The organism is Mesorhizobium calcicola, from assembly GCF_042682105.1.
GTDB classification, from domain to species: Bacteria; Pseudomonadota; Alphaproteobacteria; order Rhizobiales; family Rhizobiaceae; genus Mesorhizobium; species Mesorhizobium calcicola.
The window spans coordinates 1-44521 of sequence record NZ_JBHUGY010000059.1 but is presented as its reverse complement, the minus strand read 5'-3'; the positions used below and the strand labels follow the sequence as shown (position 1 = coordinate 44521).

50 protein-coding genes and 1 pseudogene are annotated in these 44521 nt (G+C 62.8%); 30 read left to right on the top strand and 21 right to left on the bottom strand.

Annotation, left to right across the window (positions count from 1 at the left end; translation table 11 throughout):
• Both ACFSQT_RS32220 and ACFSQT_RS32215 read right to left on the bottom strand, forming a co-directional pair.
• The coding region (locus tag ACFSQT_RS32220; RefSeq protein WP_379025696.1) for an acyltransferase family protein at positions 1-930 on the bottom strand (930 nt) is incomplete at its 3' end.
• Positions 931-1082: 152 nt separating this feature from the next.
• Positions 1083-1631, bottom strand: a complete 549-nt coding sequence (locus ACFSQT_RS32215; RefSeq protein ID WP_379025694.1) for an RBBP9/YdeN family alpha/beta hydrolase — start codon at positions 1629-1631, stop codon at positions 1083-1085.
• Between the two features lie 243 nt (positions 1632-1874).
• Between ACFSQT_RS32215 and ACFSQT_RS32210 the strand changes: the two genes are divergently transcribed.
• Positions 1875-2687 (top strand): VOC family protein, encoded by an 813-nt coding sequence (locus ACFSQT_RS32210; protein WP_379025692.1) that lies wholly within the window; start codon positions 1875-1877, stop codon positions 2685-2687.
• Positions 2688-2742: 55 nt separating this feature from the next.
• Here ACFSQT_RS32210 and purB read toward each other — a convergent pair whose 3' ends face one another.
• The 3 genes from purB to ACFSQT_RS32195 are packed head-to-tail and all read right to left on the bottom strand — an operon-like array spanning position 2743 to position 5356.
• Positions 2743-4050 (bottom strand): adenylosuccinate lyase, encoded by a 1308-nt coding sequence (gene purB, locus ACFSQT_RS32205; RefSeq protein WP_379025690.1) that lies wholly within the window; start codon positions 4048-4050, stop codon positions 2743-2745.
• A gap of 59 nt (positions 4051-4109) precedes the next feature.
• On the bottom strand, positions 4110-4574 hold the full coding sequence (locus ACFSQT_RS32200) for a hypothetical protein (protein WP_379025688.1): 465 nt from the start codon (positions 4572-4574) through the stop codon (positions 4110-4112).
• A gap of 56 nt (positions 4575-4630) precedes the next feature.
• Complete coding sequence (locus ACFSQT_RS32195) at positions 4631-5356, bottom strand: DUF2259 domain-containing protein (RefSeq protein ID WP_379025686.1); 726 nt, start codon at positions 5354-5356, stop codon at positions 4631-4633.
• 134 nt (positions 5357-5490) lie between these two features.
• Here ACFSQT_RS32195 and ACFSQT_RS32190 point away from each other — a divergent pair, with 134 nt between their 5' ends.
• Entirely contained in the window at positions 5491-5745 is a 255-nt protein-coding gene (locus ACFSQT_RS32190; protein WP_379025684.1) for a DUF2171 domain-containing protein, read from the top strand.
• Positions 5746-5754: 9 nt separating this feature from the next.
• On the opposite strand, the gene ACFSQT_RS32185 is transcribed toward ACFSQT_RS32190, so the two are convergent.
• Both ACFSQT_RS32185 and ACFSQT_RS32180 read right to left on the bottom strand, forming a co-directional pair.
• A complete protein-coding gene (locus tag ACFSQT_RS32185; protein ID WP_379025682.1) occupies positions 5755-6780 on the bottom strand; it encodes a P1 family peptidase in 1026 nt (341 codons plus the stop codon).
• Complete coding sequence (locus ACFSQT_RS32180) at positions 6780-7853, bottom strand: branched-chain amino acid ABC transporter substrate-binding protein (protein ID WP_379025680.1); 1074 nt, start codon at positions 7851-7853, stop codon at positions 6780-6782. Before ACFSQT_RS32180 ends, ACFSQT_RS32185 begins: the two co-directional genes overlap by 1 nt.
• Positions 7854-8047: 194 nt before the next feature.
• On the opposite strand from ACFSQT_RS32180, the gene ACFSQT_RS32175 reads away from it, so the two are divergent.
• Genes ACFSQT_RS32175 through ACFSQT_RS32145 form a run of 7 tightly spaced genes read left to right on the top strand, consistent with a single transcriptional unit; the run spans position 8048 to position 14401 of the window.
• Positions 8048-8575, top strand: a complete 528-nt coding sequence (locus ACFSQT_RS32175; RefSeq protein WP_379025702.1) for a flavin reductase — start codon at positions 8048-8050, stop codon at positions 8573-8575.
• Entirely contained in the window at positions 8572-9501 is a 930-nt protein-coding gene (locus ACFSQT_RS32170) for an AAA family ATPase (RefSeq protein ID WP_379025678.1), read from the top strand. The genes ACFSQT_RS32175 and ACFSQT_RS32170 overlap by 4 nt, the downstream gene beginning before the upstream one ends.
• Before the next feature lie 4 nt (positions 9502-9505).
• Complete coding sequence (locus tag ACFSQT_RS32165; protein ID WP_379025676.1) at positions 9506-10756, top strand: vWA domain-containing protein; 1251 nt, start codon at positions 9506-9508, stop codon at positions 10754-10756.
• 58 nt (positions 10757-10814) lie between these two features.
• Complete coding sequence (locus ACFSQT_RS32160) at positions 10815-11153, top strand: XdhC family protein (protein ID WP_056594403.1); 339 nt, start codon at positions 10815-10817, stop codon at positions 11151-11153.
• A 6-nt stretch (positions 11154-11159) separates the two neighbouring features.
• A complete protein-coding gene (locus ACFSQT_RS32155; protein WP_379025674.1) occupies positions 11160-11864 on the top strand; it encodes an XdhC family protein in 705 nt (234 codons plus the stop codon).
• Complete coding sequence (locus ACFSQT_RS32150) at positions 11861-13471, top strand: NTP transferase domain-containing protein (RefSeq protein WP_379025672.1); 1611 nt, start codon at positions 11861-11863, stop codon at positions 13469-13471. Before ACFSQT_RS32155 ends, ACFSQT_RS32150 begins: the two co-directional genes overlap by 4 nt.
• Positions 13472-13492: 21 nt before the next feature.
• Positions 13493-14401 carry an alpha/beta hydrolase family protein gene (locus tag ACFSQT_RS32145; protein ID WP_379025670.1) on the top strand — a complete coding sequence of 303 codons (909 nt, stop codon included), beginning with the start codon at positions 13493-13495 and terminating at the stop codon, positions 14399-14401.
• 28 nt (positions 14402-14429) lie between these two features.
• Here the strand turns inward: ACFSQT_RS32145 and ACFSQT_RS32140 are convergent, their stop codons facing one another.
• Complete coding sequence (locus ACFSQT_RS32140; protein ID WP_379025668.1) at positions 14430-15482, bottom strand: DUF1176 domain-containing protein; 1053 nt, start codon at positions 15480-15482, stop codon at positions 14430-14432.
• Between the two features lie 140 nt (positions 15483-15622).
• On the opposite strand from ACFSQT_RS32140, the gene ACFSQT_RS32135 reads away from it, so the two are divergent.
• Positions 15623-16129 (top strand): DUF1993 domain-containing protein, encoded by a 507-nt coding sequence (locus ACFSQT_RS32135; protein WP_379025666.1) that lies wholly within the window; start codon positions 15623-15625, stop codon positions 16127-16129.
• 60 nt (positions 16130-16189) lie between these two features.
• Here ACFSQT_RS32135 and ACFSQT_RS32130 read toward each other — a convergent pair whose 3' ends face one another.
• On the bottom strand, positions 16190-16354 hold the full coding sequence (locus ACFSQT_RS32130; protein WP_023810361.1) for a hypothetical protein: 165 nt from the start codon (positions 16352-16354) through the stop codon (positions 16190-16192).
• A 400-nt stretch (positions 16355-16754) separates the two neighbouring features.
• On the opposite strand from ACFSQT_RS32130, the gene ACFSQT_RS32125 reads away from it, so the two are divergent.
• The 3 genes from ACFSQT_RS32125 to ACFSQT_RS32115 all read left to right on the top strand — a co-directional run bounded on the left by ACFSQT_RS32125 (position 16755) and on the right by ACFSQT_RS32115 (position 19720).
• Complete coding sequence (locus ACFSQT_RS32125) at positions 16755-17216, top strand: hypothetical protein (protein ID WP_379025664.1); 462 nt, start codon at positions 16755-16757, stop codon at positions 17214-17216.
• A 119-nt stretch (positions 17217-17335) separates the two neighbouring features.
• Positions 17336-18403 carry an aldo/keto reductase gene (locus ACFSQT_RS32120; protein ID WP_379025662.1) on the top strand — a complete coding sequence of 356 codons (1068 nt, stop codon included), beginning with the start codon at positions 17336-17338 and terminating at the stop codon, positions 18401-18403.
• Positions 18404-18451: 48 nt separating this feature from the next.
• Entirely contained in the window at positions 18452-19720 is a 1269-nt protein-coding gene (locus tag ACFSQT_RS32115) for a cysteine desulfurase-like protein (RefSeq protein ID WP_379025660.1), read from the top strand.
• 18 nt (positions 19721-19738) lie between these two features.
• On the opposite strand, the pseudogene ACFSQT_RS32110 reads toward ACFSQT_RS32115, so the two are convergent.
• From ACFSQT_RS32110 to ACFSQT_RS32090, 5 genes and pseudogenes are all read right to left on the bottom strand, one after another.
• Positions 19739-20768: pseudogene (locus ACFSQT_RS32110) on the bottom strand (histone deacetylase family protein).
• A complete protein-coding gene (locus tag ACFSQT_RS32105; protein ID WP_379025658.1) occupies positions 20765-21268 on the bottom strand; it encodes a GNAT family N-acetyltransferase in 504 nt (167 codons plus the stop codon). The pseudogene ACFSQT_RS32110 and the gene ACFSQT_RS32105 overlap by 4 nt, the downstream one beginning before the upstream one ends.
• A gap of 289 nt (positions 21269-21557) precedes the next feature.
• Positions 21558-22487 (bottom strand): 3,5-dioxohexanoate:acetyl-CoA acetone transferase, encoded by a 930-nt coding sequence (kce, locus tag ACFSQT_RS32100; RefSeq protein WP_379025656.1) that lies wholly within the window; start codon positions 22485-22487, stop codon positions 21558-21560.
• An 8-nt stretch (positions 22488-22495) separates the two neighbouring features.
• Positions 22496-23875 carry an aminotransferase family protein gene (locus ACFSQT_RS32095; protein WP_379025654.1) on the bottom strand — a complete coding sequence of 460 codons (1380 nt, stop codon included), beginning with the start codon at positions 23873-23875 and terminating at the stop codon, positions 22496-22498.
• 1 nt (position 23876) lies between these two features.
• Entirely contained in the window at positions 23877-25520 is a 1644-nt protein-coding gene (locus ACFSQT_RS32090; RefSeq protein WP_379025700.1) for a N,N-dimethylformamidase beta subunit family domain-containing protein, read from the bottom strand.
• 155 nt (positions 25521-25675) lie between these two features.
• On the opposite strand from ACFSQT_RS32090, the gene ACFSQT_RS32085 reads away from it, so the two are divergent.
• From ACFSQT_RS32085 to ACFSQT_RS32075, 3 genes are all read left to right on the top strand, one after another.
• Positions 25676-25924, top strand: coding sequence for a ParB N-terminal domain-containing protein (locus ACFSQT_RS32085; RefSeq protein WP_008875526.1), 249 nt, complete (start codon positions 25676-25678; stop codon positions 25922-25924).
• Between the two features lie 145 nt (positions 25925-26069).
• Positions 26070-26555 carry an SRPBCC family protein gene (locus tag ACFSQT_RS32080; protein WP_379025652.1) on the top strand — a complete coding sequence of 162 codons (486 nt, stop codon included), beginning with the start codon at positions 26070-26072 and terminating at the stop codon, positions 26553-26555.
• Positions 26556-26581: 26 nt separating this feature from the next.
• Positions 26582-27535, top strand: a complete 954-nt coding sequence (locus tag ACFSQT_RS32075) for an alpha/beta fold hydrolase (RefSeq protein ID WP_379025698.1) — start codon at positions 26582-26584, stop codon at positions 27533-27535.
• A gap of 52 nt (positions 27536-27587) precedes the next feature.
• On the opposite strand, the gene ACFSQT_RS32070 is transcribed toward ACFSQT_RS32075, so the two are convergent.
• Positions 27588-28631: an isopenicillin N synthase family dioxygenase gene (locus ACFSQT_RS32070; RefSeq protein ID WP_379025650.1), complete on the bottom strand. Its 1044-nt coding sequence runs from the start codon at positions 28629-28631 to the stop codon at positions 27588-27590.
• 116 nt (positions 28632-28747) lie between these two features.
• On the opposite strand from ACFSQT_RS32070, the gene ACFSQT_RS32065 reads away from it, so the two are divergent.
• Both ACFSQT_RS32065 and ACFSQT_RS32060 read left to right on the top strand, forming a co-directional pair.
• Positions 28748-29146 carry a GFA family protein gene (locus ACFSQT_RS32065; RefSeq protein WP_379025648.1) on the top strand — a complete coding sequence of 133 codons (399 nt, stop codon included), beginning with the start codon at positions 28748-28750 and terminating at the stop codon, positions 29144-29146.
• A 151-nt stretch (positions 29147-29297) separates the two neighbouring features.
• Positions 29298-29510: a hypothetical protein gene (locus tag ACFSQT_RS32060; RefSeq protein ID WP_379025646.1), complete on the top strand. Its 213-nt coding sequence runs from the start codon at positions 29298-29300 to the stop codon at positions 29508-29510.
• 6 nt (positions 29511-29516) lie between these two features.
• On the opposite strand, the gene ACFSQT_RS32055 is transcribed toward ACFSQT_RS32060, so the two are convergent.
• Positions 29517-30422, bottom strand: a complete 906-nt coding sequence (locus ACFSQT_RS32055; RefSeq protein WP_379025644.1) for a hypothetical protein — start codon at positions 30420-30422, stop codon at positions 29517-29519.
• A gap of 166 nt (positions 30423-30588) precedes the next feature.
• On the opposite strand from ACFSQT_RS32055, the gene ACFSQT_RS32050 reads away from it, so the two are divergent.
• From ACFSQT_RS32050 to ACFSQT_RS32040, 3 genes are all read left to right on the top strand, one after another.
• Positions 30589-31461, top strand: a complete 873-nt coding sequence (locus ACFSQT_RS32050; protein ID WP_379025642.1) for an undecaprenyl-diphosphate phosphatase — start codon at positions 30589-30591, stop codon at positions 31459-31461.
• A 78-nt stretch (positions 31462-31539) separates the two neighbouring features.
• Positions 31540-32328: a phosphodiester glycosidase family protein gene (locus tag ACFSQT_RS32045; RefSeq protein ID WP_379025640.1), complete on the top strand. Its 789-nt coding sequence runs from the start codon at positions 31540-31542 to the stop codon at positions 32326-32328.
• 190 nt (positions 32329-32518) lie between these two features.
• Entirely contained in the window at positions 32519-33601 is a 1083-nt protein-coding gene (locus tag ACFSQT_RS32040) for a glycoside hydrolase family 25 protein (protein WP_379025638.1), read from the top strand.
• A 9-nt stretch (positions 33602-33610) separates the two neighbouring features.
• Here the strand turns inward: ACFSQT_RS32040 and ACFSQT_RS32035 are convergent, their stop codons facing one another.
• The gene (locus ACFSQT_RS32035; protein ID WP_379025636.1) at positions 33611-34522 is read right to left on the bottom strand and encodes a LysR family transcriptional regulator; all 912 of its coding nucleotides are present in this window, start codon (positions 34520-34522) and stop codon (positions 33611-33613) included.
• A 104-nt stretch (positions 34523-34626) separates the two neighbouring features.
• Here ACFSQT_RS32035 and ACFSQT_RS32030 point away from each other — a divergent pair, with 104 nt between their 5' ends.
• The 5 genes from ACFSQT_RS32030 (at position 34627) to ACFSQT_RS32010 (ending at position 37719) form a co-directional block, all read left to right on the top strand.
• The gene (locus ACFSQT_RS32030; protein WP_379025634.1) at positions 34627-34788 is read left to right on the top strand and encodes a hypothetical protein; all 162 of its coding nucleotides are present in this window, start codon (positions 34627-34629) and stop codon (positions 34786-34788) included.
• A gap of 52 nt (positions 34789-34840) precedes the next feature.
• Entirely contained in the window at positions 34841-35449 is a 609-nt protein-coding gene (locus ACFSQT_RS32025) for a class I SAM-dependent methyltransferase (RefSeq protein WP_379025632.1), read from the top strand.
• A 99-nt stretch (positions 35450-35548) separates the two neighbouring features.
• On the top strand, positions 35549-36523 hold the full coding sequence (locus ACFSQT_RS32020) for a DUF3592 domain-containing protein (protein ID WP_379025630.1): 975 nt from the start codon (positions 35549-35551) through the stop codon (positions 36521-36523).
• 61 nt (positions 36524-36584) lie between these two features.
• Positions 36585-37106, top strand: a complete 522-nt coding sequence (locus ACFSQT_RS32015) for a hypothetical protein (protein ID WP_379025628.1) — start codon at positions 36585-36587, stop codon at positions 37104-37106.
• Entirely contained in the window at positions 37099-37719 is a 621-nt protein-coding gene (locus ACFSQT_RS32010) for a hypothetical protein (protein WP_379025626.1), read from the top strand. Before ACFSQT_RS32015 ends, ACFSQT_RS32010 begins: the two co-directional genes overlap by 8 nt.
• Positions 37720-37765: 46 nt before the next feature.
• On the opposite strand, the gene ACFSQT_RS32005 is transcribed toward ACFSQT_RS32010, so the two are convergent.
• The gene (locus ACFSQT_RS32005; RefSeq protein WP_379025624.1) at positions 37766-38734 is read right to left on the bottom strand and encodes an MBL fold metallo-hydrolase; all 969 of its coding nucleotides are present in this window, start codon (positions 38732-38734) and stop codon (positions 37766-37768) included.
• A 119-nt stretch (positions 38735-38853) separates the two neighbouring features.
• Between ACFSQT_RS32005 and ACFSQT_RS32000 the strand changes: the two genes are divergently transcribed.
• The gene (locus ACFSQT_RS32000) at positions 38854-39768 is read left to right on the top strand and encodes a LysR family transcriptional regulator (RefSeq protein ID WP_379025622.1); all 915 of its coding nucleotides are present in this window, start codon (positions 38854-38856) and stop codon (positions 39766-39768) included.
• Between the two features lie 57 nt (positions 39769-39825).
• Here the strand turns inward: ACFSQT_RS32000 and ACFSQT_RS31995 are convergent, their stop codons facing one another.
• On the bottom strand, positions 39826-40032 hold the full coding sequence (locus ACFSQT_RS31995) for a type II toxin-antitoxin system HicB family antitoxin (RefSeq protein ID WP_379018497.1): 207 nt from the start codon (positions 40030-40032) through the stop codon (positions 39826-39828).
• A gap of 1 nt (position 40033) precedes the next feature.
• Positions 40034-40249, bottom strand: coding sequence for a type II toxin-antitoxin system HicA family toxin (locus tag ACFSQT_RS31990; RefSeq protein ID WP_379018499.1), 216 nt, complete (start codon positions 40247-40249; stop codon positions 40034-40036).
• Between the two features lie 396 nt (positions 40250-40645).
• Here ACFSQT_RS31990 and ACFSQT_RS31985 point away from each other — a divergent pair, with 396 nt between their 5' ends.
• Entirely contained in the window at positions 40646-41080 is a 435-nt protein-coding gene (locus tag ACFSQT_RS31985) for a hypothetical protein (RefSeq protein WP_379018501.1), read from the top strand.
• Here ACFSQT_RS31985 and ACFSQT_RS31980 read toward each other — a convergent pair.
• Positions 41038-41253 (bottom strand): hypothetical protein, encoded by a 216-nt coding sequence (locus ACFSQT_RS31980; protein WP_379018503.1) that lies wholly within the window; start codon positions 41251-41253, stop codon positions 41038-41040. The two genes, ACFSQT_RS31985 and ACFSQT_RS31980, sit on opposite strands and share 43 nt — an antisense overlap.
• Before the next feature lie 1128 nt (positions 41254-42381).
• Here ACFSQT_RS31980 and ACFSQT_RS31975 point away from each other — a divergent pair.
• Together ACFSQT_RS31975 and ACFSQT_RS31970 are read left to right on the top strand one after the other, a co-directional pair.
• A complete protein-coding gene (locus ACFSQT_RS31975; protein ID WP_379025620.1) occupies positions 42382-42648 on the top strand; it encodes an oxidoreductase in 267 nt (88 codons plus the stop codon).
• A 190-nt stretch (positions 42649-42838) separates the two neighbouring features.
• Entirely contained in the window at positions 42839-43024 is a 186-nt protein-coding gene (locus ACFSQT_RS31970; protein ID WP_379025618.1) for a hypothetical protein, read from the top strand.
• The last annotated feature ends 1497 nt before the right edge of the window (positions 43025-44521 follow it).

Here is a 44521-nt window from a genome sequence, read left to right as displayed (position 1 = left end):
GAGCGGGAACGACAAATCGCCCAGAATGTGTGCCGCCTTGCCTGACAGCCACGCCGGCGGGTTCTTTATGGTCAACACCGCATAGACAAGCATGACGCTCGCCAGGATAGCGACGCAGGGTTGCCGCATGTTCACTGGAAAGCCGTCGACATCCAGCACGGCCAGCGGCCGGTATACGCCAACGGCATTGCCGCCATAGCCCAAGAGCGCCAGCGAGAGCGCCACGACGAAAGCCCTCGACCACACGTTCAGGCGAAATTTGCCGGCAACAAGAAGATGCAACGAGAGGCCTAGGGGAAAGGCGACAAGAACGAAGTTCACCAGCCATGCCAGGATTATGCTGATCCCAACGACGCACCAAGACAGTACTGCGGAGCGATCGTGCAGGAAGAAAACGAATGATGCGAGGGCGAACGTCATGAGGCTGCCCCAGAATTCGAACCACATAGTCCACAAGCTGCTGTCGTAGTAGCTGTCTCCAAAGATGAATGTCCGCCATGCGCCCTGCATGAAGGCATCGGAAAAGCTTGCGGTCGTCGGCGACAGCACCGGTGTTGCATAGCCGAACGCGGCCAACCAAGGCGACCCTGAAAGAGCGCCTGCCTGTTTGAAGAAATACAGGTCGAGCCTGTAGAGAGCGCAGGAGGCCAGCACGGTCAGAAGTACGGGGCCGGCCAGCCGCGGCAGGCGCTTGGCCGCGCCCAACAGCAGATCCTGCATCTTGCGGGTTCCGGAATAACGCTTCACCAGCACGAACGCGGACATGACGAAAAACAGATACACGGCCGACAGGCCGTTGAAGAGAACGAAGGCAAGGCTCGTCTGAAGTGAGTCGGCCGGGCCATTTGCAAAAATGCCGCTTGCAGAGGGGCGAAAAGCAAGCAGCGTGTGCCAAAGCATCACGACAATTGCCGCGACGCCTCGCAACAACTCCAACCGTCCATCCTTATGCAAGAAATTGCCCTCGCTTCGAAGCCAGAGCCTATTCGACACGCCCACTGCCGTAAAGCCGTGTTGCAAATCAACGTTTTTGGCTGGCCGCGCTGCGGAAAAGTCGCGGCATTCCTGCGCGTTTCGGCCTGCTAAAGATCCGTCAGGAACTTGGCGAAGGTCATCGAGCCTTCGGGCCACGGGCCAAAGCCGGAATCCGCGTTGAGGTGACCGGTCTCGCCGGCGTCGATGAACAGCGAGCCCCAGGCGCCGGCAATGTCCTCGGCGACATCGAATGCGCAGAACGGGTCGTTGCGGCTGGCGATCACGATCGAAGGAAAGGGCAGCGGCGCGCGCGGGTAAGGACCGAAGGTCATCAGGTGCCTGGGCTTGATCTTGGGATTGGCGACATCGGGCGGCGCCACGAAGAAGGCGCCGGCGACCGGCTTCTGGAACTGCGGCATGGCTTGCACCGCCGTGGCGACACCCAGCGAGTGCGCTACGATGACGACCGGCCGCTCGGCCTCGTTGACCGCCTTGGCCACGCTCGCCGTCCAGTCCTCGCGCACCGGTTTGGACCACTCCGCCTGCTCGACGCGGCGCGCCGTCGACAGCTTCGACTGCCAGCGGCTCTGCCAATGGTCGGGGCCGGAATTGGTGTAGCCCGGCACGATGAGGATATCTGCGTCTTTGACCTTCATGGCGCTGAAATAGCGAGCGGCGTCGCTTCGTGCAACGGCGATGAATCGCGCTTTTGATCACAAATAGTGAACACGATGTTCGCTTCTTCAAGCCTTGTGTGAACGATGTCGATGGACGATTTGTCGTCAGGAAAGTCGTGTGCGAGAATCCTGATTTTGGAACTGGCACGACGTAGTATGATTGGCTGCGCGGACTTCCTTGCTTTGGGAGGCTCAACGCAGGCCGGTCGAATGGAGCATGTGATGAGTGAACTGCCCTTTGCCGCCACCACCCCGGTCAGCGTCGCCCGTGTCGGGCTGAAGGCGCGCGATGCCGAAACTCTTGCCGCCTATTATCGCAGCGTCGTCGGGCTGCGGGAATTGAGCCGCGCCGATGGCGCGATCACGCTCGGTGCCGCCAACCGCCCGTTGCTGGTCATCGAGGCGGATGCGGCGGCAAAGCCGGATGATCCGCAAAGTGCCGGCCTGTTCCACACCGCTTTCCTGCTGCCCAGCCGCGCCGATCTCGGCCGCTGGATCAACCACGCCATCGCCGACAAGATCGCCATCGAGGGTGCTTCCGACCATCTGGTCAGCGAAGCGCTCTACCTGACCGATCCCGAAGGCAACGGCATCGAGATCTACGCCGACCGCCGTCCGCAGGACTGGAAGTGGAATGGCGACAAGATCGCCATGGCGACCGAGCGGCTGAACATTCCGTCCGTGGTTGCCGAGGTGCCGGCGGGTGATGCGGGCTGGCAGGGCGCGCCGGAAAACAGCATTGTCGGCCATGTCCATTTGCGCGTCGGCAGGCCGGAAGACGCCGAAGCCTGGTGGAACCAGGAATTCGGCTTCGACACGGTGGCGAAATATGGCGGCCAGGCAGTGTTCCTGTCGTCCGGCGGCTATCACCACCACATCGGCGCCAATGCCTGGCGCAGCCCCGGCGCCGGCCGCCGCGATCCGAGCCGGTCAGGTCTTGCCTGGGTCGAGATGCGTTCCGACAATGTAACCAGCCCGGTGACCCGCGAAGACCCGTGGGGCACGGTGATCAGGACGGTTCCCGGCAAGGCCTGATTGCCTGGAGAGCGTCTTTCTCCCCGTATAGTGACGGGCAGAAAGAAAGCTCGCTTCAAACTTCTCCGAACACCCGCTTGAAGATCGTGTCGACATGCTTGGTGTGATAGCCGAGGTCGAATTTCTCGCGGATCTCGGCTTCCGGGAGGGCAGCGGTCACTTCCTTGTCGGCCAAAAGTTCCTCAAGAAAATCAGCGCCTTGCTCCCACACCTTCATGGCATTGCGCTGCACCAGCCGGTAGGAATCTTCCCGTGACAGGCCGGCCTGCGTCAGCGCCAGCATGACGCGCTGCGAATGCACGAGGCCGCGGAACTTGTTCATGTTCTTCAGCATGTTGTCGGGATAGACGAGCAGCTTGTCGACGACGCTGGTCAGCCGCGACAACGCGAAGTCCAGCGTCACCGTGGCATCCGGGCCGATCATGCGCTCGACCGAGGAGTGCGAGATGTCGCGCTCGTGCCAGAGCGCCACATTCTCCATCGCCGGCAGCGCCATGGACCGCACCATGCGGGCAAGGCCGGTGAGGTTTTCCGTCAGCACCGGGTTGCGCTTGTGCGGCATCGCCGACGAGCCTTTTTGGCCCGGCGAAAAATACTCTTCCGCTTCCAGCACCTCGGTGCGCTGCAGATGGCGGATCTCGATCGCCAGCCGTTCGATCGACGACGCGATGACGCCGAGCGTGGCGAAGAACATGGCGTGGCGGTCGCGCGGGATCACTTGCGTCGACACCGGCTCCGGCTTCAGCCCGAGCTTGGCCGCCACATGTTCCTCGACATAGGGGTCGATGTTGGCGAAGGTGCCGACCGCGCCCGAAATGGCGCAGGTGGCGATGTCTTCCCGCGCGTGCACCAGCCGCTCGCGGCAACGCGAGAACTCGGCATAGGCCTGCGCCAGCTTGATGCCGAAAGTCGTCGGCTCGGCATGGATGCCATGGCTGCGGCCGATGGTGACGGTGTCCTTGTGCTCGAAGGCGCGGCGCTTGAGTGCCGCGAGCAGGCCATCGATATCGGCGAGCAGGATGTCGCTGGCCCGGCTAAGCTGCACGGCAAAGCAGGTGTCGAGCACGTCCGACGAGGTCATGCCCTGGTGGATGAAGCGGGCGTCGGGTCCGACGAATTCGGCAAGATGGGTTAGGAAGGCGATGACGTCATGCTTGGTGACGCGCTCGATCTCGTCGATCGCCTCGACATTGAATTTCGCCGCACCGCCCTTTTCCCAGATGGTTTTTGCCGCTTCCTTGGGGATGACGCCGAGTTCGGCCAGCGCGTCGCACGCATGGGCTTCGATCTCGAACCAGATGCGGAACCGGGTCTCGGGCGACCAGATGGCGACCATTTCCGGCCGGGAATAACGAGGGATCATCGGTCAGTCCTGATTTGTCGAGGAGTTTGCCCGCGTCCTAACAGAGGTGGGCAAAATGCTCAACGCTGCTGCCGTGCAAACCAGACGCTCGCGGCAAACAGAGCGACGAAACCAAGCGGAAAATAGAGCCGGATGCCCAGCACAATGAACTGGTAGAGCGCCACCAGCGTCGTGAAGACGAGCTGAAAGCCCCAGGTGAGGGTGAAGGCCGGGGCATGCCACTCGGCATAGTAGGAGCGGTATTGCAGGGCGAACAGCCCGCTGGTCAGGCCGACCGTCGCGCCGAGCAGGCACACGAACGCCGCCGCGAAGGCAACCTCCCAGCGCCTTCCAAGCGAGACCAGCCGTGCCGCGAACAGGCCAGCCGGAAAGGCGAGCGCTCCGCCGCAGGCATAGAGCAGCGACACGGTGCGGATTTTTTCAGGCGTCTCCCAGTCGTCCAACACCAGGTTGACGAGCGCGCTGGCGCCCATCGTCACGGCCCACAACAAGGCGCCGAAAAGCGCGGTGCGCGGTGTTGGCATCGCATGGCGAAGGCGGTTCAGGGCACGATGGCGCCCAACGGGTTGAGCGAGCGGTATCACAGGCGGCCAGTCACCGCGATCCAGCGAAAGTTCGGCCCCTCGAAGCCGTATTGGCGCACGCTGATCAGCACCGCGTAGCCGCTGAGACTGTCCATCGAAAATGTCTGCACCGCGCCGATCCGGTAGCCGTTCGGACACCCCCGGCTCTTGGGGATCGATTTGTCCTCGTGCAGCAGCTTGGTCGCGCCGCCATCCTGTGCCTCGATGCGCAGCAGCCGAAAGCCATTGATCTCGCCCTGGCTCTGGCAGCCTTCGGTATTGTTCATGCCGATCTCGTCGAGTCGGAATTCAAGCGGCTGGTCGACCGGAGAGAAGATCGGGCGCGGGTTGACCGCCATCCGGTGGGGGTCGGCCGAAAGTTCGGTCACCGGGTTGAAGCCCGCGGTGATGCCTTTGTTCGCGGTCAACTCGGCCTGTTTGACGATTGCCTCGCCCTTCTGCCGGGCTTCGAGGCGAGCCGCTTCGAGCGTGGCATTTTCATCGTCGATCCGCACCCGGATCGGCGTTCCCTTGAGAAAACTGTCGTCGCTCGTGTCGATATAATAGCGGTTGGCGTAGGGGAAGCCCGAACCGTCCTGGACACCACACTCCTCAAAGGCGAAGACGCCGCCATCCCTGGTGAAGCCGAGGATTTCGAGTTCGGCGACATCGCCTGCATGGGCGACCATCGACGTCGCAAGCTGCGCAAGCAGGGAAACGACAAACAGGAAGAGAAGTCGCATCGGTTTTCACTCCGGCAGCCGGGATCGTTTCAATCCCCTACCACGACGCAATCAAAACGTCGTGCAGTCCGAAGGCCGATGCATCCAATCGGGCTGCCATTTGTTATTGTCGGCAGTCCCAATGGAGCACCACCATGACCGACACCAGCAAAATTCGTGAGCATATGGAAGTCGTCGGCGCCGACGGCGTGCATATCGGCACCGTCGACGAGGTCGACGGGCAGCGCATCAAGCTGACCAAGGCCGACAGCGGCCAGGGTTCTCACAGGGGCCATCACCATTACATTGCCCTCAGCCTGGTTGCCGAGGTCGATGTCAACAAGGTGTGGCTGTCGGCGAATTCCGATGTTGCGGTGACCTTCGAGGAAGAAAAATCCGATCCCACCTGATCGGCTGCTTCACCCCGAGCGCGACGACCAGACCGGAAACAGATCGTCATCGGCAGGCGTCGCGGCAAACACGCCGCGGCTGATGGCGCGCGCCATGGTGGCGCCGGCAGCGGCGTAAAGGTCGATCGCCGCGTCGGCCGTAAGCTCGACACCACTCGTACCCGTCGCCAGTGCGAACACCAGATCGCCATCGGCCGGCGTATGCGTCGGCCAGATGGCGCGCACGAACCCGTCATGCGCTGACATCGCCAAGCGCTTTGCGGCAGCCTTGCTGAGGACCGCGTCCGTGGCAATGACCGCGATGGTGGTGTTGCCGCCGGTTTCCATCTGTCCGCCGACACGGCTGTCGCGGTATTTCAACAGGATCCGTTTCGCATCGTCCGGCATCGGCGAGGGATAACCAAGCCCACCGAATTCGTCGCCGATTTCGAAGGGTGCTGCCCAGAAATGGCGGGTTCGGCCGACGGTCACCGAGCCTGTCGGGTTGACGGCGGCCAGCGCGCCGATGGTGATGCCATTGTCCAGCAGCGTCGAGGCCGAGCCGAGGCCGCCCTTCAACCCCGAGGTGAGCGCACCGGTGCCGGCGCCAATCGTTCCGAGCGGGAATTCGGTGCCGGCGGTTTGCGCTGCTTCATAGCCGAGTTCGCGGTAGGGCGGATAACGGCCCCAATCCTTGTCGCCGCCATTGCGCAAGTCGAACAGGATCGCCGCCGGCACGATCGGCACGCGAAAGCCGCCGACCTCGAGCCCGATGCCGCGTTCACGCAGCGCCGCCTGCACGCCGGATGCAGCGTCGAGCCCGAACGCCGAACCGCCTGAAAGCACCACGGCGTGGACCGCCTCGACCGAATTGTGCGGTTCGAGCAGATCGGTCTCGCGGGTGCCCGGCGCACCGCCCAGGATCTGCACGCCGGCCACCGCCGGCCCGTCGCAAAGCACGGTCGTGACGCCGGACTTCAGCCTGGCGTCGGAAGCATTGCCGACGCGCAGGCCGGCGACGTCCGTGATCAGATTGCGCGGTCCGGTGCGAAACATCAGTTGCTTTCCAAAGGCGTAAAACGCGTGCCATCGAAGCGGAAGACACGGTAGGGGCTCTGACTGAGGTCGCCTTTCGCATCGAAGCGGATTGCCCCGATTGCAGTGGTGAAATCATGCCCGGTCAGGGCGTCGACCAGCGGCTTGCCAGAGGTTTCGGACAGGCCTGACGCCGCCTTGGCGATCTCGATTGCCGCATAGGCCGGCAGCGTGTAGCCGTCCGGCACGATTTTCCGTTCGGAGAAGCTTTCCAGCACTTTTGGATCGGCGACATCAGCCCATTCAGGCGGTGCGATCATCAGCGTGCCCGTCGCATAGGGCACGTCGCCGGCCGGTGTGCGTAAATTTTCGCCGCCGGCGAACACGATGCCGGCAGAGAGTTGCACCGCGTCGCGGCCCATGATGGCGATGTCTTCGCCGTCGCCGCCGGCAAAGACATGCGTCGCCCCGGCCTTCTTCAGTCGGCCAATCATTCCGATCTGGTTGTCGAGTTGAGGCCGGAACGTGTCGACGAACACCGGCTTCAGCGCCACCTGCTCGGCCGCCGCGCGAAACGTCTCGGCGATTTCGCGGCCATAGATGGTGCCGTCATCGATGATGGCGAACAATTCGTTCTGCCACAGATGGGGGAGGCTGGAGGCGACGGCATTGCGCTCATCGTCGCCGCGTGGCCCGAGGCGATAGATCGGCCAGCCGGTCTTGGCACGGCGATCGGTCAGGCTTTCGGTTCGCACGCCAACGGTGATGACCGGAATGCTGGCGTCTTTCAGGATCGGCATCGCCGCCTCGATCGCGTCGGTGCAGAGGAAGCCGACCACGACATTGACCTTGGCCGCGGCGAATTCCCTGGCCGCTGCAGCGCCGCCATCGGCGGTGCAGGCGTCGTCCACGGTCTTGAGTTCGATGCCGTTCGCTTCAGCCGCAAGACCGGTGCCGGCCTCGATCTGCTTGGCGAGGATGGCCGATGGTCCGGACAGCGGCGCGGCGACGCCGACCAGCAGCGTCCCGGCATTCGCACTGCCGGCCAGAAACAGCCAGAACAGTGCCGCTATTGTTCTTGTCCCGGGTCGCATTCGAGCGATGGAGTCCCTCCGTGCCGGTCTTATGCTCTTGGCACTATTTGCCGCCAAGACCTAAAGGCTGCCCGGTCTTGGCGCAACACGCGAATTTGGGGACAGGGAAGCCCAGGCTCGGACGTTGCCTCGCTTGTGGCATGTCGTATGTCGCCATATATAGCGGTGGGGTTTCTGACTGTGGAAAATTTCCGGTGCTGACGAAGAATGACATTGGGCCGCAGGCCTATCGCGACGCGATGAGCCATTTTGCCGGCCACGTCCATGTGGTCACCACCGATGGGCCGGCGGGCAAGCGCGGCGCGACCGTGATCGCGGCCTGTTCAGTATCGGACACGCCGCCGACGATTCTGGTCTGCCTTAACCGTGAAAATCCCAAGAATGAGCCGTTCGTGAAAAACGGCAGATTTGCCCTGAACACACTGGCTTCGCATCAGGAGGCGCTGTCGGTCGGCTTTTCCGGCATGACCGGCCTGCCGGTCGAGGAGCGTTTCGCGCTCGGCGAGTGGGACGTGATTTCGACTGGCGCGCCGACGCTGAAGGGCGCGCTCGCCGTGTTCGACTGCGAGCTGATCGACACCAAGGATCTGGCCACGCATCGTGTGCTTTTTGGCAAGGTGACAGGCCTGCGCATAGGCGATAATTTGCGGCCGCTGATCTACCACGCCCGCGGCTACCACGTTCTGGACAGCGGAGCGGCGGCATTCACGGAGAAAGAATGAGCGAGCTGAAACCGCGCGCCGCGCCGCGGACGATCGACGAGACGCTCGATCTCCTGACCGGTGCGGACTATGTGGCGGACCGGTCGCTGGCGACAGTGCTGTTCCTGTCGCTGCGCATGAAGCGGCCGCTTTTCCTGGAAGGTGAAGCCGGCGTCGGCAAGACGGAGATCGCCAAGGTGCTGGCCGAGACGCTTGGCCGCCGGTTGATTCGCCTGCAGTGCTATGAAGGGCTCGATGTCTCGTCCGCCGTCTACGAGTGGAACTACGCCGCGCAGATGATCGAGATCCGCATGGAGGAGGCGGCCGGCAAGGTCGATCGCTCCGCCATGGAGCGCAATGTGTTCTCCGAGAAATACCTGATCCGCCGCCCGGTGCTCGATGCGCTGACCGGCAAGACGGGCGCCGCACCGGTCTTCCTGATCGATGAGCTCGATCGCACCGACGAGGCCTTCGAGGCCTTCCTGCTCGAAATCCTTTCGGACTTCCAGGTGACGGTGCCTGAACTCGGCACCATCAAGGCGGAAGAACCGCCGATCGTCATCATCACCACCAACCGCACCCGCGAGATCCACGACGCGCTGAAACGGCGCTGTCTCTATCACTGGGTCGACTATCCCGACGCCGAGCGTGAGCTGGAGATCGTGCGCCGAAAAGTGCCGCAGGCCAACCAGCGGCTTTCGGCCGAGGTGGTCTCCTTTATCCAGAAGCTGCGCCAGATCGAGCTGTTCAAGGTGCCGGGCGTCGCCGAAACCATCGATTGGGCCGGCGCGCTGACCGAACTCGACAAGGTGGCGCTCGATCCGGAAACCGTATCCGACACGATCGGCGTGCTGTTGAAATACCAGGACGACATCGCCCGCATCGAACAGGGCGAAGGCCGGCGCATCCTCAACGAGGTGAAGGCCGAGCTTTCGGCGGCGCAGTAGGGCGATGGCGGTGTTGCGCCCCGAACCCAGGGAAGCCCGGCCGGATGGGCGTATCGCCGACAACATCGTCTATTTCGCGCGTACTCTGCGCAAAGCCGGCATGCGGGTCGGACCGGCCTCGGTCAAGGACGCGATCGAGGCGGTGCTGGTTGCCGGCATCGGTTCGCGCGACGACTTCTACTGGACGCTGCACGCCGTGCTGGTGTCGCGGCACGAGGATCACGCCATCTTCGACGAAGCCTTCCGGCTGTTCTGGAAGTCGCGTGAGCTGATCGAAAAGATGCTGGCGATGTTTTCGCCGGTGGCGCCCGACACGCGGGAAAAGCAGAAGCCGCGCGCCGCCGAGAACCGCGTCAGCCAGGCGCTGTTCGAGGGTCACCAGAAGAACCAGCCGACACAGGAGATCCCCGAGATCGAGGTCGACGCCCGCTTCACCTTCTCCGGCAACGAGGTGCTGCGCGGCAAGGACTTTGCCCAGATGAACGCCGCCGAGATGGCGGACGCCAGGAAGGCGATCGCGCAGCTGCGATTGCCCTTCGACATGGTGCGGACCCGGCGCTTCAAGGCCGATGCGCATGGCCGCCGCATCGATCCGCGCGCCATGATGCGTTCGGCGGCGCGCACCGGCGGCGAATTGATCCTGCCGAAGTTCCGCTCGCCACGCGAGGTGCATCCGCCGCTGGTGGTGCTGGCCGACATTTCCGGCTCGATGAGCCAATACACGCGCATCTTCCTGCACTTCCTGCATGCGCTGACCGAAAAGCGCCGGCGCGTGCACACGTTCGTCTTCGGCACAAGGCTGACCAATCTGACCCGGCAGATGCGCCATCGCGATCCCGATGCGGCACTTGCCGACTGCTCGGCGGCGGTCAAGGACTGGTCGGGCGGCACCCGCATCGGCGATACGCTGGCCGAGTTCAACCTGATATGGTCGCGACGCGTGCTCGGGCAGGGGGCAGTGGTGCTTTTGATCACGGACGGGCTGGAGCGCGACGATGTCGCCGGCCTGTCGGAGGAAATGGAGCGCCTGCACAAATCCTGCCGGCGGCTGATCTGGCTGAACCCATTGCTGCGCTTTGACGGTTTCCAGGCGCGCGCTCGCGGCGTCAAGGCGATGCTGCCGCATGTCGACGAGTTCCGTTCGGTGCACAATCTCGAAGCGCTGGCCGATCTCTGCGCCTCGCTGGACAAGAAATCAGTGCAGTCTGTCGATCCGCGCCGATGGCTGGACGCTGGCACGAGGCACGCCGCATGACCATATATTGCCCGGGAAAACATGTTTTCCGGAAAAACAGACTCTGAGAGAAGCGATCATGGAAAACAGCATCTATCTCGATGAGGCCCGCGACCCGCTGATCATCGCCGAGGGCTGGATGAAGGACGGCAAGGATGTGGCCATCGCCACTGTGGTCGAGACCTGGGGTTCGGCGCCGCGCCCCGTTGGCAGCCATCTGGTCATCGACGCCGACGGCAATTTCCACGGCTCCGTCTCGGGCGGCTGCGTCGAAGGCGCGGTGGTGACGGAAGCAATCGACGTCATCGACAGCGGCAAGGCCAGGATGCTGGAGTTCGGCGTTGCCGACGAAACTGCCTGGCAGGTCGGCCTGTCCTGCGGCGGCCGGATAAAAGTCTATGTCGAGCGGTTGGGCTGATCTCGGATGGATCCGTACGCGCTTAAAACTTTGAACGCCGAACGGCGCGCCCGCCGCGCGGCGATCCTCGTCACCGACCTTGGCGACGGCCGCGACCGCATCGTGCGCGAAGGCGACCAGGTTGCCGGCGATCTCGGCGCCGCCATCACCAGGGCGTTTCGATCAGGCAATTCCGGTTCGGTCGAGGCCGAGGGGCGGACCTTCTTTCTCAACGCGCATCTGCCGCAGCCGCGTCTGGTGGTGATCGGCGCCGTCCATATCAGCCAAGCGCTGGCGCCGATGGCCAGGATCGCCGGCTATCCCCTGGAGATCATCGATCCGCGCACTGCCTTTGCCACGCCGGATCGCTTTCCCGACGTCGCCTTGCATGCCGAATGGCCGGAGGATGTGCTGAAACGCCAGCCGCTCGACAGCTACACCGCACTTGCCGCCGTCACCCATGATCCGAAGATCGATGATTTCGCGCTGAAGGCAGCGCTCGACGCCAACTGCTTCTATGTCGGCGCGCTAGGCAGCCGAAAGACGCATGCCAAACGCGCCGAACGCTTGCTGGCGCTGGGCGCGAGCGCCGAGCAGATCGCCCGCATCCACGCGCCGATCGGGCTCGACATTGGTGCCGCCAGCCCAGCCGAAATCGCGGTTGCGGTGTTGGCACAGGTCGTCCATGCCTTCCGCTCGCGCGGTCTCGAGTCCAAGGACGCGGCGGCGTGAAATTCGGCCCGATCCCGATCGAAGCGGCGGAAGGTGCGGTGCTGGCGCATGCCACAACCGCCGGCGAGCGGCGCTTCCGCAAGGCGCACAGGCTGAGCGCCGAAGATGTGGGCGTGCTGCGGGATGCCGGCATTTCGCAGGTCGTTGCGGCCGTGCTGGCCGCCGACGACTTTGGCGAGGATGCCGCCGCGCAGGAAATAGCCGGGAGCATGGCCTTTCGCGGCGTCGACGCCAGGCCGGCCGCGACCGGGCGGGTCAATCTCCATGCCAGGTCAGCGGGTATCTTCACCGTCAATGCCGCAATGATCGACGCCATCAACGCCATCGATCCCGCCATCACCATCGCCACGCTGGCGCAGCATGCGCCGGTCGAGAAGGGGCAGATGGTCGCGACGGTGAAGATCATTCCCTTCGCGGTCAGCTCTGCGCTGGTCGATGCGGTCACGAAAATCTGCGCCGGCGGCGAGATCTTTGCCGTCAACGCCTATCGGCCGGTGCGTGTTGGCGTCATCCAGACCGTGCTGCCGGGCATCAAGCCAAGTGTGCTCGACAAGACGCTGCGCGTCACCGAAGCGCGGCTGGCGCGCTCCGGCGGCCGGCTGACGGCGGAGCGCCGCACGCCGCATGAGATCGCGCCGGTGGCGGAGGCCGCGGCTTCGCTGGCGCGCGACAACGACATGGTGGTGATCTTCGGCGCTTCGGCGATGAGCGATTTCGCCGATGTCGTTCCAGCGGCGATCGAGAGAGCGGGTGGTACGGTTATCCGTGCGGGCATGCCCGTCGATCCCGGCAATCTGCTGGTGCTGGGCACGCTCAATGGCAAGCGCGTCATCGGTGCGCCCGGCTGCGCCCGCAGCCCCAAGGAGAACGGCTTCGACTGGGTGCTGGACCGGCTGATCGCTGGCCTTGACGTAACCGCCAAGGATATCGCCGGCATGGGGGTCGGCGGCCTGCTGATGGAAATCCCGACGCGGCCGCAGCCACGCGAACCGGTGCCGGCCAAAAGCCGGCTCAAGGTTGGCATCGTGCTTCTGGCCGCCGGCCGGTCGAGCCGCATGGGCGGACCGAACAAATTGCTGGCGCTGTTCGACGGCAAGCCGCTGGTGCGCCGCACCGCCGAGCGCGCGCTCGGCTCGAAGGCTTCTGGCACGATCGTCGTCACCGGCCACCAGCGCGAGCGGGTGCAGGCAGCGCTGGCTGGGCTGGATGTGACCTTCGCCGACAATCCCGATTTCACCGATGGCCTGTCCACCTCGCTGAAGGCCGGCATTGCCTATCTGCCCGAAGATTCGGCTGGTGTGATGATCGTTCTCGGCGACATGCCGGGTGTCGCGTCGACCGATCTCGACAGGCTGATCGATGCGTTCCGCAAGGCCGGTGGCAATTCGGTGGTGCGCGCCTCGCATGACGGCAAGCGCGGCAACCCGGTGCTCTTGCCGCGTTCGCTGTTTCCGGCGATCGCCCATCTCGAGGGCGACACGGGCGCGCGCCACCTGGTCGAGACGGAGGGGCTCGATGTCATCGATGTCGAGATCGGCGAAGGTGCGTCTGTGGACGTCGATACCCGAGAGGCGCTCGAAGGCGCCGGTGGCGTGCTGCAGGATTGACAAACCGAAGTCGAAAAACGCATGCCTGCTGGCATGAATTTCCGCTTCCGATTTTTCTGTGTCTTTGTAACCGCGACAACACTGTTGTCGTCGGTCGCTCAAAGTCAGACGCTGTCCCTAAAACCCTTCAAGGACGATCTCTTCGCCTATCCGGCCACGCTGTCATCCGACAGCAACGGCGCCTACACGGTCCTCGATTATCGCGAGATGCGCGACATCAACCAGCGTGACGAGGTGCCGGAGCGCCGGGTGCATGCCCAATATACCGACACCGGCGTTCGCAAGGTGCAGCAGGATCTGCTGCTGAAGACCGATGCCGGCGATGTCAGGCACGTTGCCGTCGGCAAGACCGAGGGTGCCGGCATCATCGTGCTTTACCTGCACGGGCAGGGCGGCAGCCGCAAGCAAGGCGTCGACGACTTCACCTTCGGCGGCAATTTCAATCGCCTCAAGAACCTGGTGGCCGGCAATGGCGGCCTCTATTTGTCGCCCGACTTTCCCGATTTCGGCGACAAGGGCACGGCGCAGGTGGCCGCGTTGATCGATCACTACGCCGAACAGTCGCCGGGCGCGAAAATCTTCGTCGCTTGCGGCTCGATGGGTGGCGCCTTGTGCTGGAAGCTTGCCGCCCGCAACGACACGGGCCGGCGCATCAACGGGCTGCTGTTGCTCGGCTCGCTATGGGACGAGAGTTTTTTCTCAAGCCCTGCCTTCAGGCGTCATGTCCCGGTTTTCTTCGGCCAGGGCAGCCATGACGTGGTCTTCCCGGTGGAAAAGCAGGAAGCCTTCTTCCGCTCCATCATCGCCAAATCGAAAGCCTATCCCTATCCGACCCGCTTCGTCCGCTTCGAGACCGGAACCCACGGCACGCCGATCCGCATGACCGACTGGCGCGGGACGCTCAACTGGATGCTGTCGAAGGCGCCTTGATCGACGCTGCGGAAAGCCGGCCCAACGCTCAGGGTGCGGTGTTGTAGTCGACAACCGTCTGCGGGTTTTCCTCGCCGTCATACGATGCATCGACGTCGAACTGGACCAGCGAGAAATCGCCATTGCGGAACAGATAGGTCCCCGAGTCGGACGCATCGCCAACACCACGCCACTTGTTGAAAGTGGTGATCGTATGAGCGTCCGGGTCATAGTCGGAATTGGTGGCCCATCCTGTTGTGTGGAAGCCGATCACCGTCACGCTCAACAGCTTGCCGTCACTATCGTTGTTCTCGTAGCGGATATCGGTCTCCGGTTCGGCGAGCTGCAATTGCCGCACGCCGTCCACCTCGTCGGTCATGTAGTAGATCGAGCTTTCATTGTAGGCGGCGGCCGCACAGGAAAAATGAAACAGCCGGGTTTCCTTGTCGGGATCGCCCGGCGCCGCATCCTTGTCCTTGTATTTGATCGAAAAAACCTCCGGCTCATTGGTCAGAAGGTGCTTGTCGCACTGGTCGCCATAGGTCGCCAGCAAGGCCTTCTTGGCCTGCTCCAGTGCCGTGTCCTTCTTCGGTGGCGGTGGCCCGTCGCCGCAGCTTGGTGGCACAGCTTCCTCGAAATCGGCGGTGGAGGGTTTCAGTGCACCCTTTTCGATGTGGATCGGATCGAACGGCGGCGCCGCCTGGATCTGGGCATTCACCTGGCGCAGCGTATAGCAGCCGGCAAAGACCTTTTCGTCGCCGGTCTTGTCGGTGGCGCGGATGGCGACAGGGACGTTGTAGAAAATGCTGCCGGCGGCACCTTCGTCTGAAACGGCGCCGGTCTGGACTTCGACCTTGTCGGTGCCGTCATAGCCCTTGACGAAACTGTCGAAATCCTTTGCCGGCTTTGTATCGCCGAAATAACCCCAGGCGCGGGCGAATTCGTGCCGGTTGATGGCGCTGTAGAGCGAGCGGACCACGGCGTCGGCGCTTGATCGATCGTCGACATAGGGCGCTTCGGGGGCATCGTCGGCGGCCAATGCCGTCTGGCCTGTCGTGGCAAGGGAGAGAAGGGCAGTCGCTGCAGAAAGGGCGCGTCTCATCGGGAATCTCCGCTCGATGAGGAGATTCTACTACGGCGATTGCGGCAACGTGGTGACGCGGCGCTGGTGGTGCTTGAAGAATCGTCCGCGAAGGCGCTACGTCCCGTCCGCCGGCGTTCCGGCTGGACAGGAGATCTGACGTGACGATATCGATGTATGAAGCATCCGTGCCTGTGTTCTCGGCCAGGCTGAAAGCGCTTTCCGCTGTACTGTCGGCAGCCGAGCAGAATGCGCTTGACCGCAAGATAGACCCGCAGGTGTTTTTGACGGCGCGGCTGGCGCCCGACATGTTCGCCTTGACCAGGCAGGTGCAGATCGCCACCGATCACGCCAAGGGCGCGCCGTCACGGCTCGCCGGGCGCGAAGTGCCGAGATATGAGGACGATGAGGCGAGTTTTGCCGATGTCCAGGCGCGCGTCACGAAGACCCTGGACCTTCTGGCGACATTTTCAGCCGCCGAGTTCGATGGTTCGGATGACAAGCTGATCGAGTTGAAGCTTGCCGGACGCGAAGTCTCGATGCCGGGCCTGCAGTATCTGCTGCACGTGGCCATGCCCAACTTCTACTTCCACCTCACCACCGCCTACGGCATCCTTCGCCACAATGGCGTGCCATTGGGCAAGGCGACATTCCTGGGATCGCGTTGACGAATTGAGGCTCTCCAGATGTCCCGGACTTATCCGGGACATCTGGACCATCGGATGCATCTAGCGAATGGACATTTCGCGGGCGATGCGCGGAAAGTCGGCGGGTTTGATGCCGATGTCGGCGCGGTCGGCATTGCTCATCGAGTGAAGCAGTGCAAGCGCCGAGCGATATCTCAGATGTTCCTGTGGCCGCGGCCGGGCGAACATTTCAGTGAAGAAACCCATGATTCAAGCCCCTGGTTGCTCCTCCACGGCTCCCAATATAGGTGAATCGTGACAATTGTGCAGTGCAGCATTTGCATGCCAGCCATGCACTGATGATTTTTTTGAACATATTTTCCGCGACCGGGTGAAACTTTTGTCCGGCGCGCACCGTAGGCTCGAACGCTGGCACTTGGCCGGCTTTTCCTCGCCACTCCTGGCGAATTCCGGACTACATGAAAGTGCAGTCCGGCTTTTTGTTTTGGGATTGCGGACGCGCGAGCGGCGAACCCGGCAAACGGCTAAATTCGTTACCATCGGCGGCATGCATTTTTAACGAGCCGGTTCTATGCTCTGAAGCCTGCACGGTCGGGCAAAGGGGGAGGTTGACATCGCTACTGGCGCCAAGCGTGATTTCGCTTCGTTGCTCGACGACCTCTTCGTCGCCTCCGACAAGGGCGACGGAATTGAGGGCGAAGAGACCGGCGCTCGTCCATCCATCCCGTTCGACTATCTCTCGGTGGCGGATGAACTCCATTCCGGCCGCATCAAGGTTTCCGCCACCGAGTACCGCGAGGCCGGCGCCGATCTGGCGACCGAATTCGCCGCCTTGCTCGATCACGCCAGACTGGCTCTCGCCGGCGAAGAGCCAAAGCCCGAGGAAAAGCTGCCGCCGATCGATCCGGAGTCCATCGCGGTCGAACTTGGTCTCAATCAGCCCAAGCAAATCGCCGACTTTGGCCGGATGCGCCGCAGCTTTGCCTTCGCCAACCACCCGGATCGTGTCGCTCCGCATCTGCGCCAGCGCGCCATGATCCGCATGCAGGTGGCCAATATGCTGATTGACGAGGCCAAGCGCCGCGCCGTGGCCGGTGTTCGCCGCTAACCACTGGCTGGTTCACCCAAAAGTCGGTCTGGCGAGACTTGGAGAGCGTCTCTGCTTTCCCTATAGATACGGCTTCCCTTCAGCGCCGCCGCGCAAGCTTTCCCCCGGAGCAGAATTCCATGCACAAACGCCGTCTCGGCCGAACCGATCTCCTTGTTACCCAGATCTGCCTGGGCTCCATGACCTGGGGCCAGCAGAACACCGAGGCCGATGGGCACGCCCAGATGGATCTGGCCTTTTCGCGCGGCGTCAACTTCATCGACACCGCAGAACTCTACCCGATCCCGCCCAAGGCGGAGACGCAAGGGCGGACCGAAAAGATCATCGGCAGCTGGATGAAGGCCAACGGCAACCGCGACAAGGTGATCCTCGCCTCGAAAGTGGTCGGCCGCACGGCCAATGGCTGGTTTCGCGGCGACAGGCCGTCTCAACTGGTGCGCGCCGATATCTTTGACGCCATCGACAAATCGCTGGCCAAGCTCGGCACGGACTACATAGATCTCTATCAGATCCATTGGCCGGAACGGGACATACCCTGGGGCGCCAACCCGACGCGCGTCGGCGCTGTACCGCGCCGTGCCGATTCTGTTGGCGCACCAACCGACGAGACGCCGATCGCCAAGACGCTTGCGGTGTTCGACGAACTGGTGAAGGTGGGAAAGGTCCGCCATTTCGGCCTGTCGAACGAAAGTTCCTGGGGCGTGATGCGGTTCCTGGCGGAGGCTGACAAAGGCGTCGGCCCCCGCGTCGCGTCGATCCAGAACGCCTACAATCTCGTCAACCGCACCTTCGAGGTGAACCTTGCCGAGGTTTGCGAGCGCGAGCACGTGTCACTGCTGCCCTATTCGCCGCTGGCACAGGGCTATCTCTCAGGCAAATACGACCATGGCGCGCGCCCGCAGGGTTCGCGCTCGCAGCTGTTCAACCGCGGCCAGCGCTACGAGACGCCCAATGCCGCCGAGGTACAGCTCGAATACAATGAACTGGCGCGTTCCTTTGGCCTGGAGCCGGCACTGTTTGCCAATGCCTATGTTTCGAGCCGGCCCTTCGTCACCTCGAACATCGTCGGCGCGACGACCGTTGCGCAGCTCGACATGGCGCTGTCTTCGGTGGACGTCGTCTGGACCGACGAGATGCAGAAGGCGGTGGATGCGATCCATCAGCGCGTCGGCAATCCCTGTCCCTGATTGGCTCCGGGGGTAGAATTGGCCGGGAAAGACAGAGGGGTGGAGACAATGGTGGATTTTCCGATCGAGGCAGTGCGTGGAAGGTTTCCGGCGCTGTCGCTGACCGCCAAGGGGCGACGGCGCATCTATCTCGACAACCCTGCCGGGACGCAGGTGCCGCAGGCGCTGGCCGATGCGGTGTCGCGCTGCCTTTTGACCACCAATGCCAATCTCGGCGGCTATTTCGAAACAACTGTCGCAGCGCAACAAGTCGTCGACGCGGCGCATCAGGCGATGGCCGACTTCCTCGGCGCGCAGAGCCCTGAGGAAATCATCATCGGCGCCAACATGACGACGCTGACCTATCACATGTCGCGCACACTCGGCCGCACGCTGAAACCCGGCGATGAGATCATCCTCACCCGCATGGACCATGAGGGCAACGTGTCGCCCTGGCTGCAACTGGCCGAGGACCTTGGCCTCGTCGTGCGCTGGCTGCCGTTCGACGAAAAGAGCTGGCAGGTCGAAGAGGCGGCGCTGACTGGTCTGCTTTCGAAAAAGACCCGGCTGGTCGCGTTGAACTACGCCAGCAACCTGACCGGCTCGATCAACCGGGTGAAGGCGTTGACCGCCATCGCCAGGAATGCCGGCGCGCTGGTCTATGTCGACGCCGTGCAGTTCGCGCCGCATGGCCTGATCGACGTCAGGGGTCTCGGGTGCGATTTTCTGATCTGCTCGGCCTACAAATTCTTCGGTCCGCATATGGGCATATTGTGGGGTCGGCGCGACGTCATCGATGGCCTGAAACCCTATAAATGCCGCTGCTCGTCCAATGGCCTGCCGGAGCGGTTCGAACTCGGCACGCCGCAGATCGAGCTGATGGCCGGCCTGACCGCCGCGGTCGACTATTTTGCCGACCTCGGTGCCGCGGCGGGCGAGGGCGGCTCAAGAAGGCAGAAGATTGCGAAAGCGTTCGAAGTCTCGATCGCCTATGAAAACCCGCTGGCGCAAAGGCTGATCGACGGCCTGTCCGATATTTCAGGCCTGACCATCCATGGCATCACCGATCCGAAGCGGCTCAGCGAGCGCGTGCCGACGGTGTCCTTCACCGTCGACGGCATCGTGCCGGAGACGATCGTTCGGCAGATGAATGCCGAAAACATCTTCCTGTGGTCCGGCCACAACTACGCCTGGGAGATCGTCCACCAGCTCGGCATTCCGGCCGAGCATGGCGTCGTGCGCATCGGCATAGCCCACTACAACACGGCGTCGGAAATCGACGAGACGCTGGAGAGCGTGCATCGGGTCATCGCCATGCTCAGGCAGCAGCGGTCCTGACGCGCTGTTGGGACGAGATCACCGCGTCTTGCCGCCGAACCCGGTGAGGAAGGCGGTCAGATTGTCGCTGAGTTCGTCGCAGAGGTAGCCGCCTTCCTGGACGATGACCGTCGGCAGGCCGAGCTTGGCGATGGCCTCGCCAATGCGCGAGAAGCCCGGCGTCGTCACCGAAAGCCCGCCGAACGGATCGCCCTCGAACGCGTCGAGGCCGAGCGCCACGACCAAAGCGTCGGGCGAAAAGGCGCGGATGCGCTGGAACGCCACCGCAAGCGCTTCGAGAAACGCCGCATCGGCGGATTTGCGCGGCAGCGGCAGATTGAAATTGTAGCCGAGGCCCGGCCCTTCGCCGCGCTCGTCGGCATGGCCCCAGAAGAACGGGTAGAAGCGCACCGGATCGGCGTGCAGCGACACGGTGAGCACGTCCGGCCGCGCATAGAAGATGCCTTGCGTGCCGTTGCCGTGATGCAGGTCGACATCGAGGATCGCCACCCGCGCCGCCTGTTTGCGCAAAACCTGCGCTGCAACGGCAGAATTGTTGATGAAGCAGAAGCCGCCGGCGACATCGACAAAGGCATGGTGGCCGGGCGGGCGGCACAGCGCGTAGGCGGCCGGCGTGCCTGATATCACGGCTTCAGCGGCCTCGACCGCGCTCCAAGCGCTCCACAGCGCGCTCTGCCATGTCTCGCCCGAGATCGGGCAAGCCGTGTCGGCCATATGGTAGCCAGCCTGGCCCACAGCGGAGGCCGGATAGGACCCGTTGCGCGCGATCGGATGGATGTTGGGGATCACTTCGGCAGAAGCGCCCTCGATGCGCTGCCAGCGCTCGAAAATGTGCTCGAGAAAGTCCAAATATTCCGGCGTGTGCACCGCCGCGACCGGGCCGAGCCCGTGATTGCGCGGCCGCTCGATCGCGCAGCCGGCAGATGATGCGCCGGCTAACAATCTCTCGACCCGCTCCGGTTTTTTCCGGATTGGGCTTCGCCGCGCCGCTCGAAAGAAAGGCCTTGGGATCGTGGCGCTTCTGTTCCTCGGCATAGAAGGCTTTCATTCCTGCTCCCCACTCTCCGGCGCATCGGCGAAGGCAAAGAAGGCCTCGCCGATGATCTTCTGCGTCTGCTCGTAGCTCGACCAGGCGATGCCCAGCCTTTCATAAAACGCCTTGGCGCCCTCATTGTCGGTGTCGACGGACAGCCGCAGATAGACGCCGCCTTCTTTCCGGCACTGTGCCGCGACGTGCCGCAGCAGCAACTCGCCGATCTTGCGGCCGCGAAACCGGTCCTCGACATAGAGGTCCTGCACATAGACGCCAGGCCGTCCCATCCAGGTCGAGAAGATCGGGAAATGCAGGCAAAGCCCGGCGAATTCGCCGCCGACTTCGGCAATCAGGGTCGAGAAGGCAGGCTTTTCGCCAAAGCCGTAGGTTCTGAGATCGTCTGCCGTCGAGATGATCTCCTCCGGCGCGCCGATGTGGGCCCCGAGTTTCAGGATCGCCGCGTGGATGGTTTCGACATCGTCGATCCGGCCGGGGCGGATGAGGATTTCGGTCATTGGAGGTCGAGTGCCCAGGCACCCCCCTCTGTCCTGCCGGACATCTCCCCCGCAAGGGGGGAGATTGGCGGTTTCGATCTGGCTGCCCAATATGCAACGTTGGAAGTTAGCGAAAGCCGAGATGGCATCCGATCTCCCCCCTTGCGGGGGGTGAGGAGTGGTCCGCCTAGCGGACGGAAAGCCAACTGCTTGGCTTTCCGAACGACGAACGCCCGGAGCGACAGCGAAGGGCCGGAGCCGGCAGGCCAGAGGGGGGTAGGAAGGATCGCAAGCATCTCAGATCATTGTCTCAGAACGCCACCCGGTCGCCGCCCTTCAGTGCCAGCATGTCGCGTGCTTCGGTGGGTGAGGCGACCTCCAGCGACAGCCCCTCGAGAATGCCACGGATGCGGCGCACCTGATCGGCATTGGACTTCGCCAGCTGGCGGCCATCATAAAGGCTGTCTTCCAGCCCGACGCGGACATTGCCGCCCATCGCCGCGGCAATCGAGATCAGCGGCATCTGATTGCGGCCGGCGGCCAGCACCGAGAACTGATAGCTGTCGCCAAACAGCTTGTCGGCGATCCGCTTCATGTGGACGAGATTGTCCGGGTCGGCGCCGATGCCGCCCAGAATGCCCAGCACGAACTGGATGAACAGCGGTCCCGACACCAGCCCGCGGTCGCGGAAATGCGCCAGCGAATAGAGATGGCCGACATCGTAGCACTCGAATTCGAAGCGCGTGCCGCAGCCCTTGCCTAGCCTCTCAAGCACGCTCTCCATGTCGGCGAAGGTGTTCTTGAAGATGGTGTCGCGCGTGGCTTCGAGCAGCTTCGGCTCCCACTCGTGTTGCCATTCCCTCGGCCTGTCGAGCATCGGAAACAGCGCGAAATTCATCGAGCCCATGTTGAGCGAGCACATTTCGGGTTCGGCCCGCAACGGGGCAGCCAGCCGCTGGTCCAAGGTCATCAGCGACGAGCCGCCGGTGGTGATGTTGATCACCGCATCGGTCGCCTGCTTGATGCGCGGCAGGAACTGCATGAACACGTCCGGATCGGCGGTCGGCCGCCCATCCCGGGGATCGCGGGCGTGGAGATGCAGGATCGAGGCGCCGGCTTCGGCGGCGGCGATGGCGTCGGTGGCGATCTGGACCGGCGTCACCGGCAGGTAGGGCGACATTGACGGCGTGTGCACCGAACCGGTGACGGCGCAGGTGATGATGACTTTTCGCGGCGCCATTTTTGTCCTCAGCCTTCGACCGGCAGGTCGAGTTCGGCGGCCAGAACCTCCAGCGAGTCGCCGATGATGGAGACGATCTCGCCGACCTGTTCCTTGGTGACGATCATTGGCGGCGCAACCATGAAGTTATCACCGTCGACGCCGCCCTTGACCCTGCGGCCATAGATGATCAACCCGCGTTCATAGGCGAGGTCGAGCAAGCGCTGCGTGGCTTTCTTGTTCTGGTCGATCGGCCGTAGCGTATCGGGATCGGCAACCATCTCGGCGCCGGTGAGCAGGCCCTTGCCGCGCACGTCGGCGATGAATGGAAACCGTTTCTGCAACCCCTTCAGCCCGTCCATCAGCACTTCGCCCATCGCGGCCGCGTTGGCGATAAGGTCGAGCCGGTCCATTTCGCCGAGCACGGCAAGCCCGGCGGCGCAGGCCAGCGGGTTGCCGGCATAGGTGTGGCCGTGCTGGAAGCCGCCGGAGGCGAGCAGCGGCTGCACCAGCCGCATGGGCGCGGCCAGAGCGCCGAGCGGCGCATAGCCCGAGCCCAGCCCCTTCGACAGCGCGACGATATCGGGCTTGCAGTTCCAGTGGTCGCCACCGAGGAATTTGCCGGTGCGGCCGGCGCCGCACATCACTTCGTCATGGATGAGCAGGATGCCGTAACGGTCGCAGATCTCGCGGATGCGTGGATAGTAACTGTCCGGCGCCACCAGGGCAGCGGTCGCCGCACCGCCGATCGGTTCCATGATGAAGGCAACCACGCTCTCGGGACCCTCGGCCAGGATTTTCTCCTCCAGCATGTCGGCATAGCGGATGCCGCGCTGTTCCATCGAAAGATTGTCGCGGTCGCGCCACGCCGTCGGTGCCGGCACGGTCGGCATCACCCGCATCATAGGCTCAAATGTTTCGGCCAGCCCATCATCGCCGGTGATCGAGAGCGAACCCAGCGTGCCGCCATGATAGGAAGGAAAGCGCGTGATCACCTTCCAGCGGCTGGCCTGTCCGGTGGCTACCGCCCACTGTCGCGCCAGCTTGATGCAGGACTCCGTCGCTTCCGAGCCACCCGAGACGAAAAAGATGCGGTCCATGCCCTCGGGCAGCTTGCCAGCCAGTTCCCGTGCCAGTTCCTCCGCCGGCTCGTTCTCGAAATGCAGCCGATAGGCGAAGGTGGCGCGGTCCATCTGCCGCTTCATGGCGTCGAGCACATTGCGGTTGGAATGGCCGATATTGGCGACCATCGGGCCGCTCGAGCCGTCGATGAAGCGTCGTCCGTCCTGCGTCCAGATGTAGATGCCCTCGGCGCGGTCGACCAATGGCCGGCGCAGGCTGGACAGGTAGAACAGATGCGATTGCCGCCGGGCGTCAGTGTCTTGAGCGGCGGTCTGGACTTTCGACATGTCAGGACTTTCTGAGATAGCGATCGAGGACATTCTTGGTGACGCGTTCGACCATCGGATCCTGTCTTAGCAGGCCGGCGACCCATTCGCAGCTTCCGGCGTGGAACACCTCGCCCTTGCCGCGCGGGAAATTGACGATCATGCCGTTGCCGCGTTTGACTTTTTCCAGGTTGGCGTCACTCGCTTCGCCGAACAGCGTTTCGGCGTTGAAGCGGCCATCCTCGTCGGTGAGGAACTGGTCCTCGATCGGAATGTCGGCGCTTTCCTCGACCTGGGACGCCATGCCGACGGCGAGAACTTGCAGCCCTTCCGGCGCGCCGCTGGTGGCGGTGGGGTAGGGCAGGCCGCCGCGTATCTCGAAGTCGAGCCCGTCGACCTCATAGCCATAGACATGGCTGTCGGCGCCGAGCAGGTCGCCATAATAGATGCCGGTGCCGGCAAAGGCCCAATGCTCCGGGCGGTAGACCGGAAAACCACGCACGCCGCGCGGCGCGCAGCCGCCCCAGCCGGCGTAGAGGCCGCGTGTCGCGTTGAGCCCGAAGGTCGCCGAGCCCGGGCGACCGATTTCCGGCGCCTCCCAGGAATTGGTGGCGCGGGTTACGTCGCCGCCGCGCAGATAGGCCGGGTCTTCGGCGCGCGCGCGGTATTTGTAGCAGGCCTGCCGGCGGCCCTCGTCCTCCAGCCGCGTCTGCCACATGAAATTGCCGGCAAAGCGCGCCGCATGGCCGCCACGCTCGACATAGGCGTCGACCGCATCGCGCATCTCCCAGGTCCAGTATTCGTCATGCCCGACGAAGGAGACGCAGTCATAGCCGTCGAGAATCTCGGGCGAAAAATGCAAATCATGCTGGCTGGCGAGGTCGACGCCATAGCCGGCCCGCTCGGCGAAGCGGAAGAAGTGGCTGTCGTAGCTCGCCCAGCCCGACGAGGCGTATTTCTTGGAATGGCCGGTGGCGAGCGCCCATTCCATATGCGGATAGCGCGGCACCGTCTTCGGCGGCACCGCGACTTCCAGCGGCACGCGCGGCGCATCTTTCGGCAGCACGACTAAGCCACGGCACCAGGGGCGTTGCGTCGACACGAGGGGCGAATACTGGTTGCGCTCCGGCCCGGTGATGCCCTGGTAGTGGTTGGAGCCGCCCCAGGTGTTGTAGGCGAGCCAGGTTCCCGTCGCCGCCACCTGCAGCACGCGGCCGGGCTTCTTGCCGGGCTGGGGGCTGACGATGAAGAGATGATGGCAGTGGATCGGCTTGCCGTCGCGGCCATCGGCGGTCAGCGTCACCCGATAGGCTCCGGACGGCCAGTCTGTCTCGATACGGAATTCGAACGAGGCTTCCCAGCCGCAGCCCTCGGCCGAGCACTGGTCTGGCGTGTCCTGCCAGCGCGCGGCAATGCCCGAGGTCTCGAACACTTTCGTCTCGGTCCCGCCGTCGCGGACGATCGCCATGTTGAATACCGGAGACGTCGAACTGACATGCAGCGTCACCGTCTCTGCGGCACGATAGGAAAACCGGTCGCTATAGCACCAGATCTCGCCCCGCTCGCCGTCCATGCCGGGCCATTCATAGGTGTGGCCGCGCACCGCGTGGCGACGCTGCTCCGGCGTCAGTCCGAAATCGGGGAAATCGGTCGGAAGGTTGATCATGAAGTCCTGAACGTTCGAAGGCGCCATTTCGGCGATCTGCCGGTCGAGCGTCAAATGGAAACCATCGGGCCAGCATTCGTTAGCCGCGCCCTTGGCCGCTGTGGCCAAAAAGACTATCTCCACAACAGGGCGGCGTTTCCGCCACGGGAGGCGGCATGCTCAGAGTCCAGAAGGTCAAGGTCGACGACATCTACGTGCCGACGGCGCGCAAGAAGACGCTGCATCCCGAGACCGTCAGGCATCTGGCCGAGGACATCCTGGAGAATGGCATGAAAACGCCGATCCAGGTCCGCCACGACGGCAAGCGTCATATCCTGGTCGAAGGCCTGCATCGGCTGGAGGCGGCAAAATGGCTCGGCGAGACCGAGATCGACGCCTATCTGGTGCAAGCCAAGCGCCACTGACGCGTTCTTCGTCAGGCAGTCTTCACACGGCACAGGCTTTCTCCATAATTTTCGCTGGCCAGAATTTTTCGCTCGCGATGTCGACTTGCGCTTCGTCCGTTCGTCCTTGGGGCGGAAGCCAGATCAAACCACACACGAGGACACCATGACCACCAAGCTTGACATCGCCCCCACCAACGACCGCGAACTGGTTCTCGCGCGCATCATCGATGCGCCGCGCGCGAGCGTCTATCGCTGCTGGACAGACCCGAAACTGGTGACGCAGTGGTTCTCGCCAAAGCCGTGGACGACGCCCCGCGCCGAAATGGATGTGCGCAACGGCGGCTCGAGCCTCGTTGTCATGGCCGACCCCGACGGCAACGAATTCCCCAACCCCGGTGTCTTCCTCGAAGTCGTTCCCGGCAAGAAGATCGTCTTTACCGACGCCTACACAAAGGCATGGGAGCCGTCGGAAAAGCCGTTCATGACCGTCGTGCTGACTTTCGAGGACGAGGGCAGTGGCAACACCCGCTACATCGCTCGCGTGCGGCACTGGAGCGCCGCCGACCGCGAGCAGCACGAGAAGATGGGTTTCCACGAAGGCTGGGGCCAGTGCACCGACCAGCTCGAAGAACTCGCCAAGACACTTTGATGCCGGCGGGACGAGAAGGGATCGATCTGTCCAAAACCTTTTTCACCATTCTTGCTTCGGCTGCAGCGCTTCTTGCTTCGCCGGGCGCCACCAATGCAGGGGAGGTAAAACCTGCCATGACGACCGCAACGAACGCACTGCCAAAGCCGGAAAAGTCCGGCCTGCTGCCGATCAACGGCCTGAACTACTATTACGCCATCTACGGCAAGGGCGAGCCGCTGCTTCTGCTACATGGCGGTCTTGGCTCCATCGACATGTTCGCGCCGATCCTGCCCAAGCTTGCCGAGAACCGCACCGTCATCGGCGTCGATCTGCAGGGTCATGGCCGCACGGCACTCGGCGACCGGCCATTCACCGTGGAAGCGATCGGCGACGACATAGCCGACATCGTCAAGGCGCTCGGCTACGACAAGGTTGACGTCATGGGCTATTCGCTGGGCGGCGGAGTCGCCTTCCGCATGGCGGTCCAGCATCCCGAAGCGGTGCGCCGGCTTGTGCTTGTGTCGACCGGTTATGCCACGGATGGCTTCTATGACGAGATGCGCCCGCAGCAGGCCCAGGTGAGCGCGGCCGCGGCCGCGTTCATGAAGGACACGCCGATGTACAAATCCTACGTCGCGGTGGCGCCGCATCCCGAGGACTTCCCGAAGCTCCTCGACACGCTCGGCAATTTCATGCGCCAGAACCGCGACTACTCAGCCGATGTCGCCAAGCTGAAGATGCCGGTCATGCTGGCCTATGGCGACAGCGACATGTACAAGCCCGAGCATGAGATCAAGTTCTACCAGATGCTCGGCGGCGGGCTGAAGGATGCCGGCTGGATGCGCGAGAACCTGTCGCAGAACCGCCTGGCGATCCTGCCCAACCGCACCCATTACGATGCCTTCTTCGCCCCGGAACTGACGGCCGCGGCGCTGCCGTTCCTCAACGGCGAGACCAAGGTGAAGACCTGGGACGAGGTCGTCGGCGAAACCGAATAATCGCTTGCCGATTTCCACCGGCCGTCTCCGACGAGATGGCCGGTGGTTTTGTTTATGAAGCCTTCGCCCGGCGCGGCTGCCTGAGATGCTTGATGCCGCTCATCTCGACGAAATTCGTCGCTGCTTCCCAGAGATAGTCGCCGTAGAGAAACGGCTCGAAAATTTCCGTGCCGGTCAGCGGCAGCGGCGCGATCTCCGCGTCGACGCGTGGCTCGTAGAAGAACGGGATCGAGAAGCGTGCCGTCTTCGGCGCGATCACCCGGTGTCGCGTTGCCCTGACGCGTTCGCCGGTCCAACGCTCCAGCAACTGGCCGAAATTGACCGCCAGCGTGCCGTTGGCCGGCGGCACGTCGATCCATTCGCCGGCTAGGTTCTTTGCTTGCAGGCCCTCGACGCCGTCCTGCGCCAGCAACGTGACGAAGCCGGAATCGGCATGCTCGCGGCCGATGACGGTGCGCGTCTCGCCCTTGTGCACCACCGAAAACTCCGGCCCGCTGGTGTCGACGCCGGCATTGGTGTCACGCAGGGGATAGCGGATCAGGCGCAGCGTCGAGATGCCGCCTTCGAAACAGGCATCGAAGATCGTTTCCGGCAGGCCAAGCCCACGGGCGATCGAGCCCATCAGCGCATTGCCCACCCTCTCCATCGCGCGGTAGTAATCCGCTGCCGCCGAGCGCCAGCCGGGCAGGGCCTCTTCGGCCGGCAAGGGTGTCGGCTCGCACAACGGATCGCCGGAAACCGAAATATCAGCCGCATCGACAAGACCCGGATTGGCAAGGTCCGGTCCCATGTCGATGCCTTCCTTGTAGGAAACGGCTGCCGGCTGCAGCGGAAACCAGCCGCGATAGACGTTCTTCCTGGTGCGGTCGAAATTCCAGCGCAGCAGTTTCTGCTTCTCGGCGTCGGGAAGCGCGAAGATGCGCAGCAATTGTGCCCTTCTGTCCGGGGTCAGCCAGTCATCGCCGGGAAAGTCCCGGACCGCCATGAAGCCTATTCCCGAAGCGGCGGCCATGATCCTGGCGTCGGTGCGGTCACGAGCGGGCGACGGCGACCCGAACAGATCCGCAATGCCGATGGTTTCGATGTCCGGCGTCATGGCTTCAGGTCCACCGCATCACGATAATCGATGGTGTTGTATCAAAGCTTTTCAATTGACCCAATCGGCCCCGCCATTACCTTGCCGCTCATTCTCTCCAACAATGGATCAGGGCGATGACAAGATACCAGGGCGGATGCCTGTGCAAAGCGGTGCGCTATCGCGTCGACGCAGCACCCATCAACGAACGCGTCTGCCACTGCCGGCTCTGCCAGAAGGTGATTGGCGCCACCTTTAACGCACGCGTGCTGTTTCGCATCGACGATGTGACGGTCGAGGGGCCGCTGGCGACGGTGAGCACCTCGCCGGACCTCAAGCGCGGCTTTTGCCCGAGTTGCGGGACGACGATGTTCTCACGGCGCGATTCCGCCGGCATCATCGGTATCACCACCGGTTCGCTCGACGATCCCACTGTTTTCAAGCCGCAAATGCATATTTTCACGGCTTCGAAGCAGCCCTGGGTGGTGCTTGATGACGGCCTGCCGCAGTACGAAGGCGCACCGCCGCCGGGCTAGGTCTTTCCTTTCCAAAAGAGGAAGGGAAACCCGTGGGCATGACCAAAATTTAATTGGAAGAAGACACGAGATAGCCGGCAAAGCGTCATTGGCGGGCCATCTTTGTCTTCCTATTTAAGGGGCGCGGGCACGGCATTCGAGGAGACGACGGATGAACGACAGCATCAGCACCCTGGACGAGCTTTTGAGCGATCCGATGGTCCTGCTTGTGATGGAGCGCGCTCATGTGCGCCCGGAGCAGGTGCGCATGCTGCTCGAGCGGGTTCGCAACCGGGCGGACGATGAAGCACGCGCCGATCAGCCAGTCGTTCCGCCGGCCCATATGGTGGCCAAGAGCTGTTTCCAGCAATGGCTGCTCAGTTAGGTGCGGTCAGTTGGAGCTGGCCGGCAAATAGCTGTAATGGCTGCGGAAATAAGCGATTCTGAAGCCCAGGCGTGCATAGTTGCGATAGGCCGGGCCGTCGCGTTCCTCATGCGGCGCCTCGATGTCGGCGACCAACAGTTTCGCGCCGGCCGCAATCCCGTCGCGCACCAGCGCCTCCCCAAGCACCGCGTCGAGATCGAAGCTCGGCGCCATGATGCCGGGCACCGGCGCGTCGATGCCGCTCCAGGCCGCGCCGTCGGGCCCGATGAACAGCGAGCGCACCGCCACCACCGCGCCGTCCCGCTTGGCCATGTAGTGATGCCAGCCCTTCCGGCCGACCAGGGCCATCAGCCAGGGTGAGGTGGGCAGCCGGTAGCTTCTGTCGATGAAGCCGGCCCATTCGTTTGCCGATGCCTTCGTCACACGTTCGACTGAAACCCCGTCAGCCATGAAGAGCGGCTCGGATGACAGCGGTTGCGCCCCGCGATAAATCCGCTCCCAGCCGCCCTGGCGCTGCAGGCCGCGCGGCTCGAGCCAGCACCTGAGGCGCGACGGTTCGGTGTGCGGATTGACATAGAACCAGGGTCGCGAAATGCCGGCGGCGCGGTAGTGCGTCAGCAGGGCGTCGAGCTGGCTTTCGGTGGCCGGGCTGTCGACGCCGAAATTCTTCACGCAGTTGAAATGGACGAACGGGATTGTCGTGCAGGTGGTCCAGGCGAGGCCGCCTTCTTCAGCTATCGAAAGGCCTTGCCTTACTGCGAAATCGGCAGGCGCGGCCGCATAGAGGTCGCGCCAGGCATTGACCTCGGCGCGCTCGATAATGCGGCTGAGGTCGTGCGAGACATCCTCGGTCGCGATGCCAGGCGGGTGCGGTTCGGGCAGGGGCTGCAATTCTGACAGGGCGGTCTGCATGGCTCTCCTCCGTCATTTGCCTTACAGTGTAAGATTAGCGGATAATAATATGAACGCATGGCTTGTCAAGCGGCGCCTTACAAATCCGTAAATTGGATTCCGGGGGTCGCCACACTATGGCTCGGCGGGGATCGCCCCTCCCGATTGTTCGACAGAAAGGCTCGATATGGCAGACATCTGCACCCAAGGCGTCGACACCGGCTTTGTCGGCCTGGGATTCGCCAAAGTGGCGTTTCTCGGCGTGGTGCAAGGCATCACCGAATTGCTGCCGATTTCCTCGACCGCCCATATGCGCATTGTGCCGGCCGTGCTCGGCTGGCAGGACCCGGGCTCCGCCTTCTCCGCCGCCATGCAGCTAGCGGCGCTTGCCGCGGTGGTCAGCTATTTCTGGAGCGATGTCAGGGATATCCTGTTCGGTTCGCTCGACGCCCTGACGCGACGCGATTTCGCCGACCGGCATTTCCGGCTGGCGCTGTGGATCGTGCTGGCGACGATTCCGATCGTCATCGCCGGCGTGGCGTTGTCGGGCGTGCTCAACGCCTGCAATTCGCCGCTGCGCAGCCTGACGGTGATCGGCTCGGCTTGTATTGCCATGGCGATCCTGCTGGCGCTGGCCGAGATCTTTGCCAGTCACCGGCGCAGCGTCAGTGAAGCATCGCTCGCCGATGCGCTGCTCGTCGGCGTCGCCCAGATCGGCGCGCTGATTCCCGGTGTGTCGCGCTCGGGCTCGACCCTCACGGCCGCGCTCGGGCTCGGCTTCAAGCGGGCCGAGGCGGCGCGGTTCTCGTTCCTGCTCGGGCTGCCCGCGATCGCGCTCGCCGGCCTCAAGGAGCTTTGGGAACTGCACAAGATCCATCTCGACGCGCATGGCTGGTCGGTCCTGGCGGTGGGACTGGTCGTCGCCTCGGTTTCCGCCTTCTTCGCCATATGGGGCCTGATGCGCGTGCTGGAGCGTTTTTCGGCTTGGCCGTTCGTCATCTATCGCGGCCTGCTCGGCGTCGTCCTGCTGCTCGGCGTGGCGATGGGATGGCTCGTTTAGGGGCGATTGGGCTTCCACAGTATCGTTTGAAACAGGCTATATCCGTGCCGGACCCCGAACCTGGATTCCGGTACGAGCATGGATTTTTTGACCCTCCTGCAATCGGTGCCGCTGCTGCTGGCGCTGGCCAAGGGCGCGCTGCCGTCGGTGGCGGCGCTCGGCATGGGATTTGGCCAATGGCTCGCTTCGCTGCCGCCATGCAGGGACTTTGCCTTCGAGGCGACCAGCTATCTCGTTTGCGAGGTCGACCCGAAACGATATCAGGTCGAACTGTTCTGGAAGGATTCCGCGGGCAAGCCGTTTCAGTCGCTGCACAACCTCAACGTCTCGCAACAGGCGGCCGGGCGCACCATGCTGTTTGCCATCAACGCCGGCATGTATCACCCCAACCTCGCTCCGGTCGGTCTCTATGTCGAGCATGGCCAGGAAATGGCGTCGGTGAAGACGGGGTCGGGAAATGGCAATTTTTCCCTGCAGCCGAACGGCATTTTTTACATCAGCAACGGCAAGGCGGCAGTCCGCTCCACCAGGGAGTTTGTGAAAAACCGGCCGCCACTCGACTATGCGACCCAATCCGGGCCGATGCTGGTGATCGACGGCCAGTTGCATCCGAAATTCCAGGCCGACAGCACCTCGCGCAAGACCCGCGACGGTGTCGGCGTGCGAAAGGACGGTGTCGCCGTCTTCGCCATTTCGAACGGCACGGTGACCTTCCATGCCTTCGCCCGCCTTTTCCGCGACGCGCTCGGCTGCGACAACGCCCTGTTCCTCGACGGCACGATATCCAGCCTGTTCGCGCCGGCCATCGGCCGCAATGACGACTACTGGAATCTCGGGCCGATGATCGGCGTTTTCAGGAAGTACTAGCGGCCTTGCCAACCCGTTTGCCGCCGCAAGGCTGGCGGTCACCTGCACCGGCAGCCGGATTTCGCTGCTTGGTGCGCGCGAAAAAAACTTGATTCAAACTTTATTGGTAATTTCTCGTTCATAACTGATCTGGTTTGTCCGTCGGCTGTCGTTTCGCCCTCGGTCTGGTGTGTTTTGAGTACAGGTCCAGATGCGGATTCCGGGCGTCATCAGTTTCTTGGTCGCATCGCTATGCCTCGCCGGCTGCACATCGACGGCAAGCGTCGACGCGCTGGATTTGCAGAAACCGTCCAACGAGACGACCAGTTCCGTGATCCGCCCGCCCGCGCCGATCGCCGCCGTTCCGGCGGCAATGGCCAAGAACGCGTCGAAGGCCGAGATGGCGCCCATGGCTGACATTGCTCCGGTCGACAAGGATCGGCCTTTCGGCCTGGCGGAAGAAGAGACGGTGGCGTTTCCGGCGCCTGAATTGCCGGACAACGCCGAGCCGACGGTCGAGCCGGCAGCCTTGGTGTCCCCGCCGAGACTGTTGAGCCGTGCCGCCCCGCCGATGCTTGCCGGGCCGGTCACCCGTTACGGCTTTCGTGACGCCAAGCCGATCAATTTCGGCAGGGGGGCTTCGCCCCGCCACCTTGCCGTTCACGGCGTCGACGTCTCGCGCTGGCAGGGCAACGTCAACTGGGACAAGCTGCGCGCCCAGGGCGCCAACTTCGCCTACATCAAGGCGACCGATGGCGGCGACCATCTCGATCCGATGTTCACCAGGAACTGGCGCAACGCCGATGCTGCCGGCCTGAAGCGCGGCGCCTATCATTTCTTCTACTGGTGCCGCACGGCCGGAGAGCAGGCCGACTGGTTCATCCGCAATGTGCCGAAGGTTGAAGGCGCGCTGCCGCCGGTGATCGACGTCGAGTGGAACGGCGAATCCAGCTGCAAGCGCCGGCCGTCGCGCGAAAAGGTGCTGGAGAAGATGCAGGTGTTCATGGACAAGCTGGAGCGCCACTACGGCCAGCGGCCCATCATCTACACCGCGCCTGACTTCTACCGCGACAATCTCCGGGGCGAGTTTCTCGATTATCCGTTCTGGGTGCGCGCGGTGGCGCGGCACCCGGCAAAGGTCTATCCCGATCGCAAATGGCTGTTCTGGCAGTATTCCGGCTCCGGCCTGTCGCACGGTGTCACTGGCCGCATCGACCTCAACGTCTTCCACGGCGACGAACGGCAATGGCGCGCCTGGGCCGGCGGACGGATTTCCGTCGCCGACGCCGACTGAGGCAGCCCATCAGGCCCGGCGTACTTCGCGCTCGCGTATGTCAGCCGTCTGGGCGAGCACCCAATCCCGGAACACTTTGATCTTCGGTGTATTGCGGCGGCTTTCCAGGTGCACCAGCCAATAACCATCGCCATCAGATCCGACGATGTCGAACGGCTGTACCAACTGCCCCTTTGCGAGCAGGGCGCTGTAGAGATTGTGGGTGAGGATTGCGGCACCCTGATCGGTCAGTGCCGCCATCGCGTCATAAGCCTGCCCACCGAGTGCCGGACCGGCGATGACGCGACCGCGATCGAAGGGCACACCGGCTGCTTCGAACCAGATTTTCCACCAGGGATCGTCCGGACCGCATAACGCCACCTTGTAGAGATCCTCGGGGTTGCGGATGCCGCCCACGCTCTCGGCCAGCTTTGGACTGAGCATTGGCGTGTAGTCCGCCTTGAACAGATAGTGAGCTGTCAGACCGGGCCATTTTCCAGTGCCGGTTCGAATGCCGATATCCATGTCCTCGCGCGTGAAATCCACCAGCCGGGACGATGTATCCACCTTCACGGCGAGATCGCGATGCATCAGCTGGAATGTTCCAAGCCAAACGGCCAGCCAGTTCGACGCAAATGTTGCCATGGTTGTGACGGAAAGCACTCCGGCAGCACCACCTTTGGTGGCAAGCCATGCATCCGCCAAGGCCGAGAACGCGCCGGTTGCGTGCGGAGCCAGCTGTTCTCCGGCCTCGGTCAAGGCGATCTGTCTTGTTTTTCTTACGAAAAGCGGCGTTCCAGCACGTTCTTCCAGCACCTTGATCTGATAGCTGGCCGCCGACTGGGTCATGCCGAGTTCTTCGGCCGCCTTGGTGAAGCTGCCCAGCCGCGCCGCGGCTTCAAACACCCTGATAGCACCCAGCGGCGGTAGCTCCCAACTCATGATGCATCAAGCCTCCTGATGCATGGTACGCGACGTTCGATTGGAAGCCAAGGCCGCAAACAGGCATATTCTGGTCATTAACTCGAACCCGAAAGGACACGGCAATGACCCTCTACAACACGCTTCGTCGTCCGATGCTCGACCTCTTCACCGCTCCGTTCAGACCCCGCAAGCGCGGCCTGCTCGACCACCGTTCGATGTCGGATCATTTCCTGCGTGATATCGGTATGCTCGACGGACACGCTTCTGCCGGCAGCACCCGCTGACTTGCATGCCCCGCTGACTTGCGTGAATTGACTGGTGCAAAAGGGAGGAAAGATGAGCGTATCCGCAGAGGCTCTGGCAAAGAGCCGTCAAACGATCTCCTCCTACGAGGATTATGCGGAACAGTATGATGCAATCGTGCGGCATGTTCCCAACCCGAGAGAGCAGGCTGCGCTAAGGCGCCTTGTGGTGATCGCCGGCACAGGCGGCCAGATTCTGGAAGTCGGGTCGGGAGCAGGATACGATGCGGACTTTCTGGAGGGCCTGGGCGTCAAGGTTCGCCGCACCGACGCAACCAAGCGGTTTCTCGAGTTGCAGGCGGCACGCGGCAAGCACGGTGAGCTGCTCGATCTCCTCACCGACGGTCTCGGCGGCCCTTACGACGCAGTCCTGGCCTTGGCTGTCCTGATCCATGTGCCTCGCGACCAGACCGACCAGGTCCTTGCCAAGATAGCCGGTTCGCTGCGGCCAGGCGGCGCCTTCCTCGTATCGATGCGCAATGGCGACGGCGAGACGAGCGGCGAATATCACACCGTCTACTGGCGCCGGGACGACTTCGCGGCCCGTATCGAAAGCGCCGGGCTGGTCCTTATCAGGGACGATTTCAACATCGGCCGCAACAACGAAGAGTGGAACACGTTCCTTGCCGTAAGACCGTCGTGACGGGGTCCGTCACCTCCGATTTTTTGCGAATGAACAAGACATTGCCGCCGCCATGCTGTCTACATGGAGGCTCCTGCACTCCTGGGGGTCGGAGGCGAGTTGGAACTCAAACTTCTTTTGGTCGGCTTCGCCTGCGCGGTCGCCGCCGGGCTGTCGATCGTCACTTTCCTGAAATGGCGAGAGGTGCGCGCACTCAGCCGCTGGCTGCCAGCGCCGGGAAAGATCATCTCCTCGCGCGTCGAGGCGCGTGAGGTCCGAAGCTCGGGCTCCGGTTCGGAGAGCACCGACGCCACCGAGATCCGCAATTTTCCGGCGATCACCTTCGAGTACAAGGTGGGCGGCAAGACCTTCCAAAGTTCGCGCTACAGCGTGCAGGAGAATCTCGGAAATTTCGAAGTCAAAGAGACGCTTGCGCGGTTTCCCCGCGGCGCCACCGTGACCGTGTTCTACAACCCTGTCGACCCGGCCAAGGCCGTGATCGAGCGCACCATGCCGGAGGGCGCCTTCAAATTCATGGTCCAGCTTTCGGCCGGGCTGGTGATCGGCGCGCTGGTGCTTGTGTTTTCTGTTGGCGGTGTCTTGGAGGCGATCGGCCCGCATTTGCCGAAGCCGCAGAACCTCGCTGCGGGCGCGCTGCTGCTGTTCATGGGCCTGTTTGTCCTGCGCATGGGCTTTGCCCAGAAATCGCTTGCCGAGCAGGCGGCAAAATGGCCGATCGCTGCCGGCCGCATCGACGCCTCGGGCCTGAAGGCAATCCGAATTCGGGAGCGGTCCGGATCCTATCGACCCTGGCGCACCGTTTTCGAATCCCGCGTCGTTTACAGCTATGGCGTCGCCGGACAGCGCTACAGCGCCGACCGCATTGCCTTCGGCGCCAGCGTGACGGCTACGCTGCCCGGCCTCGTCGGCGGCCAGGCGCGGCGTTATGCCTTGGGCAGCAAGGTCGATGTGCACTATGACCCCGCCAACCCCGCCTCGGCGGTGCTCGAATGTCGGGTGATCGGGTTGTGGGTGCTGTGGGTCTGTTCCCTTGGCTTTCTTGGCGGCGCCGCCTTTCTGGTCGGGCTGGTCTGAGGCCATGGTGCGAGTGTGTGGCCAGACATTCGCCCAGGTTTGCCTTCCCAGGAGACATCAGATGACCACCCGCAAACTGGCCTTCGTGTTTCTGGGTCTGCTCGGCCCGATGCAGGCGGCAGGTGCAAAAGAATGTCTGTTGAGCCACGCCACCTATCGGGAGCCGCGCTCGGGCACGGTCATGCAATTTCGGCCGCTCGCCAACGAACCGGCGGCGCTGACGGCGCAGGTGTTTTCGCTGACCGTGCCAAATACCGACACCCGGCTGCCGGCCGACATCACCTGGACCAACGGCAAGAATTCGTTTCCGCTCGGCACCATCCGCCACCCATGCACCGACGACGACCGCGAAGCGGGCCTTGAGGACGGCAGCGGCCTGTGCAGGACCTGGGAGGGCCAAGTCTATGCCTTGACTGGAGGCGGCGCCGAGCAGTTGAACTCCCGCGAAGCGACACCGGCGCCGAAAGGGCTGTTGCTGCCCGATTTCGGCGCGGCTTTCACCGAATGGGCCGATTTTGCCAATGCCAATCCCGATGGCTCGGCATGGGACGCCTTCACCTTGACAGGATGCAGCGATGAATAGCGCCATGAAATCGATCGCCTGGGGTAGTGCCCTGTTCACATGTGTGACGATGTCGGCGGTGGCACGTGCGGACGAGCCGGCACCGTCGCGTCCGCCCATCGACAAATGCGCCTGGGAGAGGCTGACGGACAAAAATGTCGGGCTCGCCGCCTGGGTGCAGCGCTGCGATTTCGGCTTCCGCCAGATCCATTTCGAATTCGCCGGCAAGGCTCTTGCCATCAAATACAGCGATGGCGGCGCGGCTGATCCGCTTGTCGAGGTTTTCGATATCCCGCCCGGCGAAACCGCCGAGGCTGCATTTCAGCGCCTGTTCCTCGAAAAGACCGACAAGGCCGTCAGCGCCCGCTGCGTGCTGACGCCTTACACCGAGGGAAGTGTGCCCGCCGGCGTCAAGCGCTACACCTTCAGCCCCGACGCCGCCTACGCGAAAGAGCTGAAAGCGTTAGCCGACCCCAACGAGATCCCCGACCCGCCCTGCGGCGACTGGGGCGAAATGCCCGACGGCATCCAGTATTTCGAGGTGCCAGCCGGTGCGGCGCAAAAGCTGCTGTTTGTCCGCATCGGCCAGGACGAGCCGTTGTTCGACGAGCAGACGCTGCAACTGTTGCCGTAGGGGGTAGCGCCGGGGCCTCGTTGACAACTCTCTCTGCGGCGGAGGGTTAGAGAACTGTCTTCAAAGGTTCGGGAATGTAGTGGAAGCCTTCGCCGTGCTTCACGACATGGCCAAGACCTGGCCAGGGAAAATGGTATCCCATCATCCGCGTACGGTCAGATGTCAGCATGTCGAGCATTCGAACGCGTGTCGCGGCTGCCTGCTTGGCGTCCGTATCAAAGACGAATGCCCCGCGAGGATCTTCGAGCAGCAGAACGGAGTGATGCGCGAGATCGGCGGCGTAGCAGAAGGTTTCGGAGCCGGAGGTAATCATGAACATGGAATGTCCTACGGTGTGCCCCGGCGCCGCAAGCGCCTGGACGCCAGGCAGAAATTCCTGGCCATCCTTATAAAAGACGATCCGGTCGCGCAGAGGTAATAGGTTCCGGCGGGCAGTTTCGATAAGCGGCTTGAGTTGAGAGCCAAGCTTCACTTCGTCGGTCCAGAAGTCCAGGTCGGCTGAGCTGATATAAATTTGAGCGTTCGGAAAGACCGCCTGCTCATTGCCGTCGACGAGACCACCGCAATGGTCGGGGTGAGCGTGGCTGATCACCACGGCATCGATATCACCGGGCGCGATACCAGCTTTCACCAATGTTGAGGCCAACTTGCCGGGAAGCGGCCCAAAGCTTTTGGAAGTTCCGACCCCGGTATCAAAGACGATGAGTTTGTCTCCGGTGTTGAGAACGAGCACGTTCTGCTCGAGGACGATGTCATCGGTTGGCAGGAAATTACTCTGCAGGAGCCTGGTGATCTCCCCCGGAGGAAACCCGTTGAAGCTGGCTGCGGGTTTGCCCATCGGCAGCGGTCCATCCGAGACGACCGTCGCCTCGATCGCGCCGATCATGAAGCGATGGAAAGCCGGCGCTTGGGTGCCGAGAAGAGGCGCCCGAGCAGCAGCATGGTTGGTGAGCAACGCACTGCCGATTCCCGCCGCCCCCAGCCTCAAGAGTGATCGTCTATCCAATGTCGACATCTCAGGTCTCCGTTTTCGTTGATTCTGCTTGAATGTGGCCGGCCGGATATCGGTGGGAGCGTTTTTGCCCGACCGCCTGAATATTGATCCGATAGCAACTAAGAGATAAATAGCAGTATGTGCCACTTACTCGTAACCGATGGTTTGTAATGGATCGCTTATCCAGCATGGCTGTTTTCGTAAAGGCCGTCGAAGTCGGCTCGTTCGCCGCGGCGGCTGACGTACTCGACCTGTCTGCCCCGATGGTCGGAAAACATGTCAAAATGCTCGAGGACCATCTGGGCGTCCGTCTCATCAACCGCACCACGCGGCGTCAGAGCCTCACCGAAACCGGGCAGTGCTTCTACGAGCGTTGCAAGACAGTGTTGATGGAGGTCGAAGCGGCAGAGGCATGCGTGGCGGAAAGCCGTGCGATGCCGCGCGGCCGGCTGCGTGTGAATGCACCCGTGACTTTCGGCGCCCATTGTCTCGCGCCAATCCTGCCTGAGTATTTGCGGGCCTATCCCGAGGTGTCGGTCGATCTCAGCTTGAACGATCGCGTCGTCGACCTTGTCGAGGAGGGCTACGATGCGGTCGTCCGGGTCGGGGCCTTGTCGGACTCGAGTTTGATCGCCCGTCCTCTGGCGCCTTATCGCTTGGTCGCTTGCGCCGCGCCGAGCTATCTGGCTGAACGCGGCACACCGTCGTCACCCATGGACCTTGGCGATCACGAATGCCTTGGATTCGTTCATTGGGCGCCGCGTGGTTCTTGGGAATTCAAGGATGCAAATGGCGCCGCGAGAACGGCAGCAATTGCTAGCCGACTGACCACGAACAGCGGTCAAGCCCTCCGCGCAGCGGCACTTGCGGGCTTTGGGATTATCCTCCAGCCCTTCGCGCTGCTAGCTGGGGATCTCGAAGCCGGACGGCTGGTCCAACTGCTGTGCGACTACGAACCGCCATCGCGGTCCATGCACATTCTCTTTGCGCCGGACGAGCGGCCCGGCCCAAAGCTCCGCAGCTTTGTCGACTTCATGGTGCAGCATTTCGGATGAAATGGCATCAACAAGCCGCTCCCGCGGCTGAAATCCAAAGGGCGGAGCCTTTGCCTTCTATGCCTCTACATACTCCGCGAGGCTGACACCTTTGGGCACATCCAACCCGTCGGCTCGCAAGCCTTCGATGTGAAAGCGTATTGCATCGCGAATTTCGATTTCCACCTCAGGCACAGTCGCACCGGTGGCGATGCAGCCGGGCAGGTCCGGCACATAGGCGGAAAAATTATTTCCTGCCTTTTCGATCACCACCGCGTAACGCATGTCATCGCTCCTTCAAACCGGACTGCTTGAGGATGCTGTTCAGTGTTCCTGGCGCAACCTCTTCAGAAGGCTTGCCGGCCACCGTGACGCGGCCGGCTTTGATCTTGTGCTTATATTGGCGATGACTGTCCCTGGTTGCAACCAGATACCAGCCGTCGGCCTCCAGCAGGCGAATGACTTCGCGAACCGCAAGCCGAGGCGGTGGTACGGGACGCAAAGTTGTATCCAGGCCCCTTCGGATCTAATTGAAATTGCAGGCATATTTTTTAGGAAGATATTCCACACCCAAAGTTAGGTACCTGTGAGACGCAAAGTTGTATCCTGGAGTGCCGGGAGATGGCTGTCCGCGGTCGTTTTCGGCTTTCATAACCAAGCGTCGGCACCTCTCTAGTCCTCGTAAAAGTTTTCCGGCTCCTCCCGGAGGCTTCCGTGCGGCTCAAAGTAATGCCAGAAAGCAAGTTGGGTGCAGGAAGCGTTGAACGATGCCTGTTTAAGGCTTTTCCGGACTGAAGCGGCGTCTTCGACACCTGTTGCGAGGGTTCCACCGCTCAGGCTTCTTCCTCATCGCTAAACGGCCCTCACGTCTTGGCCTGGGACGAAGCTAGAAAGAATCGTGGCACCGATTGACGCCAGCAAGCCGGCGCCTGACCCTTCCTTCAACAGGAGCATAAGGTTGACGGCGATGGAAAACGGGACGCGATATTTTTGCAGGCTGACCGAGGATGAAAAGCTTTACGTCCTCGCCGAGCTCGAGCGGTCCGGCAGTGTCAGAATGATGGCCAACGTCTTGAAGGGGAACTTCTCGGACTTGGCGACCTCGGCGTCGAAGGACGTCAGGGCGAAGTACGCACGATGGCAGGAAGTCACAAAGAAGTGGCAGGCCATCGAGGCGGAATGGGGCGAGGGGGCCCTCCTGAAGCTCGATGATCCGGTCTTCGTGGACTTGCGTGCAAAAGGGCTGTTAAATTCGGATATCATCCGCAATGCGGAGGCATATGCTGCCGCTCATTCTGGCTTGCCGGAATTCAACACTCCGAGCGCCTTATGAGCGTCGCCCAAGTCACCAACCACTGTGTGTCGTTTCCCGGTCTTTGCCGGAATGACCACGTAGGCAACATGCTTTCCGTCCTTCCACAGGTCAAAGATTTCGCCATCCGGACTGCTGTCGGCCGGAACTTCTTCGATCTTCGGGTCGATGTCGTCGGAGTGTTCCACAGACAAAGTCTCGCTCCTTCTTTGGCTTCGGCTTAGGCAGCTTTCGAATCCTTGCCGTTCCGCTGGTTAGCGCGATCCGGCGATAGTCGGCAATCAAGGATTCACCGTTTGATGTCAAGCATTGCGGCCAGGAGGGCTGGTCGACGTCTCCGCAATGAGTGCTGTACGCCTGAGGTTAGCTCGCGGCCGCCGCCCACTATGGTGCCGTCCGTGCGGTTCCTGGGCGCGACGCCTATGGGACAGTGAAGGCGAACGCAAAACCCAGTTCTGGCAGTTCAGAATCGGAGAGAGGGTAAGCGAGCCTCGGCTATCTCGGCTTCGAAACGCCTCAGTAGGGCATCCCTGCGCCTGTCGTTTTCGGCAATATCCGCATCGGTATGCGTAATCGGACGCGTCAGGTCGGCCTCGTTGTAACGCTGGCCTTTCTGTGTTTTCTCAGGACTGCCAGTCGTCGGAGAGGATTTCCGCCGAACGGATGCGAATGCGATCTCCATCATGGTCTCCATGCTTATGCATGTCGTTCGCCCAAACCGGGCCACTTTTGAGGGCGACATGGATTGTCGGTCGAGGCGTAGCCGCGAACCGGCATTTGCGCAATGCAGGCAATCGGTCCCAAAGTCACCGTATCGGTCTGGCGCGCCTTCGCTATCCGCTACCTAGATAGACGCTTGACCTCCCGGAGCCCCATTTCATGACACATCGCTTTTCACAGACGATTACTCTCGACGGCCTCACCTTCCCCAATCGCCATCGCGGTCGCGCCGATGTGGCCAGTATTCCGCCGAGACGCTCGCAGCGACCTGGCACCTCGTATCATTGATGAACCTTGCCATGTCGGCGCCGGCATGGTCACGTGTCGAGATGAGAAAACCCCGATGTCGAGCGGCGCGGGCGTATCACGCATGCTGTCTCGGCCGTGATTCCGAGACAATGAGGAGGCGGTCCCGCGCGCCGCTGGATGCGGCCGACGCGTTGCCGCGCCGTGTAACGAAGTTCGGCGTCGCAGCTTGCCCAATGCGCGGCCGCAAGGCCTCAAACCGCAAGCACCTGGAGGCGGGCGGGCCGCTGCAGCACCACGAGGATCCTGGCAGACACGTGTCGGCCTCGGCGCATCGCCTATGACAGCGCTGGAACGTGCGCGCGCGCGCTGGAGGACGAGAGATCCTGCAGCTCATCGAACGTTTTGTCCGAGCGGCAAGGCGGCCGAGGGCGGCTCGACTCCTCGAACTGCACGCGGCACACGGCATACTGATCTTCCAGTCCTGTCGACACTGTCCCAAACGCAGCGCACCGACGCTGGGCGGCTCGCTGGAAAACCGCATGCGTCTCGCCGTCGAGATCGCGCCAAGGCGTGTGCGGAAAGCAACGCCAAAGCTGATGCTCGCGCGCGGCTGTCGGTGAAGACTGGGTCGATGGCGGCTTCGAGGTCAGAAGACGCTGCTCGAAGTGGCGAACAGCACTAAAGGACGTCGGCGTCGCCTATCTCTGCTGCTCGAGCGGCGGCAATTCGCTGCAGAAATTGCCCGACGGCCGGCTACGCAGGCTGCACCTGGCGGAGAGCCGTGCGCAAGGGCGCCAGCATTCCGACCCGATGCGGTCGGCTGATCGACGACCCCAAGCAGGCGACAAGGCGATCGTGCGCGAGGGCCGCGCCGACATGGTGGCGCTGGCACGCGCCTTCCTGGCCGATCCGCGCTGGGGAGGCTGCGCCGCCACCTTCAGCGAGACAATCACCGCGCCGCAGCTTGCCCGTTCGGTGACGACGATGCAGCACTAGGATGAAGGCGGGCTGATCTACCGTCTTCGACCCCGGCGCGGCCTCGCAGTTTGGGACAGTTTGCACGGCTTGGCTTCAATTCTGTTCGCAACTGTTACGTTGGGTGAGCTGCGCGGGCGTGCGCGGCGGGCTTGAGGAAATCATGTCGTTCAGGGCATTCTGCGGTTGCCGCGCGACAGCGTGGCCGACTTTGGACTCGGTGCGTCGACGCCGTCGAGCGCGCAATATTGCGAGGCCCGTGCATGGCTGTGCCGGCGCGTTACAATCTGGCGACCGGCAGCGCTTTCTCGCCGTGCGGACACGGCCGAACTCGTCGTCGCGGATGATCGGACAGCTGTGTCAATGGCGATCACACCGAGATCTTCCGACGCGTCGCGCAACTGGTATCAGGTCGAAATCGGCGGCAGGACGGCTGGGCAAATGCACGCTGGCTGCTGCAATGATTGCGCGACTGAGACGCCCGTGCATGTCACCCAAAAGTGGATCCGGTTTTGGGACAACGACATGCATAAACAAAAACCTCAGGTGTGTTGAGATTCAGGTGATGCCGGACTGCAAACGGCGCGTTCCTGCGCTTCCGGTGGCTCACGTACCAAAAGTACGCTCGCTCTAGGTTCTCCGAACCACGTTTCGGCGGCCTGACTGAATCTCAACACGCCTTATACAGCGCGTCACAAACGCGACGCGACTTTGGCGCAGCTGAAGACATGGTGCAACCAATGTGCTGCTTTGCGTGCGGCCCTGATGGACAACAACACCCTTTGAGTGCCTGGTCGTCGTCGAACTGGCCACGTCGGCCAAATATCGCCATATCGTAGTGCCCAGGAGGCGGCGGATGTGCCTGATGACTGTGTGGCCGCTCAATCGCGGCCCGGTCATCGTGATGCCCTCGACACTTGCCTCAAGTGCTGGAAGGTTATCGTTCGACAGCGGATGCGCGCCCGGCGCTGAGTGAGGCCGCCAGGAGATCGGAAGTGCTGTTGCCCGACGACAAACTGTCCGACGACCGGCTGCATGAGCGGACGGACCTTTCAACTGGAGGTTTCATGGCGAAGCTGATTACAAGATCGTCGAGCATGACGGCGGCTTGGGCCTACATGCGTCGACGCTGACCTACTCGGAGACGTCCCCACGCATCAGGGCGCCTTGCGCGCCGCCGAGATCGCTTCGGCCGAGCAGCAGGTCGCCGAGTCCACGGACGGCATCCAGTACGAGGATATCTGACGGCAAATGGCGCAGCGAGGACTGTGGCCGACGGCCGGCGGGACGGCGCAGACGAAGTCTCCGGACTGATCTTTTATCCAGATTTTAGATGGGCACAGAGGCGGCCGCGGACGCCTGTAGAGGAGACGCTCGTGGCCTAGTTGGGAGCTGCTGCTGATGTATTCCCCGCAGTACTGGTCGTTCACGGTTCCTTGGCATTCGCATCAGGGCGGGCCGGGTGGAGGCACAAGGGACCCGAGCGGCGCGGATGGCCGGCTGTTACAAGTCCGAGCT

Bases quoted from the DNA above. Each gene is read 5' to 3' on its own strand.
- ACFSQT_RS32215 (WP_379025694.1), bottom strand. From the start codon at position 1,631: ATGAAGGTCAAAGACGCAGATATCCTCATCGTGCCGGGCTACACCAAT.
- ACFSQT_RS32210 (WP_379025692.1), top strand. From the start codon at position 1,875: ATGAGTGAACTGCCCTTTGCCGCCACCACCCCGGTCAGCGTCGCCCGT.
- purB (WP_379025690.1), bottom strand. From the start codon at position 4,050: ATGATCCCTCGTTATTCCCGGCCGGAAATGGTCGCCATCTGGTCGCCC.
- ACFSQT_RS32200 (WP_379025688.1), bottom strand. From the start codon at position 4,574: ATGCCAACACCGCGCACCGCGCTTTTCGGCGCCTTGTTGTGGGCCGTG.
- ACFSQT_RS32195 (WP_379025686.1), bottom strand. From the start codon at position 5,356: ATGCGACTTCTCTTCCTGTTTGTCGTTTCCCTGCTTGCGCAGCTTGCG.
- ACFSQT_RS32190 (WP_379025684.1), top strand. From the start codon at position 5,491: ATGACCGACACCAGCAAAATTCGTGAGCATATGGAAGTCGTCGGCGCC.
- ACFSQT_RS32185 (WP_379025682.1), bottom strand. From the start codon at position 6,780: ATGTTTCGCACCGGACCGCGCAATCTGATCACGGACGTCGCCGGCCTG.
- ACFSQT_RS32180 (WP_379025680.1), bottom strand. From the start codon at position 7,853: ATGCGACCCGGGACAAGAACAATAGCGGCACTGTTCTGGCTGTTTCTG.
- ACFSQT_RS32170 (WP_379025678.1), top strand. From the start codon at position 8,572: ATGAGCGAGCTGAAACCGCGCGCCGCGCCGCGGACGATCGACGAGACG.
- ACFSQT_RS32165 (WP_379025676.1), top strand. From the start codon at position 9,506: ATGGCGGTGTTGCGCCCCGAACCCAGGGAAGCCCGGCCGGATGGGCGT.
- ACFSQT_RS32160 (WP_056594403.1), top strand. From the start codon at position 10,815: ATGGAAAACAGCATCTATCTCGATGAGGCCCGCGACCCGCTGATCATC.
- ACFSQT_RS32155 (WP_379025674.1), top strand. From the start codon at position 11,160: ATGGATCCGTACGCGCTTAAAACTTTGAACGCCGAACGGCGCGCCCGC.
- ACFSQT_RS32145 (WP_379025670.1), top strand. From the start codon at position 13,493: ATGCCTGCTGGCATGAATTTCCGCTTCCGATTTTTCTGTGTCTTTGTA.
- ACFSQT_RS32140 (WP_379025668.1), bottom strand. From the start codon at position 15,482: ATGAGACGCGCCCTTTCTGCAGCGACTGCCCTTCTCTCCCTTGCCACG.
- ACFSQT_RS32130 (WP_023810361.1), bottom strand. From the start codon at position 16,354: ATGGGTTTCTTCACTGAAATGTTCGCCCGGCCGCGGCCACAGGAACAT.
- ACFSQT_RS32120 (WP_379025662.1), top strand. From the start codon at position 17,336: ATGCACAAACGCCGTCTCGGCCGAACCGATCTCCTTGTTACCCAGATC.
- ACFSQT_RS32115 (WP_379025660.1), top strand. From the start codon at position 18,452: ATGGTGGATTTTCCGATCGAGGCAGTGCGTGGAAGGTTTCCGGCGCTG.
- ACFSQT_RS32105 (WP_379025658.1), bottom strand. From the start codon at position 21,268: ATGACCGAAATCCTCATCCGCCCCGGCCGGATCGACGATGTCGAAACC.
- kce (WP_379025656.1), bottom strand. From the start codon at position 22,487: ATGGCGCCGCGAAAAGTCATCATCACCTGCGCCGTCACCGGTTCGGTG.
- ACFSQT_RS32095 (WP_379025654.1), bottom strand. From the start codon at position 23,875: ATGTCGAAAGTCCAGACCGCCGCTCAAGACACTGACGCCCGGCGGCAA.
- ACFSQT_RS32090 (WP_379025700.1), bottom strand. From the start codon at position 25,520: ATGATCAACCTTCCGACCGATTTCCCCGATTTCGGACTGACGCCGGAG.
- ACFSQT_RS32085 (WP_008875526.1), top strand. From the start codon at position 25,676: ATGCTCAGAGTCCAGAAGGTCAAGGTCGACGACATCTACGTGCCGACG.
- ACFSQT_RS32080 (WP_379025652.1), top strand. From the start codon at position 26,070: ATGACCACCAAGCTTGACATCGCCCCCACCAACGACCGCGAACTGGTT.
- ACFSQT_RS32070 (WP_379025650.1), bottom strand. From the start codon at position 28,631: ATGACGCCGGACATCGAAACCATCGGCATTGCGGATCTGTTCGGGTCG.
- ACFSQT_RS32065 (WP_379025648.1), top strand. From the start codon at position 28,748: ATGACAAGATACCAGGGCGGATGCCTGTGCAAAGCGGTGCGCTATCGC.
- ACFSQT_RS32060 (WP_379025646.1), top strand. From the start codon at position 29,298: ATGAACGACAGCATCAGCACCCTGGACGAGCTTTTGAGCGATCCGATG.
- ACFSQT_RS32055 (WP_379025644.1), bottom strand. From the start codon at position 30,422: ATGCAGACCGCCCTGTCAGAATTGCAGCCCCTGCCCGAACCGCACCCG.
- ACFSQT_RS32050 (WP_379025642.1), top strand. From the start codon at position 30,589: ATGGCAGACATCTGCACCCAAGGCGTCGACACCGGCTTTGTCGGCCTG.
- ACFSQT_RS32045 (WP_379025640.1), top strand. From the start codon at position 31,540: ATGGATTTTTTGACCCTCCTGCAATCGGTGCCGCTGCTGCTGGCGCTG.
- ACFSQT_RS32040 (WP_379025638.1), top strand. From the start codon at position 32,519: ATGCGGATTCCGGGCGTCATCAGTTTCTTGGTCGCATCGCTATGCCTC.
- ACFSQT_RS32035 (WP_379025636.1), bottom strand. From the start codon at position 34,522: ATGAGTTGGGAGCTACCGCCGCTGGGTGCTATCAGGGTGTTTGAAGCC.
- ACFSQT_RS32030 (WP_379025634.1), top strand. From the start codon at position 34,627: ATGACCCTCTACAACACGCTTCGTCGTCCGATGCTCGACCTCTTCACC.
- ACFSQT_RS32025 (WP_379025632.1), top strand. From the start codon at position 34,841: ATGAGCGTATCCGCAGAGGCTCTGGCAAAGAGCCGTCAAACGATCTCC.
- ACFSQT_RS32015 (WP_379025628.1), top strand. From the start codon at position 36,585: ATGACCACCCGCAAACTGGCCTTCGTGTTTCTGGGTCTGCTCGGCCCG.
- ACFSQT_RS32010 (WP_379025626.1), top strand. From the start codon at position 37,099: ATGAATAGCGCCATGAAATCGATCGCCTGGGGTAGTGCCCTGTTCACA.
- ACFSQT_RS32005 (WP_379025624.1), bottom strand. From the start codon at position 38,734: ATGTCGACATTGGATAGACGATCACTCTTGAGGCTGGGGGCGGCGGGA.
- ACFSQT_RS31995 (WP_379018497.1), bottom strand. From the start codon at position 40,032: ATGCGTTACGCGGTGGTGATCGAAAAGGCAGGAAATAATTTTTCCGCC.
- ACFSQT_RS31970 (WP_379025618.1), top strand. From the start codon at position 42,839: ATGCGGTCGGCTGATCGACGACCCCAAGCAGGCGACAAGGCGATCGTG.